Genomic DNA, 57423 nt, shown 5'->3' with positions numbered 1-57423 from the left:
CGGCGTAGGCGAGGGCGAAGTCGGCGACGGCCTGCTCGAAGGTGTCGGCGCCGCCGAGATAGGCGGCGATGGCGATGCGGTCGCCGGAGCGGGCGTGGGCGCGCGCCAGGGCGGTGCCGCACAGGCGGGCGTATCCGAGCAGATCGGCCGGGCTCATGCCGGCCACGTCCGCGGAGCCCTTCATGTCGCGCAGCTGCCGCCAGTAGAAGGCGCGCCCCTGCGGCCCGCTCATCCACCCCAGGAAGATGTCACTCGCCGCCTGCAGCAGCCGCTGACCCGCAACGACGCGATGCCCGGGATGGACGTAGGGCCCATGGGGCAGATGTTCCTCCCATACGGACTTCCGGGCCTCCTTGATCTGCAGGAACAGGGGGTCGCTCTCGTCGCGGCCCGTCAGCAGGACGACGAAGCAGCGCAGGCCGACACTGCCGACGCCGACGACCTTGCGGGCGGCGTCCACGAAGCGGTAGCGGTCCAGGAGCAGACGGCGCTCCTCGGAGAGGGTGGAACGGTAGTCGCTGAAGATCTTGCGCAGGGAGGCCGTGTCGGAGGCGCCGGCGGGTTCCAGGAGCGGCGGGTCGTGGATGATACGGCGGCGCCCGTCGACCACCTCGGTGAGCTTGCCGAGGGCCTGGAGACTGGTGCGGCGGCGGGCCCGGGTGAGGCTGGAGGCGACCTGTCTGCGGCGGCCGGCGGAACGGACGAGGGGCAGCAGGCTGTCGGCGTCGATGCGCTCGTACCAGACGGCGAGCTCGCCCTGCCCGGCCAGCCGCCGCATGGCGGTCCGGTACGCGGCCACCGCCTCCAGCGTCGCGCGCCGCACCTTGGCCTCGGCGTGCCCGTTCGCCCGCCCCGCCACGGCGACGGATGCGGCCAGCCGCTCGACATCCCACTCGAAGGGTCCGGGAAACGTCTCGTCGAAGTCGTTCAGATCGAAGAGCAGTGCCCGCTCCGGGGAGGCGTACACACCGAAGTTCAGCAGGTGGGCGTCGCCGCACAGCTGCACGGTCAGCCCGGTGTGCGGCCGGGACGCGAGGTCGGCGGCCATCACGGCGGCCGAACCGCGCAGAAACGCGAACGGCGACGCCGCCATCCGCCCGTACCGGATCGGCAGCAGCTCCGGCAGCCGGTCACGCCCCTGCCGCTCCAGTACGGCAACGGGGTCGGCCCGGTCGACGGGCGGAACCCACCCGGCATGCGCGGACCGCGCCATCCGCCGACGGGCGGCCTTCCCCCGTTCGGCGCGGACAACGGGCGTACTCACGACACCCACCGCGATACACCGCCCCTGCCCATCACGCCTCCGGTGCGGTCGCCTTCCATCGCCTCCTGATCGCAGTGAAGGCGGGCGCGGGGGCGGGCGCATGCCGGGGGCGGCGATCGGGTGAGGAGGCTTGCGCCGACGCCCCGGTTTTCTCGCCCCCGCCGCCCCTACCCGTCCCGTACCTGGGGGCTGCCGCCCCCAGACCCCCGCTTCGGCCTGAACGGCCTCGTCCTCAGACGCCGGAGGGGCTGAGAGGGAGGACCCCTCGTTGTCAGTGCTCTCGTGCAGGATGAGGGGACGGATGGTGTGACGGGGAGGCCGGGATGGTGCGGTACATCGGGGTGGCGGAGCGGCGGGCGCGGCTTGCGTTGCGGCAGCGGCTGGCTCCGGCGGCGCGGGCGGACAGCCCGGAGGAGGTGGCCGGCACGCTGGTGGCGCTGCACGGCTCGGACCCGGCGACGGTGCATCTGGCCGTGGGCGCGCGACTCGCGGACGCGGCGCGGACCGTGACGGAGACCGAGCGGGCGCTGTACACGGACCGGTCACTGGTGCGGATGCACGGCATGCGGCACACCGTGTTCGTGTTCCCCACGGATCTCACCGCCGTCGTGCACGCCTCGACCGGGCTCACGGTCGCGGGCCGCGAACGGGCCTCGCTGCTCAAGGACATGGCGAAGGCCGGGGCGCCGGACGCGGCCTGGCTGAAGGACGTGGAGGAGTCGGCGTTGGCGGCGCTGGCGCGGCGCGGGCAGGCGACCGCGGCCGAACTCGCCCAGGACGAGCCTCGGTTGAGAGAGCAGTTCGTGTACGCGGCCGGCAAGAGCTACGAGGGCGTGCATACCGTTTCGACCCGGCTGCTGAGGGTGCTGGGCGTGGAGGGCAAGGTCGTACGGGGGCGGCCGCTCGGCTCGTGGACGTCCAGCCAGTTCCGCTGGGCCGTGGCCCCGCCGCACCCCGAACTCGACGTGGCCGAGGCGCAGTCGGTGCTGCTCGGCCGCTGGCTGACGGCATGCGGCCCCGCCACGGAGGCCGATCTGAAGTGGTGGACGGGCTGGAAGGTCACGGACGTCCGGCGTGCGCTGGCGGCGATCGGCGCACAGGAGGTGTCACTGGACGAGGGCACGGGGTACGTGGTCGACGGTGACGTCGAGCCGGTCACGAGCCCGGACCGGCCGTGGGCGGCGCTGCTGCCCGCGCTGGACCCCACGGCGATGGGGTGGCGGGAGCGGGACTGGTACCTGGCGCCTGAGCTGCGGCCGTCGCTGTTCGACTACAGCGGCAATGTCGGGCCGACGGTGTGGTGGAACGGCCGGGTGGTGGGCGGATGGGCTCAGCGTCCCGACGGTGAGATCGTCTGGCGGCTGCTCGACACGGACGGGGTGGGGCGCGAGGCCGAGGCGGCGATCGCGGCCGAGGCCGAGCGGTTGCAGGGGTGGGTGGGGGCCACGAAGGTGACACCCCGGTTCCGGACGCCAATGGAGAAGGAGTTGGCGGGCAAGCTCTGAGCACCGGTCGCGCGTCTTCAGCCCGTCCGGCGAATTGAGCACGAGGCACCGCCATCTCTCACCGCCGGCCAGCAATCAGCCCGTCCGGCGTTTGAGAACGAGGCACCGCCATCCCAATCCCCCACCCACCCGCTGGGGCAGCGCGTCCTCGCCGCCGGCCAGCAAGTCGGCCCGTCCGGCGTTTGAGAACGAAGGACCGCCATCCCAATCCCCCACCCACCCGCTGGGGCAGCGCGCTCTCGTCCGCCGGCCAGCAAGTCAGCCCGTCCGGCGTCTGAGAACGAGGCACCGCCATCCCAATCCCCCACCCACCCACTGGGGCAGCGCGTCCTCGCCGCCGGCCAGCAAGTCAGCCCGTCCAGCGTTTGAGGACGAAGGACCGCCATCGTCAGCAATCCAGCCCGTCCGGCGTTTGAGGACGAGGCCCCTTCAGGGCCGAAGCGGGGGTCTGGGGGCGGCAGCCCCCGGCAGACGGCAACGCACGTGCCGGGTGCCCCGCAAGCACGGGGCACCCGGCACCACGGTCACCGCGAATACCGCATCAGCGCCCGCACCATGTGGCACGTCGTGTCCGACGGCGGGTGCACGCCGATCAGTTCGGCCGTGCTCCGGATCGTCTCGTTGCGGGCCTGGTTCGGCACGTACACCCCCCTGTCGAGCAGGGCGATGGCGAGCCGCATCGCCTTGAGGCGGCGGTTGTGCGTGACGTACCACTCACGCGGACGGCCCGGCGGCAGCGGGCGCTTCTCCACGGGGGCGTAGGGCAGGTCGAGCAGGACGGGGTGCTTGGCGGTGGACTGGGTCGGCTTCGGCTTCAGTGCGGCAGCGGGCACAGGCATCCTCCTGTCGCGGTGAGGGTGCGGGAATGAACGGGGGTTTCGGCACCCCCCAGCACCCTCGAACACTTCTTCTAGTGTACCGCCCGGCACTGACAAAAGGCCCTGGCCACAGGCACTTTGAGAGGACCTCAGGGGTACCTTTGACCCCATGGAGATCTGGATCAACCCGGCATGTTCCAAGTGCCGCAGCGCCATCGGCCTGCTCGACGCCGAGGGCGCCGACTACACCGTCCGCCGCTACCTGGAGGACGTACCGAGCGAGGACGAGATCAGGGACGTACTCGACCGTCTCGGTCTCGAACCCTGGGACATCACCCGCACCCAGGAGGCCGAGGCCAAGGAGCTCGGACTGAAGGAGTGGCCGCGGGACGACTCCTCGCGCGCACGGTGGATCAAGGCGCTCGCCGAGCACCCCAAGCTGATCCAGCGCCCGATCATCACCGCCGACGACGGCACCGCGGTGGTCGGCCGCACCGAGGAGGCCGTACGGGACGCCCTGGCCCGATAGGGCCGACAGCGGGGGCGGAGCGGGCCCTGTGAGCCGGCTTCATCTTCCCTGTGACGTACGTTACTTCAGTGACTCCTGTAACCACTGAGTAACTTCGTTCGGTATCTCGTACATAGCGGCGTACGCTCCCCTACCTCGCAGGAGGCGCGCATGTCGCGTAGGAGAAGTCTCGGTACGAAGAAGAAGATCGCGCTGCTGGTGAGCGCGGCGGCGGTGGCGGGAGGCGGTGCCTTCGTCATGGCGAGCACCTCGAACGCCGCACAGAGCCCCCAGGCCAAGACCCTGTCGGCAGCGGACTCGAACGTCTGCCAGGGGCTCGCCACCGCGCTCGGCAACAACCAGAAGTTCATCGACGGGCAGAAGGCCAACCCCGACGCCCAGTCAGCGGCCCGGATCGCCAACCGCGAGGCGGTCATCGCCCAGATCAAGGTCCAGCAGAAGGCGTCCGGTTGCACCGTTGGGGAGTCGGCTCAGGGCTCCCAGGCGACGCAGCCGGCGCAGAACGCCGGACAGCAGGCCGGGGGTGCGCAGCAGTCCGCACAGCCCTCGCAGGCGGCCTCGGCTCCCGCGGGAAACGCGAACGGGAACGCGGGTGGCGGCGCTGCCGCCTCGGGTCAGCAGGTGTGCAACGGCTCCACCGTCACCCTCTCCGGCGAGGGCGGCGCACCTGCCGCCTCCAGCAACCAGTTCCCGGCGGGGACGACGCTGAAGGTCACCAACCTGGACAACAACAAGTCCACGACGGTGAAGGTCACGTCCGTCTCCGGCAGTTGTGCCCTGCTCAACAACGCGGCCTTCGAACAGGTCCGGGAGCCCGGCAAGTTCCTGATCCGCCACGCACTGATCGAGAAGGTGGGGTGAGGCTCAAGAACTCAGGAACTCCGTGAGGCGGCGGCCGAGTTCGGCGGGTGCGGACTGCGGCAGCGCGTGATGGGACACGGTGGGGACCACGTCCACGTCCGCGCGCGGCAGCAGTGCATCCGCCTTCGCCGCCACCTTGTACGTGTCACAGGTCCTGCTGTTCCCGGCCAGGAGCAGCAGGACCGGCATGTCCAGCCCGCGCAGCGCGTCCGGCGCCGGGCGCGGACCGGTCACCGGCTTCGAGACGGAGGGGAAGCCGGCGGCCGCCTCCTGGAGGCGGAGCCAGTCGGGGTCGAGGGGCACTTCTCCGGTCCCTCCCCCGGTCTCCCATTCCAGCAAGGCACGGGCCCGTCCGGGTGAGGGACGCAGCACCAGCGGCAGGGCGTGCAGGAGATACGCGAGCCGGTATCCGGCGAAGCACTGGGTGGGGTCCAGGAGGAAGAGGCGGCGTATGCGTGCGCGTGCGTGCAGCGCGTGGTGCAGGGCGATCCAGCCGCCGTACGAGTGCCCGCCCAGGTCCGTCTGCTCCAGGCCGAGGTCGTCCAGGACCGCGTCCAGCCAGGCCACCAGGTCGGCGACCGTACGGGGGTGACGGTCGCCGGCCTCGGTACCGCGGCCCGCGCAGCCGGGGAGGTCGACGGCGAACACGCGGTGGGTACGGGCCAGATCGGCCGCCTGGGCGTACCAGCTTGCGGAGGTGGCTCCCCCGCCGCCGGGGAGCAGGACGACCGGGGGCGCGTGGAGAGGGCCGCACATGTTGACGTAGGTCGTCCCGAAGGGCGTGGGGACGGTCACCGCCTCGCGCTCGGCCGGCCACTTGGCCATGACCTTGTCGTAGGCGGCGAGGAAGCCGTCCATGTCGTAGGCGCTGCGAGCAGACACCGGAACCCCCTTATTATCTCGTTGAGCGAGATACTCGACGAACGAGATAATAGTCGGAGGCAGCCCGTGCCGAACCCCGAGGGTCCCGGGATGGAGGTCGTCCACCTGCTGCGTGCCGCGACCGTCGAACTGGCCCTGCACAGCGCCCGGTTCGCGTCCCGCAACGGCATGCACCCCACGGACGTACGCGCCCTGATCGCCCTCATGGACGCCTCCCGAGCGGGTGAGGAGATGACGGCGGGGCGGCTCGGCACCGCGCTCGGGCTGAACTCGGCGGGGACCACCGCGCTGGTCGACCGGCTGGAGCGGGCCGGACATGTGCGGCGACTCCGTGACCCGCGGGACCGGCGCAAGGTGGTGATCGAGGTGACCGAGCGGGCGGTGGAGCTCGGGTGGTCGTCCTTCGGGCCGCTGATCGAGCGGACGGTGGAGCTGCTGCGGGGGTACGACGAGCGGGAGCTGGCCGCGGTCAAGGGGTTCCTGGCGGGAGTGCGGGACGCGGCCGCGGCGCATGGCTGACCCTCCGGCCCCCGCGCAACCCCATCGCATACGAGCCGCCGTACGACAGGCCGGCCGCGCCCGCCGACCGCGTCGACCTGTCGACTCGCTGCGCCCCACCGGCCCTCACACCGTGAATCGCGCCACACCACCGCCAGGTAACACGGGGTTCACACTCGAGCAATGGTCGGGAAATCGCCTGTTGACAGGCTCGCGGGCATCCACCGCGGCGCCTCAGTGCCGCAGCGCCGCAGCACCCGCAAGTGCGTAGACACATCCCCGAAGGAAGTGGCCCGTGACCTTCAAGGCTGAGTACATCTGGATCGACGGCACCCAGCCGACCGCCAAGCTCCGTTCCAAGACGAAGATCATGGCGGGCGAGCCCGCCGGTCTGGACGCGCTGCCGATCTGGGGTTTCGACGGGTCCTCCACGAACCAGGCCGAGGGCCACTCCTCGGACCGTGTCCTCAAGCCGGTCTTCACCTGCCCGGACCCGATCCGCGGCGGCGACGACGTCCTCGTCCTGTGCGAGGTCCTCAACATCGACTTCACGCCGCACGAGTCCAACACCCGTGCCGCGCTGAGCGAGGTCGCCGAGAAGTTCGCCGCGCAGGAGCCGATCTTCGGCATCGAGCAGGAGTACACCTTCTTCCAGGACGGCTACCCGCTGGGCTTCCCCAAGGGCGGCTTCCCGGCCCCGCAGGGCGGCTACTACTGCGGTGTCGGCGCCGACGAGATCTTCGGCCGTGACATCGTCGAGGCCCACCTGGAGAACTGCCTCGCGGCCGGCCTCGCCATCTCCGGCATCAACGCCGAGGTCATGCCCGGCCAGTGGGAGTTCCAGGTCGGCCCGGTCTCCCCGCTGGAGGTCTCCGACCACCTGTGGGTGGCCCGCTGGCTGCTCTACCGCACCGCCGAGGACTTCGGCGTCGCCGCGACGCTGGACCCGAAGCCGGTGAAGGGCGACTGGAACGGCGCCGGCGCGCACACCAACTTCTCCACCAAGGCGATGCGCGAGAGCTACGACGCGATCATCACCGCCGCCGAGTCGCTGGGCGAGGGCTCCAAGCCCCTCGACCACGTCAAGAACTACGGCGCCGGCATCGACGACCGCCTCACCGGTCTGCACGAGACCGCCCCGTGGAACGAGTACTCCTACGGCGTCTCCAACCGCGGCGCCTCGGTCCGTATCCCGTGGCAGGTCGAGAAGGACGGCAAGGGCTACATCGAGGACCGCCGTCCCAACGCCAACGTCGACCCGTACGTCGTGACGCGCCTGCTCGTCGACACCTGCTGCTCCGCGCTGGAGAAGGCCGGCCAGGTCTGATCCCCGGTTTCCCGGAAAGGGGCGTCCACCGTTCGCGGTGGGCGCCCCTTCCCTGTATCGGGGCGTCCACCGTTCGCGGTGGGCGCCCCTTCCCTGTATCGGCGGGTGTGCCCTCAGGGCGTTGCACTCGATGCCAATTTCATGGCAAGGAAGTGTCCAAGCTGTGAGAGGAGGCTCCTCGTGGAGGGCGGGGTCTGCTTCAATGTCGTCATGGCCAGCTTCCAGAACCACACCGCGACGGGTCGCCATGACCTCGAGCCGTTCTGGCCTTCCCGTCAGCACCACGACTTCGACCGGGTGTGTTGCCGCGCGATGAACGCGCAGGCCCTCTAAAGCCGTACACCCCGGCCTTCGGCCAGCGCGACACGACGTACGTCCCGGCGAGCCCGACCACGAATCGCGGCCGCCGTCCTCCAGACGGACTCCTCGCGCGAAAGAGCTGACCTCTCATGGCGACCACTCGTTCTCTCTCCACCGCCACCCTCACCTCCCCCGCCCAGAACGGCGCCCGGCACCGGCTGCGGGCCGTCGACCGGGACGAGGTCGTGGATGTGACGGACTTCCTGCCGCCGGGCGCCACCTGGCTGCCCGCTCCGCAGCACACCCTGCCCACCCTGCCGGGGCAGCCGCCGATGATCGGCTACCTGGTGCTCGTCCCGGCCGACCAGCAGCCGCCGTTCCTTCCGGTGGCGGTGCCCGACCCCACCGGTGAGGAGCGGGGCAGCGGCAACCCGCTCGTGCGGATCGACTCTGTACAGCGCACCGCCGAGGTGGACGGGCGCGAACTCGACCTCACCTACCTGGAGTTCGAGCTGCTCGCGCATCTCGTCGCGCATCCGCACCGGGTGCACACCCGCGACCAGCTGGTCACCACGGTCTGGGGGTACGGCCATGTGGGCGACGGCCGCACCGTCGACGTCCACATCGCCCGTCTGCGCCGCAAGCTGGGCGCCGAGCACCGCGGGACGATCCAGACCGTGCGGCGGGTCGGTTACAAGTACACGCCGCCGACCGGCCGTTGACCGGCCGGCGACCGTTTCTCCTCTGCTGACGGCAGATTGCCGTTCCGTCCCGCGGGCCGACCGGGCAGGCTCACCTGTATGAGACTTCTGGTGCTGGGTGGTACGGAGTTCGCGGGACGGGCCGTCGTGGAGGCGGCCCTGGGGCGCGGCTGGGAGGTGACCGTCTTCAACCGGGGGCGGCACGAACTTCCCTCCGGGGTGCGGGCGCTGCAAGGCGACCGCACCAAGCCCGACGGGCCGGCCGCCCTCGCGGAGGGCGAGTGGGACGCCGTCGTCGACACCTGGTCGGCGGCGCCCCGGGCGGTACACAGCGCTGCGCGGCTGCTGCGGGGTCGCGTCGGGCGGTATGTGTATGTGTCCACCTGCTCGGTGTACGCATGGCCCGCGCCGGCCGGGCACGACGAGAGTGTCCCGCTGGTCGAGGGGGCCGAGCCCGACGCGGATCAGACGGACTACGCACGGGACAAGCGGGGTGCGGAGATCGCCGTCGTCGAGGCGTTCGGCGCGGAGCGCTCCGTGCTCGTACGGGCCGGGTTGATCCTCGGCCCGTACGAGAACATAGGCCGGCTGCCGTGGTGGTTGGGGCGGATCGCACGGGGCGGGCCGGTCCTCGCCCCGGGGCCGCGGGAACTGCCGCTCCAGTACGTCGACGTGCGGGACATGGCGGAGTGGATCCTCGGCTCGGTCGAGCGGGAGTTGAGCGGGCCGTACAACATGGTCAGCGAGCAGGGGCATGCCACCATGGGCAGCCTGCTGGACGCGTGCGTCGCCGTCACCGGCTCGGGCGCACAGCTGCGGTGGACCGACCCCGAGGTGATCCTCGATGCGGGTATCGCGCCGTGGACTCAGCTGCCGGTGTGGGTGCCGCCGCACACCGACATGCACGACTCCATGCACAGCATGGACGTCTCCCGTGCGCTCGCGACGGGGCTGGTCTGCCGCCCCGTCGAGGAGACCGTCGCCGATACCTGGCGCTGGCTCCAGGAAATCGGCGGCACCGCGCCCGTACGGCCGGGGCGGCCGCCGGTGGGGCTTGATCCGGAGTTGGAGGCGAAGGTGTTGGGGAGGCAGTGAGACGCCTGCGGGCCGGTGGGGGCTTGTCGCGCCCACGCGGCGGAGCCGCACATCGACTCAGCCCCGCGCCCCTGAAAACAGGGAAGTTGCCGTCCCGGGGGTGTACCTGGCACCACCCCCCACCCGGGGGGCCCGGCCCCGTGACCCCCCGTCCCCGCTCGGCCAGACTTCTGCCATGAACACCGACACGCACCGTGCCCGGGCGCGGGCCCGAGAGGTACTACTGGCTGCCGTACGGGGACTCGCACTGGCCGTGGCCGTGCTGCCCTTGTCGGTGCTGTTGTTCGTCCTGACGCTCGTCTCCGTCGCGCTCATACCGATCGGCGTCGGTGTCGTCACCACCCCGCCGGTCCTCAACGCCGTACGGACCCTCGCGGACAAGCGGCGGGAGCTCGCGGCCCAGTGGTGCGGGGTGCGGATACCGTCGGCGTACCGGCCGGTCCCCGAGCGGGCCAACCCCTGGGCGCGCACATACGCCATGCTGCGCGACCCGGCTGTCTGGCGGGACGTGCGCTGGCTGCAGGTGGACATGACGGCGGGGTTCGTCACCGCTCTGCTGCCTGCGCTGCTCGTCTTCTACCCGCTGGAGGGTCTCGCGGTGGCGGCCGGCCTGTGGCGGCCGCTCTCCGAGGCCGGCGGCTACTGGTACGGCTTCGTGCACGTCACCGACCAGGCATCCGCGTTCGGCGCCGGCGCCCTGGCCCTCGTGCTCCTCCCCCTCGCCTACCGCTACGCCCCCTCCCTGCTGACCGCCCACTTCCGGCTCACCCGGTCCGTGCTCGGCGCGAGTCAGGCCGAACTGGCCGAGCGGGTACAGGTGCTGACCGAGACCCGGAAGGACGCGGTCGACACCTCCGCCGCCGAACTGCGCCGTATCGAGCGGGACCTGCACGACGGGGCGCAGGCGCGGCTGGTGGCCATGGGCATGGATCTCGGCACCATCGAGATGCTCCTCGACAAGGACCCGGCGAAGGCCAGGCAGCTCCTCGCCCAGGCCCGGCAGTCCTCCGTGGACGCGCTCGCCGAACTGCGCGACCTGGTGCGCGGCATCCACCCGCCGGTGCTGGCGGAACGCGGACTCGGTGACGCCGTCAGGGCGTTGGCGCTGCGGCTGCCGCTGCCCACCGAGGTGAACGTCGAGCTGGACGGGCGCGCGGACGCGCCGGTCGAGTCGGCCGCGTACTTCGCGGTCAGCGAGGTGCTCACCAACGCGGTCAAGCACTCCGGCGCGGACCGCATCTGGATCGACCTGCATCACGGCGAGGACAGGCTGCGGATCAGCGTCACCGACAACGGCAAGGGCGGCGCGGTGATCGGGGCCGGTTCGGGCCTGGCCGGGGTCGAGCGGCGCCTGGGTACATTCGACGGCGTCCTGGCCGTCAGCTCTCCCGCGGGCGGTCCCACCATGGTCACCATGGAGATCCCTTGCGCGTTGTCCTAGCCGAAGACCTCTTCCTCCTGCGCGACGGTCTGGTACGTCTGCTGGAGGCCTACGACTTCGAGATCGCCGCGGCCGTCGAGTCCGGCCCCGAGCTCGCCCGGGCGCTGGCCGAGCTGGAGCCGGACGTCGCCGTGGTCGACGTACGCCTGCCACCCACGCACACCGACGAGGGGCTGCAGTGCGCGCTGCGGGCCCGACGGGACAGACCCGGGCTTCCGGTGCTGGTGCTCTCGCAGCACGTGGAGCAGCTGTACGCGCGCGAGCTGCTCGCCGACGGCAGCGGCGGCGTCGGATACCTGCTGAAGGACCGGGTGTTCGACGCGGAGCAGTTCGTGGACGCCGTACGGCGGGTCGCGGCCGGCGGTACGGCCATGGACCCGCAGGTGATCCAGCAGCTGCTCTCGCGGCGGGCCGCCGACGACCGGCCGCTCGGGCGGCTGACGCCCCGGGAGCGGGAGGTGCTGGAGCTGATGGCGCAGGGCCGCTCCAACGCGGCGATCGCCGGGCAGCTGGTGGTCACAGAACGGGCCATTGCCAAGCACACCTCCAACATCTTCACCAAACTGGACCTGGAGGTCTCGGACGACGACAACCGTCGCGTCCTCGCGGTTCTCGCCTATCTGGACCGGGACCAGTAAGCGGTTGCTGATTTTCCGTAACTTCCGCTGCTCAGGCGGCGGTTGGGTCGCAAAGGCCCGGTAAACCTCTGATTTGTTTGTGAGGCTGCTGAACACCCCTGGGACCACGCCCGTATGTGAGGGCGCCGCTTCACTCCTGTCGGGCGCCTCGATGCCCCGCCAAGCCCGCAAGGAAGTCAGAGGAGTTCCATGGGACGCAACACACGCAAACGCCGTACGCCGCTGGCCACCAAGGCCATAGCCGCATCGGCGGCCCTAGCGCTCGGTGGGGGCGGGCTGATCTGGGCGAACTTCTACGCCTCGGCGCACGAGTCGAACAACTCCGGGCAGAACCAGACCAAGGCCGCCGCCGGTCAGGTCGCCACGATCGCCTGCCCCGACGTCCAGCAGAAGCTGACGAACATTCCGGCCCAGGCCCAGCAGGGCGTGGCCACGGAGCTGGCGAACCTCGACAAGCAGATCACCGAGGCCTACGCCCGGCTCGCCTCCACCCGGCAGGCGCAGGCGGGCGACGCGAACTTCGTGCAGAACGCGATCGTCGGCCCGCTCAAGGAGAAGCGCGCCGCGACGCTCAACCGCATCCGCATCGACATCCAGCGGGTGGGCGGCCAGGTCGACGCGGCCGGGCTGCAGGCGCTCGCCGCCTGCACGACGCAGACCGCCAACCAGACCACCGCCGGTGGCCAGCAGAACGGCGGCCAGCAGCAGCAGAACGGTGGCCAGCAGCAAAATGGCGGCCAGCAGCAGAACGGCGGCCAGCAGCAGGGCAACGGGCAGGCCGGGGCCGCTCAGAACATCGGCGGTCAGGCCGGCAACGGCCCGGTCGCGGCCGACTTCGTGGACATCACCAAGGTCCAGCCGAACGTCGCCAGGAAGCCGCAGGCCAACGGCAACGCCTCGAAGGGCGTCTTCATCACCAAGTGCGGTGTGAACGCCAACAAGAACCACAACACGGACAACGTGATCGTGGCTCCCGGCGTGACCAACGGCGCGCACCACCTGCACGACTACGTCGGCAACCAGAAGGTCGACGCGTTCGCGAACAACAACACGCTGATCGCGGACCAGACCAGCTGCCAGAACCAGAGCGACCTGTCGGCCTACTACTGGCCGGTGGTCCGCATCCAGGACGGCTCGCAGGACTTCGACCAGAACAAGGACGGCGGCGGCAAGGAGGGCAACGTCGGCAAGATCCTGACGCCGGTCCAGGCGCAGATCAAGTACGTCGGCAGCCCGACCAGCAAGGTCACGGCGATGCCCCAGTTCCTGCGCATCATCACCGGTGACGCCAAGACCACGACCAACGGTCTGGCGAACGCCAACGCGCACTGGAGCTGCACCGGCTTCGAGAACAAGGTCCAGCTGACGACGCAGTACCCGATCTGCCCGCAGGGCAGCAACGTGGTGCGCACCTTCGCCTTCCAGTCCTGCTGGGACGGCAAGAACATCGACAGCGCCAACCACCGCACGCACGTCGCCTTCGCCGACGCCAACGGCAACTGCCAGAACGGCTTCAAGGCGATCCCGCAGCTGACGATGCGTCTGGTGTACAAGATCAACCCGCCGGTCCTGCAGAACGGCCAGGTGAAGAACGCCTACGCGGTGGACGGCTTCCCCGAGCAGCTGCACAAGGCGGCCACGGACCACGACGACTTCATCGCGGTCTTCAAGAACAACCTGGCGAACAAGATCGCCAACTGCATCAACAGCGGGCAGCGTTGCCAGTGACGAGGCCCTAGGAAAGCGGGCGGTGGGAATCTCCCACCGCCCGCTTTTCGTATGTCCCGCGAAGCTCAGCCGTGGTGGCCGGTGTGCGCGCTGTGGTTGGTGCCGATCTCCTCTTCGCCGCCGAGCGTGTGCCGCAGCGCCTTGACCACCTTGTCCTCGCCGACGGCGACCCACTTGCGGCCGACGAGGTAGAAACCGCCGTAGTCCTTCGCGTCGTTGATCCACTCGCGCTGGCCGCGGTCGGTGGCGAAGGTGGCGAAGACGTACTTGCCGTCGGAGGTCTTGCAGATGGCCTGGCGGACCTCGTCGGAGTCGATCTGCATGTCCGGCTTGCACTTCACCTTGGCGGCCAGGCTCTCCAGACTGCCGGTGGCCGCGGTCGGCACCTTGGCGGCCGCGTCACTGTTTCCGGTTCCACAGCCCGCCAGCGCCAGGACGGCCGCGGCTGAGGCCACGGCGAGCATCGGTCGGGTCAACCTCATCTGTTCCTCCGGATTGCTCTGCTGGCCCTTGGGCCCGTCCCCTTCGATACGGCTGTGAACGCCGGTGCGCTCAAAAGTACGGCTGTCCGCCGTGCACGCGTGTGCGAAGGTGTTCCGGTGAACCAAGACTGGGAAGATCGCGTGACCGCCGCCTGGGCCACCTTCGACGACTATCCGGAGGAGCGGGCGTCCGACTTCCGGGCCGTCATCGACGCCCTCGCCGCCGAAGTACCGGGCGGCAGCCCGCTCGGCCTCTTCGAGCAGGCCTGTGCCTGGGACTCCACCGGGCACTCGGACAAGGCCGTACCGCTGTACCGGGAGGCGCTGGCGCGCGGGTTGAGCGAGGTCAGCCCGTACAAGGGCCGCAGAGCCAAGATCCAGTTGTCCAGTTCGCTCAGGAACACCGGGCAGCCCGAGGAGGGCGTCAAGCTGCTGACACCCGAACTGGACGCACCCTCCGACGAGTTGGACGACGCGGTACGGGCGTGTCTGGCGCTGTGCCTGTCCAGTCTCGACCGGGACCGCGAGGGACTCTCCCTGGTGCTGGGCGCCCTGGCGCCCCATCTCCCCCGCTACCAGCGGTCGATGGCGAACTACGCGCGGGCGCTCGTCGAGCCCGAGGACTGAGTCACCCGGGCGGCGGTGACTATCCCACGATTCGCTCGTTTTGCTGAACGTGCAGTCACAGGATGTCGCCCCGCGCCCCGCACCGTCCCCTTCCGACCTGGCCGTCGACGTCGAACAGGCCGAGGCCGCGCTCGTCGAGCACTACCCGAGGCTGGTCCGGCTCGCCTATCTGGTGCTGCCGCCCAGCCTCGGCCGCAACCGGCGCGTGGTGACCGCACACGCCCTCACCCAGCGCGCCCTGCCCCGGGGCCGGGCGCAGGCACCCGCGATCCCGGCCCGCTCGACCGGGCGCAACGGGGATCCCGGGTACGCCTTCGTCCGACTCCAGGTGCTGCGCACGGCACTGGAGGCGGGCCTGCCGCTGAAGCGCACGGCGCTGCCCAAGCGCTCCCAGCTGCCGCCGCTGCTCCCCCAGGTGTGGGGCCTGCGTCTCTTCCCGCGCTCGGGCGGTGCCGACGAACTCGCCCTGGACCAGCGGCTGTCCGCCCTGTCCGGGCCCGCCCGCGCCGCCTACGTCCTGCGCGGCCTGGAGAACCTCCCCGAAGGTGACGTGGCCGAGGTGCTGACCGCCGCCGGCTGCGAGGACCCGAAGGACGCGCTGCGGGAGGCCGCCGAGGTCCCGGAGCAGTACGCGCTGCTCGACTCCCCCGAGTTCGACCCCTGCTCACTGCACGCCCGGCCCACCGATCTGATGCGCCGCAGACAGCACACCAGGGCCGCGCTCGCCGCGGCGGCGGCCGTCGCCGTGTGCGGGGTCCTGCTCGGTCTGCCCGGGGACGGCTGGGCCCCCGACGGGGCCGCGGCCCCGGTGTACGCGCAGAACCCGGCGGCCGAAGCCGCCCTGGACCCCGCCAGGCTGCTTCGGGTCTCCCCCACCGCCTGGACGACCTCCGCGCGCACCGACTACTCCGTGTGGCCGGCCCGCGGCGATCTCACCGGCGACAAGGCCCTGCTGCGCCGCGCCCTCGCCGTCTGGGCCCGCCCCGGCGAGAGCGTCCAGGTCTCCGCGACCCCCGGCACCCCGTCCGGCGGCCCCTCCGGCCCGCCCCAGCTCCTGTACGCGGGGACCGTCGACAGCGCACGGGTGGTGATGCTCTACGACGGTCTGCGCATCGCCCGGTACGCCGAGCCGAAGAGCGGCACGAAGGGCGCCGCCCTGGACTTCGCACGGGTCGACGGCGCCGACCGCTCCGAGGCGAACGCGCTGGTCCTGGACCGGGCGGACGGCAATGTCCGCTATCTGACGGCCCCCTGGGTGAAGCAGGCCGCCGAGCGGGACCTGCTCAAGCCGGGCAGCGGCATGACGCCCCTCGCCCTGACCGGCGGTGTCACGGCACCGCTGGCCAGCTCCGCCGCCGCGAGCGGCACCTGCACGTCGTGGAAGGTGCTCCAGCTCACCGACGCCACCGGCACCCGCCTGAGCACCGATCTCGGCGAGCTCGTCCCCGCCCATCTCACCGCCGGGCGGCCCGGCGCCACCCATGAGGTCACCGGCGCCCCGGCCCTGCACACCTGGGCGCCGTACGCCTGCTCGCTGTCCTCGATGCGCTCGGCGGGCGTGCGGACGGTCAACGCCTGGGAGTACGGCCGGCAGCCGCTGCCCGACGCGAGCGGTGTGGCGGACTGGGTGTGCACCCGGGCCGACACCTGGCGGGGCGGCGGGACGCGCGTACTGGCGCAGTTCCACACGCCGGGCGGGGCGTACGGGGCGGTCGCCGCGAAGGCGGAGAACGTGCCGGCGTGCGGGGCGAAGGACCCGCATGTGCTCGCCGGGGTGCTGTGGAAGTCGGAGGCGAAGAACTGGTACCTCCTCGCGGCCGGCAGCCAGGGGACGTCGTCGATCCGTACGACGGGAGGGGTCCGCGCCTCTGGCCCGGGCGGCCTGCTGGCCGTACGGGCCGAGCAGGGGGCGCGGGCCGAGCTGGAGGGCACTCTGGAGGACGGCCGGCAGATCAGCGGACTGCACTAGCGAGTTCTCTGCCCTCCGATCCGCCCTCCGACCCTTGCTGACACTGGCGTCAACAAGTCCCTGCCGGAGGGTTCCACTAGGACTTACCCGTCAGTACATTGACGCCATGTCCAACAAGCAGGCCTCGGAACAAGTCACCCTCAGGGCGCGGAAGGTGTCCTTCTCGTGGGAGGAGACCCCGCTGCACTGGGTGCCCGGGGATCCGTTCACCACGCACACCATCAACGTGCTGCATCTGCTGCTGCCCGCCGGTGAGCGGTGGTTCGTGCACGTCTACAAGCAGGTGCTGCCCTACATCCGGGACGAGCGGCTGCGCGCGGACGTCATCGGGTTCATCGGGCAGGAGGCGATGCACTCGCAGGCCCACGACGAGGTCCTGCCGCATCTGAAGGAGCTCGGGCTCGATCCGACGCCGTACACCGCGCAGGTCGACTGGTTCTTCGAGAAGCTGCTCGGCGACCGGACGCTGCCACCGGGCAGGGCGCGCAAGTGGTGGCTGATGGAGCGGGTCGCGATCATCGCGGCGATCGAGCACTACACGGCGTTCCTCGGCAACTGGGTCCTCAACGCCGAGGAGCTGGACCGGCTCGGCGCCGACCCGACCATGCTGGACCTGCTGCGCTGGCACGGCGCGGAGGAGGTCGAGCACCGGTCCGTCGCCTTCGACCTGTTCCTGCATGTCGACGGCGGCTACCGGCGGCGCGTGCGCACCTGGGCCACCGCGTTCGCGGCACTGGTCTTCCTGTGGCAGCGCGGGGCGCGCTTCTTCATGGAGAACGACCCGACGCTGATCGACGGCCACGCGAGCTTCAAGGAGTTCCACGTGCGCGGCAGACGGGGCACCCTGCCCGCGACCGGCGACATGCTCAGGTCCATCCCGCGGTATCTCAGCCGGGCCTACCACCCCTCCCAGGAGGGCTCCACCGAGCAGGCCCTCGCCTATCTGGCCTCCTCCCCCGCGGCGGTCGCGGCCCTCGCGGCGGAGAAGGGAGCCCTGTGATGCCGAAGCTGCGCACGGCCGTGCTCGTCGGGGGTGCCGCGATGCTGGCCAGGCGGGCGATGCGGCGCCGCATCCAGGCCTCGCCGCTGTGGCCGATGCCCGCCCTGGAGAACCCGACCTCCGGGCGGCCGCGGTCCAGGGCGCTGAGGCTGCTGGTCGCCTCGCGCGAGACGGTCGCCGACGGCGTCGTACAACTGCGCCTGGAGGGAAGGGACCTGCCGCGCTGGGAGCCCGGGGCGCATCTCGACCTCGTGCTGCCGTCGGGTCTTGTGCGGCAGTACTCGCTGTGCGGCGACCCGGAGGACACCTCGTCGTACACCGTCGCCACCCGGCTGATCGAGGACGGGCGAGGCGGCTCGCGTGAGGTGCACCAGCAGGTCACGGAGGGGATGGAGCTGGAGGTGCGCGGGCCGCGGAACCGCTTCCCGCTCGTCGAGGCCCCTTCGTACGTCTTCGTCGTCGGCGGCATCGGGATCACTCCCGTCCTGCCGATGCTGCGGGCGCTCGGGCGAGACGCGCGGTGGCGGCTCGTGTACGGCGGGCGGACGCGGGCGTCGATGCCGTTCCTGGAGGAGCTCGACAAGCTGGGCGGCGACCGGGTGACCGTCGTCGCCGAGGACGAGGACGGACTGCCCGATCTGGACGGCCTGTTGGCGGGTGCGGCCGGGGACGCCGCCGTGTACTGCTGCGGCCCGGAGGGGCTCATCGCCGCGATGGAGGAGCGGTTCCCGCAGGTCCGCCTGGAGCGGTTCACACCCCGTACGACGGGCGGCGGCAACGGCGCCTTCGAGGTCGAACTCCGGCGCAGCGGGCGGACGTTGACCGTGCCGGCCGACTCGACCGTGCTCGCCGCCGTACGCGCCGAGCTGCCGAACACCGCCTACTCCTGTGAACAGGGCTTCTGCGGCACCTGCGAGCAGCGGGTCCTGGAGGGCGAGGTGGAGCACCGGGACGAACTGCTGACGGACGCCCAGCGCGCGGACTCGATGCTGATCTGCGTTTCGCGGGCACGAAGTGAGCGTCTCGTGCTGGATATGTGAACGCCGCTGGCCGGACCGGACCGTTCCGGGCCGGATCCGATCGGTAAGGTGTTCGCATGACTACCGGGGTTCGCCGCAGAATGGGAGTCGAGGAGCGGCGGCAGCAGTTGATCGGCGTCGCCCTCGAACTGTTCAGCCAACGCTCTCCCGACGACGTCTCCATCGACGAGATAGCCGCCGCCGCGGGCATCTCACGCCCACTGGTGTACCACTACTTCCCGGGCAAACTCAGCCTGTACGAGGCCGCGTTGAGGCGTGCGGCGGAGGATCTGGCGGGCCGGTTCAAGGAGCCGCAGGAGGGCCCGCTGGGCGCGCGGCTGCTACGGGCGATGCGCCGCTTCTTCGACTTCGTCGACCACCACGGGCCCGGTTTCTCGGCCCTGATGCGCGGCGGCCCGGCAGTGGGCTCGTCAGCCACCAACGCGCTCATCGACTCCGTACGCCAGGCCGCGTACGAACAGATCCTGTCGCACCTGGACGTCCAGGACCCGCCGGCCCGCCTCGAACTGGTCGTACGCTCCTGGATCTCCCTGGCCGAGTCGACCGCCCTGATCTGGCTGGACGGCCGCCGCATCCCACGAGCCGAGCTCGAGTCCCAACTCGTACACGACTTCGCGGCGCTGGCGGCGGTGAGCGCCGCCTACGACGAGGAAATGGGCGCACTGCTACGCCGGATGGTCAAGGACGAACCGCCGGACGGCCCGTTCGCGGACCTGGTGGCCCGGTTGCTCTCACTGGCGTCGTAGGACTGTCTAACGCTCGAACTTCCGGTACGACGCATCAAGGTCCCGCACCTCGGCGGAAGCGTGCAGCACCGCGTGGCCGTCGTCCTCCACGTGCTTCTTCAGCAGCTCGAGGACGGTCTCCGTCAGCTTCGCCTTCGTCTCCTCGGTGCGGCCCGCGAGCAGTCCGATCATGACGTGCACCACGGCGTGCCCCTGGTCCGAGGGGTCCTCGTAGCCGAACGCGGTGACCTCGGACGCGCGGAACTGCGTCTTGCAGGCCTCCGGCTTGGCGGCCGCTATCTCGACGAGCGCGGTGTGCAGGTCGTGGGCGAAGCCCTCCCGGTCGAAGACGATCGACTTCGAGTGGTCGACGGTGATCTGCGGCATGGGCACTCCTGATCCGGAACGGCAGCGACAGGGGCAGCCTAATTCCTCAGCTGGAGCGCCAGCATCGCGATGTCGTCCTCGCGATCGTGCCCGAAGCAGGCCAGGAGGGTGTCGCACAGCGCGTGCAGACCGGGCAGCGCGCCGACGGCCGCCGAGCGGAGCTGCTCCATCGAGAGGCTCAGGTCCGTGCCCCGCGTCTCGATCAGGCCGTCGGTGACCATGAGGAGCCGGTCGCCGGGCTCCAGGACCAGCTCGGTGGGCGGCGGGTGCGGCAGCGCCAGGCCGAGCAGCGGACCGTCGGCCTTGGCGTACTCGGCGTCGCCGTTGGTGCTCAGGACCAGCGGCGGGATGTGCCCCGCGTTGGCGATCCGGGTGCGGCCCGTCCCGGGGTCGATCAGCACCAGGCAGACGGTGGCCGTGACCTCGGGGTGGTAGTGCTGCAGCATCCGGTCGAGCCGCTCGGCGAGCACGGCCGGGTCGCTCTCCTCGACGCAGTAGGCGCGCAGCGCATGCCGGATCTCGACCATGACGGTGGCCGCCTCCAGCGAATGGCCGACGACGTCGCCGACCGCGGTGAGCACACCCTCGTCGGTGCGCAGGGCCGCGTAGAAGTCGCCGCCGATCTCGGTCTCCCGGGACGCGGGTACGTAGCGGACCTCGACGTCGATGCCGGGCAGCTCGGGCAGCCGGTGCGGCTGGGGCAGGAAGCTGTGCTGAAGGGTGAGGGCGACGTGCCGCTCGACCTGGTACATGAGCAGCGGCTCGGCGGCGAGCGCGGCGGCCTGTGCCAGCTGGGCGACCAGGGCCTCCTCCTCGGGGTTCACCCTGCGCACCCCGCGGGTGGGCGTGGCCAGGCACACGGGGGCCTGGCCGTCCTGGGTGAGGACCAGTGCCAGCCGGGCGTCGTGCTGCATGCCGGGCCGGAAGAACCCGGCGGGCCACAGCGGCGCGGGCACGGTGGTGATCTGCACCCCGGCCTGTCCGCGGGTCAGCCGCCGCAGCAGTCCGGCCACGGTGCGGTGGGCACCCGCGTCGGGCAGGGCGAGGGAGGTGCGGTCCCGGGAGAGGCCGCTGTACAGCTCGTCGTCCGGGCCGAGGACGAAGACGGCGGCGGGACCGCCGATGAGCCGCGCGGTGCCCTCGGCGGCGGCGTCGGCGAGTTCCTGCAGGGAGCGCGCGGCCTGGATGGTGACGATCGCCTGGGACAGCAGCGTCAGCCGCCGTACCAGCGCCTGGTCGTCGGCGCGCAGCCGGGCGGTGCGCACCGCGGACCGGACCACCGCCTCGATCTCCTCGGGTTCGGCGGGCACCGTCAGATAGATCTCGGCGCCCGCGTCCAGGCCCTGGCAGCGGGCGCCCGGGGCCGCGGCGGCGGCCGAGAAGTGCACGACGGGCAGGCCCGCCATGTGCGGCCGCTCCTTGAGCCGCCGGCACAGTTCAAAACCGCTCATGTCCGGCAGGTCGATGTCGACGAGGGCCACGTCGGGCAGGGTGCCCTTGCGCAGCCGCACGTCGAGTTCGACGAGCGCCTGCTGGCCGGTGGCGACCGGTACGACCTGGTGTCCGGCCCGCCGCAGCACCGTGCCCATCGCGTACCGGCTGGCCGCAGCGTCGTCCACGACCAGGACGGTCGTGTCTGTCAGCTTGCCGTTGAGGTCCATCTTCCAGCCCTGGGACAACGCCGGTGGGACAGACCGGGATTCGGCCTGTCCCACCAAAGTAATGCCCCTTTCAGGAGATCCGGGAGAATATCGCGACACTGCGCCCCGGAACGGCGAACGTGCCCGAATCCCGCTCATAGGAAGAGCTCTTGACGATAGGGTCGGCGCCCGCCGCCTGCACCGGGTGCAGTCGGTAGCCGGTACCGGCCAGGGAGTCGACGCGCTGCTCCTGCCTGCTCGGCGTCGCGTTGAAGACGACGACCAGGTCACCCAGTTTCATGGTGATCACGCCGGGCGTCTCGTCCTTCCCGGACAGCGGGAAGGACAGCTTCGACTGCACCTGCGCGGCCGTGCCGAGCGAGAAGACGCCGTCCGTCGAACGGATCCTCAAGAGGTCCTGGTAGGCGGCCGAGGCCCCCTCGATCTGCGGGCAGCCCACCCGCACCGAGCTCAGCAGCGGCTTCGCGTACGGCCACTTGGACTGGTTGTCGGCCGCCATCGGCAGCCCCCGCCCGAAGCCGTTGCCGTCCGTGCAGTTCCAGTGGATGGCGTTGAACCAGTCGCCGCTGTCGAACGAGTTGCGGTCCAGGGACTTGGAACGCAGCAGGTCGGAGCCCGCCTGCGAGAGGGACGGTCCCTGCGAGAGGGTGGCCGTCGCCATCGCGAGGACCTGCATGCGGGCCCGGTCGGCGGCGCTCGTCGAGGCGGGCAGCTTGTAGGTGAGGGCGTCGAAGAGGGACTCGTTGTCGTGCGCGTCGGCGTAGGCGACGGCGTCACCGGGTGCGTCCGCGTAACCGGCAGGCTGACCGTTGTAGTCGACCTCGGCGCCGGTGGTCTCCTTGCCGTCGGTGTCGGTGAAGCGGTACTTGGCGAGGTTTCCGGACAGACCGACCTTGATCAGGTCCTGGTAGTGCAGCAGCCGGGCCTTCTGCTCGGCCGAAGTGCCGTTCGCGGTGGAGGAGTTGGGGTCGGTGTACAGGCCGGAGGCGAAGCCCTGGACGCCCGGGTCGGAGTCGAAGGGGCTGCCGCCGCGCACGGCGTCACGGGCGCGGTCCGAGAAGGTCGCGATGCCCGTCCCCGCCATGTTCTTCTGCGTGGCCTGCACGAAGCGGGCGTCGTCGGCGACCTCGCCGAAGTTCCAGCCCTCGCCGTACATGATGATCTTCTTGCCGTCGACGCCGTCCTTCGCGAGGGTCAGCGCGTCGAGCGCCCCCCGCACGGCCAGGATGTTGGCCTTCGGCTGGTGTCCCATGAGGTCGAAGCGGAAGCCGTCGACCTTGTACTCCTTGGCCCAGGTGACGACCGAGTCGACGACCAGCTTGCCCATCATGGAGTTCTCGGTGGCCGTGTTCGCACAGCAGGTGCTGTTGGCGACCGAGCCGTCCGCGAGGAGGCGCTGGTAGTAGCCGGGCACCACCTTGTCGAGGACGCTGGTGTCGGCCTCACCGGCGGCCGCCGTGTGGTTGTAGACGACGTCCATGACGACCCGCAGACCGTCCTGGTTCAGCCCCTTCACCATCTTGCGGAACTCGACGGTACGGCCGGTCCCGTCCGGGTCGGTCGCGTACGAGCCCTCGGGGACCGTGTAGTGGAAGGGGTCGTAGCCCCAGTTGTAGGCGTCCTTCCCGGCGGTCTTCGCGACGCACTCCTGCTGCTTGTCGGAGTCGGCCGCGTAGGAGGCGAGATCGCAGTCCGGCGTCGCCTGGTCCGCCTTCTTCTCCGGGACGGTCGCGAAGTCGAAGGCGGGCAGCAGATGGACGTACGACGTGCCCGACTTCGCCAGCCGGCGCAGCTGCTTCGAGCCGTCGCTGTTCCGGTCCGTGAAGGCGAGGTAGGTGCCCTGGTCCTTGGCCGGCACGGTCTTGTCCGCGACGGAGAAGTCCCGGATGTGCAGCTCCTGGATCTGGGCGTCCTTCAGGGGTACGGCCTTGGGCTTGGCCAGGTTCGACCAACCGCTGGGGGCAAGGCTCTTGTCGTCCAGGTCGACGACGAGGCTGCGCCCGGAGTCCGCGGTGAGGGCGACCGAGTACGGGTCGGTGACCTTGTTGGTGACGACCTTGCGGACGCTCGGCGCCCACACCTTCACGACGTACCGGTAGGGCTTGTTCTTCCAGGAGGCCGGGCCGGTGACGGACCAGACACCGGTGGCGTCGTCGCGCTTCATCTTCTTGAGCGAGCCGTCGAGCTCCAGCGCCACGCTCTGCGCGGTCGGCGCCCACACGGCGAGCGTGGGACGCCCCTTGCGGAACGTGGGGCCCAGCTCGGCCTTGGTCGCGCTCGCGTACACGTCGTCGAGCACGCCGGCGATCTGGACACCCGTCGCCGCGAGCACGGCGCCGTTCGCGGCCCGCTGGGAGGCGACGATCTGGCCGTCGAGGGCCTCGCGCACCCGGTCGCGGTCGCGCGGGTCGACGGACCAGGCCGTGTAGGCCTTCAGATACGGGAACTTGGCCTTCTGGGCGTCGGTGAGCGTGGTCTTCGCAAGCCGCAGCCAGCGCTCGTCGTCGCTGGTCAGCGCACCGTCCTTCACGGCGATCGAGCCGTCGTGGGAGTACAGCAGCTGGGTGGAGACGGCGGCGTCGGAGCCGTTCCAGGCGACCGTGTCCCGGTCGATCCAGACCGCCTTGGAGGTGCTCAGGTCGAGCGCGGCGGCGGAACCGGCGGGCTGCGGCAGCAGGTACTTCTCCTGGCCGTTCAACAGCCACACCTCGTAGCCGTTGGACTTGAGGTCCAGCGACTGGTCGGCCGGGAGGTCCTTCTCGTCGCCCTTGTGGATGATGTAACTGAGGCTGGAGGCACCGTCGCCGAGCGGCACCTCGAAGACCGCGCCATAGGCGTCGGTCCGCACCGGCTTCAGCGGGCTCGACCAGTCCGTGGGGCTCGCGGCGCCGGTCCACACGTGCAGTCCCCAGCCGTCGTAGTTCCCGTCGGCGCGGTGGTAGTGGATGACCGCCTTGGACCTGTCCTGCGCCGGGTAGTCGGGCCGAGTCGTCTGCACGGCCTCCTTGCCCTGCTCGATCCAGACCTCACCGGTCCTGGTGACGTCGATGGTGCGGTCGGCGGAGACGTCCTTGTTGCCGTCCTTGTCGACGACCAGGAACCCGACGCCGGCGGCGCCCGGCTTCAGCTTGACGTAGGCGAAGGCGCCGTAGGCGTCACGGCCGACGAAGGGGTGCCCGGCCGGCCAGGTGGTCGACTCGCCGTCGGCGAGGTCGCCCCAGGCGTACAGACCCCACTTGTCGTAGTCGCCGTCGGTGCGCTTGTAGTGGACGATCGCGTAGTCGCGGGAGGAGGCGGTGGGGGTCTCCGCCACGGGCGGGGTGCCGGTGGTGGACGCGGCGGTGGCGCTCGCCGTGTGCCCGGCGGAGTCGACGACAACCGCCTTGTAGCGCAGGGCGGTTCCGGCCGGCACGCCCTTGCCGATGACCTGCGTGACCTTGTACGGGGCGTGGTCGGCGGAGCCCAGGACCTGCCACTTGCCGCCGCCGACCTGGGCGGCGAAGACGACGCGGTCGAGCTGTCCGCCGTCGACGTCCGCGGAGAGTTCCACGGTGCCGGTGGCGCCGGCGTCAGGCGCCTTCAGGGTGAGGGTGGGAGCGGTGGCGGGCTTGGCGAGCGTGCCCGCCGCCTTGAGGACGATCGCCGAGCCGGCCGGGACGGTGACCGTGATCTTCTTGTCGGTGTCGGAGGTGACGTCGTCCGAAGTCCCGTAGATGCCACGGAACTTCATGGCCGCCGAGCCGGTCGCGAAGGTGGCCGTCTTCGTCTCGCCGGCGTTGTTGAGGGCGACGACGTACTCCTGGCCGGTCCTGGCGTCCGTACGTGAGAAGGCGTAGACACCGGAGCCGTCGGCCGCGTACCGCTGCGTCTGGACCCCGTCGGTGAGGGCGGGGTTGTCCTTGCGCAGCTTGCTGAGCGCGGCGATCTGCTGGTAGAGCGGTGCGCTCGTGTCGTACGAGTCGCTCGCGTGGGTGCGGTCGGTGCCGATCTCGTCGTCGTCGAGGTAGTCGGCGACCTTCGAGGCGAACATCGTCTGGCGGGCGTCCTTGTCGCCGCCGGAGCCGGTGAAGCCCTGCTCGTCGCCGTAGTAGACGACCGGGTTGCCGCGGCTGAGGAACATCACCTCGTTGGCGAGTTCGTCCTTCTTGAGGATCTCGGCATCGGTGGCCTTGGGGTTGTCCTGCTTGAGGAAGTACCCGATACGGCCCATGTCGTGGTTGCCGAGGAAGGTGACCTGCTCGTACGCGTTGGCCTTGTCGGTCGTGTACTTGTAGTCGTCGCCGAAGAGCGAGGCCAGCTTCTGCGCGCTGCCGCCCTGGGAGGCGTAGCTGCGCGCCGCGTCCTGGAAGGGGAAGTCGAGGGTGGCGTCGAGGCGGCCCTGGGTGACGTACGGCGAGGTGATCGAGGTGTCGGCGGAGTAGACCTCGCCGAACATGAAGAAGTTCTTGCGCCCCTGCCTGGCCGCGTAGGCGTCGAGGGCGGTCGCCCACTGGGTCCAGAAGTCCATGTCGACGTGCTTGACGGTGTCGATCCGGAAGCCGTCGATGCCGAAGTCGCGCACCCAGCGCTCGTAGATCTTCTCCATGCCCCGCACGACCTCGGGACGCTCGGTCCACAGGTCGTCGAGGCCGCCGAAGTCCCCGTACGTCGCGCTCTCCCCGGCGAAGGTGGAGTCACCGCGGTTGTGGTACATCGTCGGGTCGTTGAGCCAGGCCGGGACCTTGGCGTTCTTGTCCGCGGCGGCGACGGTGGGCGTGCGCGGGAAGGAGCCGGCGTCGACGGCCGGGAACTTCTTGCTGCCGTCCGCGTAGTCGGCGTCGTCGAAGGGGCGGCCGTCCTTGGTCAGGTACGGGAAGGCCCCCTTGGAGAGGTAGTCGTAGGACTTCTCCTTGTAGTCGACGACATCGGCGGTGTGGTTGGTGATGACGTCGAAGAAGACCTTCATGCCCTTGGCGTGCGCCTTGGAAATGAGGGTCGCGAGGTCCTTGTTGGTGCCGAAGTGCGGGTCGACCTGGGTGAAGTCGGTGATCCAGTAGCCGTGGTAGCCGGCCGAGGCGTTGCTTCCCGTCCCCTGCACGGGACGGTTCTTGAAGATCGGGGCCATCCAGATGGCGGTGGTGCCCAGGTTCTTGATGTAGTCGAGCCTCTTGGTCAGGCCCTTGAGGTCGCCGCCCTGGTAGAAGCCCTTGTCGGTGGGGTCGTAGCCGGTGGCCAGGCGGGAGCCGGTCAGCCCGCCCTTGTCATTGCTCGGGTCCCCGTTGGCGAAACGGTCCGGCATGACGAAGTAGAACTGCTCGCGGGTGTCGTCGTGCCGGGCGGGCGCGGCTGCCAGCTTCGCGTCGGAGGGCGGCGGGGGCGGGGAGGCCGCCTGCGCGGCCAATGGCTGGATCAGGGCGGCGGCAACGGCCACGACGGTGACGGCCGCGACCCGTCTCGCTCTCGGTATCACAGGCGAAACTCCTTGCGATGACGGCTCTGTTGGGTCCGACCCCGCGCGACCGTATCGCTGACGCAAGGTTTACAGCAAGAGGCTTGAAACTCACAGCAAGGACTTTCACCTGCAACCTGAGTGACACCTGGAAGTGAGCGGGCCCTATCGCCTGATGGTGTAGGTGACCAGAGACCGGGCCGGAACCGTGGCGGTCAGTGAACTCCGGCTGACCGCCACGGTCTGCTGCTGCGCCGTGCTGTGCGTGGCGTCGGTCAGGTACGGGGTCGCCGTCCCCTTGGCGATTCCCGTGTTCTTCAGGTCGAAGGTCACCGGCGTGGCGCTGGTGGAGGTGTTCAGCCCTACGACGGTCACGGTCCCGTCGGTGTTGCGGAACGCCGACAGCTCGAGGTCGGTGTCGGAGGTCGTGGCGCCGATGCGGGTGGCTCCCGGGCGGATGAAGCGGCTGTAGTTGGCCAGCGCCCACAGGCGCTTGGAGACGTGGTAGCTGTCGCCGTCCATCTGGATGAGGCCTCGGGTGGCGCCCAGCGAGGCGCCGTACCAGTACACGTAGCCGCTGGTGTTGCCCTTGGTGAGGGCGTCGTGGATGGCGGAGGCGACGGTGAAGCCGTCGTAGCCGCTGCCGTCGTCCCAGTTCTCGTTCCAGGTGGTGCCGTCGGGGGACCACTCCGACATCCAGGTGCGCCTGTGCGTGGGCAGCGGACCGTCGACCTTGCTGGCGTAGGTGTGGCCGGTGTGGGTGGTGACGTAACCGCGTGCCTTCGCGTCCGCCTCGATCGCGCTGCTGTAGGCCTTCTCCTCGTCCCAGCCGAAGGAGTCGCAGCAGGCGAGCTTGTACCCGGCCGCGCGGGCGATCGGGCCGAAGGTCCTGATGAACTCGACGGCCTGGGCGGGGGTCAGGCGCATGGAGTCGTACGTCGCCGTCCAGTCGGGCTCGTTGGTGAACCCGAGGTCGGTGACGCCGATGCCCTCCTGGCGGTAGAACCTGGCGTACTGGACCAGGAAGTTCGCGTACGCCTTCTTCCAGTCGCCGCTCGCACAGGCGGCACCGGACAGGCCGCACAGGGTGCCGCCGTCGGCGTCCGTCCCGTTGGTCTTCATATAGCCGGGGGCCGTCCAGGCGTCGGCGTAGAAGCGGTTCACGCCGTAGGCCTTGGCCTGCTTGGCGAGCCACACCTGGCCTTTGTCGATGCCGTCCCAGGTGTACTGGGGAGTCGCGTTCGGGCCGCCCGGATCGGTGGGCTGGATGCCGGAGTCGATGCCCAGGCGCAGGATGCTGAGCCCCGCGCCGGTGCTGCGGTTGAGCAGCAGGTCGAGGATCTCCTTCTGGTGCTGGGCGGATAAGCCCTGCGAGCCGTTCATGATGGCGGCCCGTCCGAAGTGCTCGGAGAAGCCGAAGCCGTCGATCGGCTGGTACGTGGTCGAGCCGTTGATGGTCGCCGTGGTGGCGGCGGCCGGCTCCGGCGGGGCGGCCGCGGTGGTGGCGGCGGCCGTCAGCAGAGCCGCCAAGGACGTCAACGCCCACGTGCTGAGCCTGCGCTGCATGATGCTCCCTTCACGGGAACGCCATCTGGGAGCGCTCCCACAGACATCAGGGAACGTAGGACGACACTCGTTGAGCGTCAATCCCACGTTCCCCTTCGGTGGCTGTGGATCCGCTGTTTCCGTCGCTCAGCAGCTCGACTTGCCGGCGTAGACCGCCAGGGCGGTGTTGGAGCCGAGAGTGGCCGTGAACTGCCCGCTGGAGTTCACCGTCACGAGGGTGTTGTTCTGCACGTTGCAGTACGTCCCGGCAGGCAACGACGTCTGGTACGTCCGGCTCAGCGAACCGGACTCGTGGTTGATCGCCACGAACCCCTTGCTGCCCCGCCCGAAGGCGATGGCGTTGTTGCCGTTGTCCCACCAGTTGGTCACCGACTGGCCGCGGGTGGCGTTGCGGAAGGCGACCATGCGGATGATCTCGGGCCAGGCGTGCTGGCACTTCCAGCCGTCCTGCCAGCAGGCGTTGACCTGGCCGTTGTTGGGCGGTCCTGCGTCCTTGTCGGACCATTCGTACCCGGAGTTGATGTCGGGGGAGCCGTACGGGTAGGCGAGCATGAAGACGTTGGCGAGGGTGTAGTTCGCGCCGTCCTTGTAGTTCAGGGTCGAGCCGTTGCGCTCGGTGTCGTGGTTGTCCACGAAGACGCCCGCGACCGAGCTGTTCATATAGCCCCAGCCCTCGCCGTAGTTGGTGAGGTAGGCCAGCTTCTCGTTGTTGAAGACCCGCTTGAGGTCGTAGGCGTAGCGGAACTCCTGGACATCGCCGTTGCCGGTGTACTCGGTGGGCTGGACGGCCTCTCCGGCGCCGTAGATGACCTCCTGCTTCCAGTACACCGACGGGTTGCTCAGCCGGGACTTGATGTTGGCGAGGTCGGCGGCCGGGATGTGCTTGGCGGCGTCGATGCGGAAGCCGTCGGCGCCGTAGCCGAGGAGGCTGTTCATATAGCCCGCGATGGTGGCGCGGACGTACTCCTCGCCCGTGTCCAGGTCGGCGAGGCCGACGAGTTCGCAGTTCTGGACGTTGGCGCGGTTGGTGTAGTCGCTGATGGTGGACGTGCAGTCGTCCATGTCGTACGAGGAGTACAGGCCCGGGTAGTTGTACTTCGTGTACGACGAGCCGCCGGTTCCGGTGCCGCTGCCCGACGTCATGTGGTTGATGACCGTGTCGACGACGACCTTCACACCCGCCGCGTGGCAGGTGTCGATCATGTTCTTGAAGGCGGTGGCGTTTCCGAGCCGGCCCGCGATCTTGTAGCTCACCGGCTGGTACGAGGTCCACCACTGCGAGCCCTGTATGTGCTCGGCGGGCGGGCTGACCTGGACGTATCCATAGCCGGCGGGACCAAGGGTGTTGGTGCACTCCCTGGCGACGGAGGCGAAGTTCCACTCGAAGAGGACGGCGGTGACGTCCTTGGTGCCGGGCGGGGTTGCGTCCGCGGAGGTCGGGGTCATGACAAGGGCGGCCGCTGTGAGGGCGACGGTCGCCGCTAGGGTTCTGCGTGCCATGTGGGGGTCTCCTTCACCATTGAAGGCTCTTGCAGAAACTTTCCCGCAAACTTGCGGTGACCGAGATGTTAAAGGCCCGCTGTCTGAAAAGGCAGCGGTCTGTGTGAAGTTGATGCAAGAACTTTCATGACGTGGGGACCGGCAGCCGATAGAGGACCTGCGGCTGCCCGAACTGGACGAACCGCTCGGTGAGTGTGGCGCCCAGGGCGTCGAGGAGCCTCCGGGAGCGTGTGTTGGCCTCCTGGGTGACGGCGACGAGGTCCGCTCCCGGCCGGATGGCCAGAGCCCAGTCGGCGGCGGCCGCCACGGCCTCGCGCGCGTACCCGAGACCCCAGTGTTCGGGCAGCAGTTGATAGGAGAGCTCAGTACGGCCCTCCCGCGCCCCCGGCTCCACCAGCACGGAGCCGATGACGAGGCCGTCCGCCCTCCGTACGACGCTGAGGAGCCCCGGCGCGCCCACGCACCGCTGCTCGCGGGCACGTACCACGCCCTCGTCGGCCGGGCCGCCCAGGTGGCGACGTACATCGGGGTCGGTCCACAGGCGGGCGTGGACCGGGACGTCCGATGGCTCAACGGGCCGCAGGAGCAGGCGCGGTGTCGTGAGGGACGCGGGCCACTGGGGGAAGGCGGGTGTGTCGGACATGACGGTGAGCATCGCAGAGGCCTGCCGCCCGAACAGGCGGCAGGCCTCTGGAGGTCGGCAGGGTCAGGCCGTCGTGAACCACACGGTCGTGTCCGCCGGTACCTTCGTCTCGCCGGCCGCCTCGGTGACCTCGCCGCTGGTGAGCAGGACGCGGCCGTATGCCGGGGTCGTCACGGACTCACCGCTGGTGTTCGCGACGCACACGAACTCCCCGCGCCGGAAGGCGAGTACGCCCTCGGGGGCGCGCAGCCACTCCACCGTGTCGCCCGCGCCGAGGTCGGGCTGTTCGCGGCGGACGGCGAGGGCGGCGCGGTACAGCTCCAGGGTCGAGCCCGGCACACCGGTCTGCGCCTCGACACTCAGCTCGCCCCAGCCCTCGGGCTGCGGAAGCCAGCTGCCGCCGTCGCCGAAGCCGTACGAGGATCCTGTGCGCGTCCACGGGATGGGCACCCGGCAGCCGTCGCGGAAGCCGTCCTGGCCGGCGCCGCGGAAGTACGCCGGGTCCTGGCGCACCTCGTCCGGGAGGTCGACGACGTCCGGAAGGCCGAGTTCCTCGCCCTGGTAGACGTACGCCGATCCGGGCAGCGCCAGCATCAGCAGGGTGGCGGCCCTGGCGCGCCTGAGCCCCAGCGCGCGGTCGCCGGCCAGGCGGATCTGGGTGCCGAGGCCGGGCGGGTTGGCGAAGCGGGTGGCGTGGCGGGTGACGTCGTGGTTGGACAGGACCCAGGTGGCGGGGGCGCCGACCGGGCGCATCGCCTCCAGGGTGCGGTCGACGACCTTGCGGAGCTCGTCCGCGTCCCAGTCGGTCGACAGGTACTGGAAGTTGAAGGCCTGGTGCAGTTCGTCCGGGCGGACGTAGTTGGCGGTCCGCTCGACGGTCGGGGTCCAGGCCTCGGCGACGAAGATGCGCTCGCCGGAGTACTCGTCGAGGATGGTGCGCCACTGGCGGTAGATCTCGTGCACGCCGTCCTGGTCGAAGAACGGCATGACATCGTTGCCCAGCAGTTTCAGCTGCTCGTGGGTGCCGAGGTCGGGCAGGCCCTCCGCCTTGACCAGGCCGTGGGCCACGTCGATGCGGAAGCCGTCGACGCCCATGTCGAGCCAGAAGCGCAGGATCGAGCGGAACTCGTCGCCGACCGCCGGGTGCTCCCAGTTGAAGTCGGGCTGCTCGGGGGCGAAGAGGTGCAGGTACCACTCCCCCGGTGTGCCGTCCGGCTCGGTGACGCGTGTCCACGCCGGGCCGCCGAAGATGGACTCCCAGTCGTTGGGCGGGAGTTCGCCGTTCTCGCCCTTGCCGGGGCGGAAGTGGTACCGCTCGCGCAGCGGGGAGCCGGGGCCCTCCCGCAGTGCCCGCTTGAACCACTCGTGCTGGTCGGAGGAGTGGTTCGGGACGAGGTCGACGATGATCCTCAGGCTCAGCTCGTGGGCGTCGCGGATCAGCGCGTCGGCGTCGAGGAGGTTGCCGAACATGGCGTCCACGGCCCGGTAGTCGGCGACGTCGTAGCCGGCGTCGGCCTGCGGGGAGGCGTAGAAGGGGCTGAGCCACACGGCGTCCACGCCGAGGTCGCGCAAGTACGGGAGTCGGGAGCGTACGCCTTCCAGATCGCCCATGCCGTCGCCGTTGCTGTCGGCGAAGCTGCGCGGATAGACCTGGTAGATCACCGCGTCCCGCCACCAGTCGCTGTGCTTGGCGACGGTGGCTACGGCGGAGGTCGGGGCCGGGTCGGTGGACTGCTGCTGGCTCATGGCGTCCTTGATGCGTAACGGAGTCATTGGGTCAGTGGTGTGTGCGTACGGCGACTGTGGTGACGAGGCGGCCGCGGTGTCAGCGGGGTCGGATGGACACCGCGGCCGCCTCGGGTCTGGGATCCCGTCGGTCAGCCCTTGGTGCCGCCGGCGGTGAGTCCCGTCACCAGGTTCTTCTGCACGAGGTAGAAGAACGCGGAGACGGGTATCGCGATCAGCACCGCGGTGGCGGCCATCAGGTTGCGCTGGGCGTCGTATTGGCTGACGAAGGTCTGCAGACCGACGGCGAGCGTGTATTTCTGGTCGTCCAGCATGAACGTGGTGGCGAAGGCGACCTCACCGAAGGCCGTGATGAAGCTGTAGAAGGCGGCGACCGCGAGGCCCGGCTTGGCGAGCGGCAGGATCAGCCGTGCGAACGTGCCGAAGGGGGTCAGCCCGTCGACGCGCCCCGCCTCGTCGATCTCGAACGGGATGGTGTCGAAGTAGCCCTTGAGCAGCCAGGCGCAGTACGGCACCGCGGTCGAGCAGTAGACGAGGATCAGCCCGAGGTAGCTGTCGATGAGCCCGAGGTCCGACAGGATCTGGTACATCGGCACCATGAGTACGGCCACCGGGAACATCTGCGTGACCAGGAGCACCCACATGAACTTCCGGTAGCCCGGGAAGCGCATCCGCGAGACGGCGTAGCCGGTGGTCGCGGCGACGAGGACACCGAGCACGGTGGTGCCGAGGGAGACGATCAGCGAGCTCTTCAGCCAGTCGAAGAAGCTCGTGTGCTGCAGGACGAACGAGTAGTTGTCGAACGTCATCTTCTTCCAGATGCCGCCCGGATGGAGGTAGTCGTCCTTGTCCGGGCCGAGGGAGAGGAAGACGAGCCAGGCGATCGGGAAGAGCGCGATGACGCTCCCGACGATCAGGATGCCGTGGGAGGCGAGGGACGCCGCGAGGCTGCGCTCGCCGCGGTTCCGGACCTTGCGCGGGCCCTGCGCCGAGCCGTCCTTGGTCACCGCGGCGGAGGTTTCGACAGTGGTCGTACTCATGGGAACTCCTGCCTCAGACCGCGAGCTGCTGCTCGTTGCGGTTCAGCCAGCGGCGGTAGAACGAGGTGAAGACGATCAGGATGGCCAACAGCAGGATGCCGTAGGCGGCCGACTGCGCGAAGTCGCGCGGCTGCTGTCCGAATCCGAGGAAGTAGGCCCAGGTGACGAGGATCTGGGCGTCCGGGGCGCCGGTCGGGCCGAACAGCAGGAAGATCACGGCGAACTGGTTGAAGGTCCAGATGATGCCGAGGAGTACGACGGTGGAGCTGACGGACCTCAGGCCCGGCAGGGTGACGTACCGGAATCGCTGCCAGGCGCTCGCGCCGTCCATCTCGGCGGCCTCGTAGAGGGAGGCGTCGATGGACTGCAGTCCGCCGAGCAGCGAGATCATCATGAACGGCACACCGCACCAGGTGTTGACCATGATCGCCGCGAACCGCTGCCAGAAGGTGTCCTCCAGCCAGTCGGGCGTCGGCAGGTGCAGTGTGTGCAGGAAGCTGTTGAGGATGCCGCCGTCGGAGAGCATGATGCGCCAGCCGAAGACGGTGACGAAGGTGGGCACGGCCCAGGGCACGATGAGCAGCAGCCGGTAGAGCGTGCGTCCGCGCATCTTCTGGTTGAGCAGCAGCGCGAGGCCGAGCCCGATCGTGTAGTGCAGGGCGACGCACAGGGCCGTCCAGACGACCGTCCAGATGAAGTGCGACCAGAAGCGGTCGTATGACAGCGGGCCGAACAGGATGTCCTTGTAGTTGCCCAGGCCGATGAACTTGTAGGTGGCGTCGATGTGGTTGACGCCGATCGTGCGCGCGGTGTTCAGGCTGTTGGCGTCGGTGAGGGTGAGGTACAGGCCGTACGCCAGGGGGTACAGCACGAGGACCCCGAGCACGACGACCACCGGGGCGATCATCGCGTACGCGTACCAGTACTTCTGGTAGCTGCGCTTGAGGCGCCCGCCCAACCCGGGCCGTGGCGCGCGGTCACCGTGGCGTTTGCCGGTGGCGCGGTCGATGGCGACTGTCATGTTCGACACCTTCTGGGGAGTTCTACGGCCTGGGAAGTTCTACGGCAGTGAGAAGTGGCCGGGCGGGGCACGGCACAGGCCGGTGACCGCCGGGTCCGTCCCCCCATGTAATGGCGGACCCGACGGTCACTCGGGGTTTACTTGCTGAAGTCCGGCACCAGCTTCGCCATGGCGAGCTCGGCGTTGCTCAGGCCCTTGTCCAGGGACTCCTTGCCGCCGGCGATCTTCGGCAGCTCGGTGTCCAGCGGGCCCCACAGGGAGCTGTACTCGGGCAGCGCGGGACGCGGCTGGGCGGAGGGCAGGACCGTCTGGTAGCCGGCGATGCCCGGGTCGGCCTTGACCTCGGCGGTGTAGGCGTCGTCGCGGGTCGGCAGCGTGGAGTTCTTCAGGGCGATCTCCGTCTGGGACTTCGCGGAGGTCATGAAGTTCACGAACTTCAGGGCCGCCTTCTGGTGGGCGGAGTCCGAGCCGGCGTAGACGGACAGATTGTGGCCGCCGGTCGGGGCGCCCGCCTTGCCGGCGGAGCCGGCCGGGACGGTGGCGATGCCGAGGTTGGACTTGTCCTTGAAGGCGGAGCCCTTGTAGAAGTTCGTGATCTCCCAGGGGCCCTGGATGATCGAGGCGACCTTGCCGTTGACGAAGGCGTCCTGGATGTGGGCGTAGGCGTCGGCGGTGGTGTCGGCCTTGTGCAGGCCCTGCCCCTTGAAGAGGCTCAGCCAGGTGCCGTAGGCCTTCTTCGCGGGTGCCGAGTTCACGGTGATCTTCTTCGCGCCGGCGTCGACGGTGTCGGTGCCCTCGCCGTAGAGGAAGGTCTGCGCGTAGTAGGACTGGGTGGAGCCCCAGTAGCCGTAGACCTTGGCCTTGGAGTCGATCTTGGCGGCGTCGGCCTTGAGCTCGTCCCAGGTCTTGGGGGCCTCGGTGATGCCGGCCTTCTTGAAGAGTGCCTTGTTGTAGACGAGGGCGAGGGTGTCGGTGACGAACGGCACGCCGTAGGTCTTGCCCTCGTACTGGGCCTGCTTGATCAGGCTGGGCTGGAACTTGCTCTGGTCCTTGAGGGCCTCGGTGCCGTCCAGCGGCAGGAAGTAGCTCTTCTTGGCGAAGGCAGGGGTCCAGCCGACCTCGGAACGCAGCACGTCCGGGGCGCCCTTCGAGCCGGCGGCGGTGTCGAACTTGTTCTGCGCCTGGCTGAAGGGGACGTTGACGTACTTGACCTTGATGTTCTTGTTGGCGGCCTCGAACTCCTTGACCAGTGCCTGGTACGTCGGCGCCTCATTGGTGGCGTTGGAGGTGTCCCACCAGGTGATGGTGACCGGACCGTCGGCCTTGTCGCCGCTGTCGCTTCCGCCGCAGGCCGTCGCCGCGAGGGCGAAGGACGCCACCAGCGCGGTGGCCGCTATGCCACGCCGCATGAGTTCTCCTTGAGGGTGAAAGCCCGTGTGGTGCAGGTGCGGCCCCGTCTGCCGTTCCTGCTGTCGTGCCGACTGCGCCGTTGCCGCCGCCGGGCGACGTGAACGTAACAGCGTTGAAAGCTGCGCGAAAGGTCTTGCAGCAAAAAATTGCAAGACGGCGCGAAGGTTACCGGCCCGTGACCTCTCCTCGACCCCCACGCAACCGAGTATTGAAGCCGCTGAGCGGGCAGTGGGAGTCTTGTGCAAGACTCTGCAAGCTCTTGCCGAACCAGGCGCCCACCAGAACACGAGGGACCGCGATGACGCAGCAACCCGCTCGGGGCCGTGCAACCGCTCGTGCTCGGCGCCCGATTGGTGTGCAAAGTGACGGTCGGCCGGTACAGTCCACCCCTGTGACCACACGGCTTGCCGACATCGCTGCTCAGGCGGGGGTGAGCGAAGCGACCGTCAGCCGCGTCCTCAACGGCAAGCCGGGCGTCGCCGCCACCACCCGCCAGTCCGTGCTCGCCGCGCTCGACGTGCTGGGCTACGAGCGCCCGGTGCGGCTGCGGCAGCGCAGCGAGGGCCTGGTGGGCCTGATAACCCCGGAACTGGAGAACCCGATCTTCCCGGCGCTGGCCCAGGTGATCGGCCAGGCCCTGACCCGGCAGGGCTACACCCCGGTGCTCGCCACCCAGACCCCCGGCGGATCCACCGAGGACGAGCTGACGGAGATGCTCGTCGACCGCGGGGTCGCCGGCATCATCTATGTCTCCGGACTGCACGCCGACACCACCGCCGACATGGAGCGCTACGAGCGCCTGCGCGCACAGGGCGTGCCGTATGTCCTGGTGGACGGCTTCTCGCCGAAGGTGCAGGCACCGTTCATCTCCCCCGACGACCGCGCGGCGATGACACTGGCGGTCACCCACCTGGTGTCGCTGGGACATGTGCGGATCGGTCTGGCCCTCGGCCCCAAGCGGTTCGTGCCGGTGCAGCGCAAGATCGAGGGCTTCGTACGCTCGATGCAGGACCAGACCGGCCTGAGCGCGCAGACGATCGAGACGGAACTCGTCCAGCACTCGCTGTACACCCTGGAGGGCGGCCAGGCCGCCACCACCGCGCTGATCGCCCGTGACTGCACGGCGGTGGTGTGCGCGAGCGACATGATGGCGCTCGGTGCGATACGGGCGGCGCGGCAGCTCGGCCTCGAAGTGCCGCGGGACGTCTCGGTGGTGGGCTTCGACGACTCCCCCCTGATCGCCTTCACCGACCCGCCGCTGACCACGATCCGCAAGCCGGTCCCGGCGATGGGACAGGCCGCGGTGCGTACGTTGCTGGAGGAGATCGGCGGGACTCCTGCGCCCCACAGTGAGTTCGTGTTCATGCCGGAGCTGGTGGTGCGCGGTTCGACTGCTTCGGCGCCTGGGGACCGGACTCGTCCCTAGGGCGGAGAAACCTCGAGTTCGCGCAGTGCGTCGGGAGTAGGCGCGCACGTCCGTGTGTTGTAGAACATGCGGCGCGAACCCGACCGCGGGATGATCGGTCGCAGAAGGCGTTTCTGGCAGACTTTGTGCCCATGGGTGACTCGACCGTGACCAGTCTGGACGACCGTGAACAGACGGCCGCTCCCGACTCCCTCACGGCCGCGAACGGGCCGGAATTCCTGCGCCGGCTGCGTACCCCGCGCCGCCCCCACCTCTGGTTCGAGATCGTTCTGATCGCGGTGAGTTACTGGACGTACTCACTGATCCGCAACGCGGTACCGGAACAGCGCGGCCAGGCGCTGCGCAACGCCGACTGGCTGTGGCGGGCGGAGCACCACCTCGGCATCGCCGTCGAGGAGTCGGTCAACCACACCGTGAACTCGGTGACTTGGCTGATCGTCGGTATGAACTACTACTACGCGACGCTGCACTTCGTGGTGACGCTGGGTGTGCTGGTGTGGCTCTACCGTAGCCACCCGGGCCGGTATGCGGCGACGCGTCTGGTGCTGTTCGCGACCACGGGTGTCGCTCTGGTCGGTTACTACCTGTATCCGCTGGCGCCGCCGCGGCTGATGAACGGCAGCACCTTCATCGACACGGTCATGGTCCATGAGACCTGGGGGTCGATGGCCTCCGGGGACCTGAAGCACGTGTCGAACCAGTACGCGGCGATGCCGTCCATGCACATCGGGTGGTCGGTGTGGTGCGGGCTGACGATCTTCGCGCTGGCCAGGGTGCCGTGGGTGCGGGTCCTTGGTCTTCTGTACCCGGTGGTGACACTGACGGTGATTGTGGCTACCGCCAATCACTTCTGGCTGGATGCGGTGGGCGGTCTGCTGTGTCTGGCATTCGGCTTCGCGGTGGCTCGGGTCTGGTACGGGGTGCTGCCGTATGCGCTGCCGGAAGTGCCGGGCCGAGCCGTCGATCGTCTGCAGCGCCGTCATGGCTGGTCGCGCCCCGCGGCGGAGCCGCAAGTGGACACAGCCCAGCGCCCCTGAAGGCAGGGCGCAGGCCAGCCATACCCAGCCCGTCCGGCGTTTGAGGACGAGGCCCCTCAAGGGCCGAACGGGGGGCTGGGGGCGGAGCCCCCAGGGACGACGCGCACCCCTACCGTCCTACGCCCCGTAGAACAGCACCTCCACCACGGCCCGAGCCCTCCGCGCCGTACGGCGGTACCCGTCCAGCATGTCCCCCACATGCCCGTCCCCATACCCCAAGTACCGCCCCACCGCGGCCAGTTCACGCACGCCCGAAGGGAAGGTGTCCCCCGCGCGGCCGCGCACCAGCATCACGGCGTTGCGCACGCGGGTGGCCAGGACCCACGCCTCGTCCAGGATCGACGCGTCCTCGGTCGAGATCAGCCCGGCCGCGGCCGCGGCCGCCAGTGCCTCCCGGGTACGGGTGGTGCGCAGGCCCGGCTCGGCCCAGCCGTGCTGCAGCTGCAGCAGCTGCACGGTCCATTCGACGTCGGACAGGCCGCCGGGCCCCAGCTTGGTGTGCAGCTTGGGGTCGGCACCGCGCGGCAGCCGCTCGGACTCCATGCGGGCCTTCAGACGGCGGATCTCCCGTATGGCGTCGTCCCCGAGCCCCTCCGCCGGATACCGCAGCGGATCGATCAGCTCGATGAAGGACCGCCCCAGCTCCTCGTCCCCGGCGACCGGCTCGGCCCGCAGCAGCGCCTGGGACTCCCAGACCAGGGACCAGCGGCGGTAGTAGGCCTCGTACGACTTCAGTGTCCGCACCAGCGGGCCGGACTTGCCCTCGGGCCGCAGGTCCGCGTCGATCAGCAGCGGCGGGTCCGCGCTCGGGATCTGCAGCAGCCGCCGCATCTCGGAGACGACCCGGTTCGCGGCCTCCGAAGCCTCCTGCTCGGGCACGCCCTCCCGCGGCTCGTGCACGAAGATCACGTCCGCGTCGGATCCGTAGCCCAGTTCGTGTCCCCCGAAGCGCCCCATGCCGATCACGGCGAACCGGGTCGGCAGGGTGTCGCCCCAGCCGTCGCGCACCACCGCGCGCAGCGTGCCCGCCAGGGTCGCGGCCGTCAGGTCGGACACCGCGCCGCCGACCAGGTCCACCAGCGCGCCCTGGTCGGCGGCGGCCGGCTGGGTCTCGGTGCCGTAGGAGCCGACGATGTCGGCGGCGGCCGTACGGAACAGCTCGCGGCGGCGGACGCCGCGGGCCGCGGTGACCGCCTGCTGCGCGTTCTCCGCGCGGCCGACGGCGGCGAGGATCTCCTGCTCCAGCTGGGCGCGCTCGCGCGGCTCCAGCCCGCCCCCGTCGCCGTCACCGAGCAGGGCCACCGCCTCGGGGGCGCGCATCAGCAGGTCGGGGGCGAGGCGCCCGGCGGACAGCACACGGGCGAGGTTCTCGGCGGCCGCGCCCTCGTCCCGCAGCAGCCGCAGATACCAGGGGGTCTTGCCGAGCGCGTCGGAGACCTTGCGGAAGTTGAGCAGGCCCGCGTCCGGGTCGGCGGAGTCCGCGAACCAGCCCAGGAGCACGGGCAGCAGGGTCCGCTGGATGGCGGCCTTTCTGGTCACCCCGGAGGCCAGCGCCTCCAGGTGGCGCAGGGCGGCGGCCGGGTCGCCGTACCCGAGCGCGACCAGCCGCTCCCGGGCCGCCTCCGGGCTCAACCTGGCCTCGCCGGGGGCGAGTTGGGCGACCGCGTCGAGCAGCGGGCGGTAGAAGAGCTTCTCGTGCAGACGGCGTACGACGGCCGCGTGGCGCCGCCATTCGCGGTTGAGCTCGGCGACCGGGTCGACGCGCAGGCCGAGCGAGCGCCCGATGCGCCGCTGGTCCGCCTCGTCCTCGGGGACCAGGTGGGTGCGGCGCAGGCGGTACAGCTGGATCCGGTGCTCCATGGACCGCAGGAAGCGGTAGGCCTCATCGAGCTGCACGGCGTCGGCCCGGCCCACGTACCCGCCCGCCGCCAGCGCCTGCAGCGCGTCCAGGGTGGTGCCGCTGCGCAGCGCCGCGTCCGCCCGCCCGTGCACCAGCTGCAACAGCTGTACGGCGAACTCGACGTCCCGCAGGCCTCCGGGGCCGAGCTTCAGCTCGCGGTCGATCTCGGCGGCGGGGATGTTCTCGACGACCCGGCGGCGCATCTTCTGGACGTCGGCGACGAAGTTCTCCCGCTCGGCGGCCTTCCAGACGAGGGGTTCGAGGGCGGCGACGTACTCCTCGCCGAGCTCGATGTCGCCGGCCACTGGGCGGGCCTTGAGCAGCGCCTGGAACTCCCAGGTCTTGGCCCAGCGCTGGTAGTAGGCGAGGTGGCTGGAGAGGGTGCGCACCAGCGGGCCGTTTCTGCCCTCGGGGCGCAGATTGGCGTCGACCGGCCAGATGGACCCTTCCACCGTCGTCTCCGAACAGATCCGCATCATGTGCGAGGCGAGCCTGGTGGCGGAGCGCAGGGCCTTGCCCTCGTCGGCCCCGTCGACGGCCTCACCCACGAAGATCACGTCGACGTCGGAGACGTAGTTGAGCTCATGGCCTCCGCACTTGCCCATCGCGATGACCGCCAGCCGGCACAGCGCGGCGTCCTCGGGCGCTGCGGCGCGCGCGATGGCGAGGGCGGCGCGCAGGGTGGCGGTGGCGAGGTCGGCGAGTTCGGCGGCGGTCTCGGCGAGGTCGGTGGTGCCGCACACGTCGCGGGCGGCGATGGACAGCAGGCAGCGGCGGTAGGCGACGCGCAGGGAGACGGGGTCGGTGGCCTCCGCGAGCCCCCGCTCGAACTCCTCCACCCCCGGGTGCAGGTCCCGCGGCTCGTAGGTGACCAGCGCCTCCCAGTCGCGCGGGTGCCGGGCCAGATGGTCGGCGAGCGCGGCGGACGCACCGAGCACGCCGAGCAGCCGGTCGCGCAGCGGCTTGGCCGCTATCAGCGTGTCGAGCAGCTCGCGGCGCGCGGTGGGCCCCGGCTGGGCCTCCAGGAGCCGTACCAGACCGAGCAGCGCCAGGTCCGGTTCGGCGGTCGCGCCCAGCGCGTCGAGCAGCACCGGGTCGTCCCGCACGGGCATGAGCTCCACGCTGTCCAGCAGCCGCTCGGCGGCGGAGGGATCGGTGAAACCGTGCCGCAGCAGCCGCGTGAAGGTACTGCTCCTGCGCCCGGGCACCGTCATCCCCGTCCTCCTGTCGGATCAAGGTCGTACTGGCCCGAGCCTAACCGGAGACTCTGACACAAGCGCCGGAGCGGACGGCCGATGAGTTCGCCCGGCGGACGGGGTCTCTTCTCCGTAGAGGTGTCCGCAGAGATTTCCGTAGGGATTCTCCGGTACGAGGAGTGACAGCCCATGGCGGCCGACGACCCGCAGACCCGTCTCGACCCCCGCTACAGCGACCCGCAGGCCACCGCGACCGCCTGGTCCGAGGCCGAGGCGCAGCTCGCGCGTGCCGAGCTGTTCTGGATCTCGACCGTGCGGCCGGACGGACGACCGCATGTGACACCGCTGCCCGCCGTGTGGGCGGACGGCGCACTGCACTTCTGCACGGGTCCCGAGGAGCGCAAGGCGAAGAACCTCGCGGCCAATCCGCACGTCGTGCTGACGACCGGCAGCAGCAGCTGGAACAAGGGCCGCGACCTGGTGGTGGAGGGCGAGGCGGTCCGGGTGTCCGAGGACGGCCGGCTGCGCGAGCTGGCCGCCGCGTGGGAGGCGAAGTACGGCAGCTTCTGGCACTTCGAGGTGCGGGACGGGGCGTTCCACCACGGCGGCGGGCCCGCGTTCGTCTTTTCTGTGGCGCCCCGCACCGTTTTCGGCTTCGGTAAGGGGGAGCCGTTCAGCCAGACGCGGTGGCGATTCGAGTGACGTACGACCGACGCAACGACAAGGGAGTCGCTCCATGGAGATGAGCCTCGAAGTGATCCTGCTGCCGGTCTCGGACGTGGACCGGGCCAAGGAGTTCTACCGGGACAAGGTCGGCTTCCATGTGGACCTCGACGGCGAGGTGATGGAGGGGGTGCGGATCGTGCAGCTCACGCCGCCCGGCTCGGGGTGTTCGATCGCGCTGGTCGACGGGCTGCAGGTGCCGACCGGGACACCGCAGCCGGGGACGTACCACGGCATGCAGCTGTGCGTGACGGACGCGAAGGCGGCCTACGAGGAACTCAGCGCCCGAGGCCTGGACATCAGCGAACCCGTCCAGTTCGCCCCCCAGGACGGCGCGACCTTCATGTACTTCAAGGACCCGGACGGCAACGGCTGGGCGATCCAGGAGTACAAGCGCCGGGAGACGGAACCCCTGCACAAGCTCCTGACCGACCTGGCCGCCCAACGGCAGTAGCCGACGAAGGCCGCGGCGCATCGGCGCCGGTCGGGGTGATGGTTGAGCCGTCATCCCGAGCTGCTTTGATCAGCGCGTGACCCGTACTGATGATGTGACAGGCGGTAGAGCGGGACTGGCCGTCGTTTTCGGCGCTGCTTCTGTCGTGTGCTGGTTCTGCTGCCCCTTCTGGATGGTTGTGTGGCCGCTTGCTCTGCCCATCGGTCTTACGGGCGTTGTCCGGGGCATCATCGAGTGTCGAGCCGCCTCCCGTCAGGGCGTCAGCCGTGCCCAGCCCTTGATCGGCTTGGCGCTGGGGGCGGTGGGAACGGTGGCGGCAGTCGCGTACATGACCTTCGTGTTCACGCATCCAGACCTGCCGATTCAGGGCTAGGTTCGTGGAGTGGTGCCCCGCGCGGTACCCAAGCGTTGAGACCCGGCCTCATCCTTGGGGCCCATAGTCTCTCGGCAGGCTGTCAAGTCGGTCTGCTAGCTCAGTCGATCTTGATTGCGTACACGGAGACCCCACATCTCCTCGCCGTCGTCGCTCTTGAAGCGTACGGCGCCCGCTCGGACCAGGAGCTGCCGAAGTTCGTCGTCCGTGAAGCCGCCGATGTGGTGCTTGATCTTCTCGAAGCTACGCAAGGGCCAGGTCTGATGGAGGAGCAACTGAGAGATGGTCTCCTCCGCCATGAACTCGGTTCGAAGCTCTTCGCGCAGCTTCCCCGCCTCTAACTTCCAGGAGATCAATCCGCCTACAACCGACACTGCGAGCGCCGTAGCAGCAGCGATTAACGCAGCACTCACGTTGCTGTCCATCCAGGCATCGTAAGGCGGTCTCCACCGCGTGCCCACGCGGTTGGCGGAACGGCTTTGGGGCGGGAGCTGCCTCGGCGCGAGCGATCATGGCCCCTTACGCTCGGCCGCGGATCGGGCAGGCTTCTGGACCACTTGATCGATGCAGGGGAAGGTGCAGCCACGGCACGTTGGGACCCCCATGACGGCCCAGGGCGAGCGAAACGTAATGGGGCTGACGGTCTGCGAGCGTCAGCCCCCCTCACGAAAAGGCAGGTAACCCGCCCCGATCTGCGCTTACAGCACCGGCAGGTTCTTCCGCAGCTCGAACGCGGTGACCTCGGAGCGGTACTCCTCCCACTCCTGGCGCTTGTTGCGCAGGAAGAAGTCGAAGACGTGCTCGCCCAGGGTCTCGGCGACCAGGTCGCTGCGCTCCATGAGGGTCAGGGACTCGCCCAGGTTCTGGGGCAGGGGCTCGATGCCCATCGCGCGGCGCTCGGCGTCCGAGAGGGCCCAGACGTCGTCCTCGGCGCCCGGCGGGAGCTCGTAGCCCTCCTCGATGCCCTTCAGGCCGGCGGCCAGCAGGACGGCGTACGCCAGGTACGGGTTGGCGCCTGAGTCCAGGGAGCGGACCTCGACCCGTGCGGAGCCGGTCTTGCCGGGCTTGTACATCGGGACGCGGACCAGGGCCGAGCGGTTGTTGTGGCCCCAGCAGATGTAGGAGGGGGCCTCGCCGCCGGCGCCGGCGGTGCGCTCCGAGCCGCCCCAGATGCGCTTGTAGGAGTTCACCCACTGGTTGGTGACGGCGGAGATCTCCGCCGCGTGCTTGAGCAGGCCCGCGATGAAGGAGCGGCCGACCTTGGAGAGCTGGTACTCCGAGCCGGACTCGTAGAACGCGTTCCGGTCGCCCTCGAAGAGGGACAGGTGCGTGTGCATACCGGAGCCCGGGTGCTCCGAGAACGGCTTCGGCATGAAGGTCGCCTGGACGCCCTGCTCCAGCGCCACCTGCTTCATGACCAGGCGGAACGTCATGATGTTGTCCGCCGTGGACAGGGCGTCGGCGTAGCGGAGGTCGATCTCCTGCTGGCCGGGGGCGCCCTCGTGGTGGGAGAACTCGACCGAGATGCCCATCGACTCCAGCATGGTGATCGCCTGACGGCGGAAGTCCATGCCGATGTTCTGGGGGGTGTGGTCGAAGTAGCCGGAGTTGTCGGCGGGCGTCGGGCGGGTGCCGTCCAGCGGGCGGTCCTTCAGCAGGAAGAACTCGATCTCCGGGTGGGTGTAGAAGGTGAAGCCCAGGTCGGAGCCGCGCGTGAGGGCGCGCTTGAGGACATAGCGCGGGTCGGCGAAGGACGGGGAGCCGTCCGGCATGAGGATGTCGCAGAACATGCGGGCGGTGCCGGGGGCCTCGGCGCGCCAGGGCAGGATCTGGAAGGTCGACGGGTCCGGCTTGGCGATCATGTCGGACTCGTATACGCGGGCGAAGCCCTCGATGGCCGAGCCGTCGAAGCCGATGCCCTCGTCGAAGGCCTGTTCCAGCTCGGCGGGGGCCACGGCGACGGACTTGAGGAAGCCCAGCACGTCCGTGAACCACAGCCGTACGAACCGGATGTCGCGCTCCTCCAGTGTCCGGAGCACGAACTCCTGCTGCTTGTCCATCTTCCGCTTCCCCATCCTTGCTGGTCAGGCCGCCTGTCTCCGTGTCCCGCAGGAGGCGGTCGGGCACCTGAGCATCACACCACAACAGCATTTCGTCCGCGTTGCCGACCATGATCGGCCGGCCGACTCGGGGCTGAACGCCTCACCAACGGCGGGTGTACTGCTCACCGCCCATCTTGCCTGCTCGGACCGACATCCGTAATGGGAGGCCCGGCAGAAGGTAACGAGCGCCTCCGCAGGGCCCGCCTTTCCCTTGCCCCGTCTGCAAAACGTCACCGGTCTCCCACTACGATCAGGCGACCCGACCGACATTTTTTCCCACTCCCCACCCGATTCCCCCAGAAGGACACTGCGATGGCCACCGCCAAGAAGAGCAGCAGCGCGGCACGCAAGGCGCGAATAGAGGAGATGCGACGTGCCGAGCAGGCCCGCGAGCGGCGCGGCCGGATCCTGACGATCGGCGCGAGCGTGCTGGTCGTGGCCGGTCTGGTGGTCGGCGGTGTCTTCATCGTGAAGTCGCAGGACGGCAAGAAGAGCGACTCGGCGAGCGACGCGCAGTCCTCGGGCGACGGCCCGGGGCACTTCGTCACGGGCAAGGACGGTGTGCGGACCTGGACGGGCAAGCTGGCCCGCACCCATGTCGCGGGGACCGTGAAGTACCCGATGCACCCGCCGGTCGGCGGCAACCACAACCTGGCGTGGCTCAACTGCAACGGCGACGTCTACACCAAGGCCGTGCACGACGAGAACGCCGTGCACGCCCTGGAGCACGGCGCGGTCTGGGTGACGTACACCGACAAGGCGAAGAAGTCCGACGTGGACAAGCTGGCGGCGATGGTGAAGCAGACGCCGTACTCGCTGATGAGCCCGTACCAGAACCAGTCCTCCCCGATCGAGCTGTCGGCGTGGGGGCACCAGCTGAGCGTGACGAGCGCCGACGACCCGAAGGTCGCCAAGTTCTTCGAGACGTATGTGCAGGGCAAGCAGACCCCGGAGCCGGGTGCCTCGTGCACCGGCGGGACGATGTGACATGAAGAAGCACATCGGGTGGATCGCGGGTGCGGCGGCGGCCGCGCTCGTCGCCGCGGGCGCGATCACCTACGCGGTCGCCGAGGACGACGGGTCGGACACGGGCGTGAGCACGCCCGCCGCCGAGTCCGCGGACGCCGGGTTCGCGCGGGACATGGCGGTGCATCACCAGCAGGCCGTCGAGATGTCGTACATCGTGCGCGACCGTACGAAGAACGCGGAAGTGCGACAGCTCGCCTATGACATCGCGCAGACGCAGGCCAACCAGCGCGGCATGCTGCTGGGCTGGCTGGACCTGTGGGGGCTGCCGAAGGTGTCGGCGAAGCCGCCGATGTCGTGGATGGGCATGGGCGACATGCCCGAGCGCGGCGACGGCTCGCTGATGCCCGGCATGGCGACCAACACGGAGATGAGGAAGCTGGGCACGCTGAGCGGCAAGCAGGCCGAGGTCTTCTATCTGCAGCTCATGACGGACCACCACAAGGGCGGTGTCCACATGGCCGAGGGCTGTGTCGCCAAGTGCAGGGTCGGGGTGGAGAAGAGCCTCGCGCAGGGCATGGTCGACGCCCAGCGGTCGGAGATCCAGCTGATGGCGGGCATGCTCAAGGAGCGCGGGGCGAAAGCGCGTTCATAACCCTCCGACGGGAACGAAAGCCCCAAATCGCCCCGGATGACGGTTCCTTGGGTTTCTCTTGGCTTGCGCATTCCCCTGGCATGAACGGTTCATCGAAAGAGTGGCCCCCATCGCTTGATCCACTGCCCGCGCCTCCGCCGCGGAGCGGGTGGTCTACGCGGATCACAGCGACGACCGACCACACATGCGAAGAACCGCATCGCAGGGGGTTCTATGAGATCCAACCGCGCCAGACTGCGCGCCGCGAGCATGGCAGCAACTCTGCCCATGATCGCCGGTGCGCTGGCGCTCGGCATACCCGCGGCGCATGCCGCGGACAACCCAGGCCGGGACGCACTCGCGGGCACCAAGCCCGCGTGGGCGACGGCCAGGGCGGACAAGGGCGACACCTCGAACGGCGCTCAGGTCAGCCTTCGGGTGTACCTCGCCGGCAAGGACGCCGCCGGCCTCGCCGAGTACGCGAAGGCCGTGTCCGACCCGAGCTCGGCCTCGTACGGCAAGTACCTGAGCGCCAAGAAGGCCCAGGCCCGATTCGGCGCGACCAAGGCCCAGGTGGCCGCGGTCAAGTCCTGGCTGAGGTCCGCGGGCCTGAAGGTCACGGGCGTCACGCAGCACTACGTCTCCGTCACCGGTGACGTGGCCGCCGCCGAGAAGGCGTTCGGCACCCAGCTGCACAACTACACCAAGGGCTCGAAGACCTACCGGGCGCCGGCCAAGGCCGCCTCCGTCCCGGACAGTCTCAAGGGCGCCGTCCTGACCGTCACCGGCCTGGACAGCGCGCCGCACAAGGCGACCCACGACGACCAGCTGCCGCCGCCGGAGACCGTGTTCCGCAACTCCGGGCCGTTCTCGTCGTACTTCGGCTCGAACATCGCGAGCACGCTGCCCGACGCCTACGGTGCGAAGGTCCCGTACGCGATCAAGGGCTACACCGGCAAGCAGCTGCGCGCCGCCTACGGTGCGGGCAGCTACACCGGCAAGGGCGTCAAGATCGCCATCACCGACGCCTACGCCTCGCCGTCCATCGCGTTCGACGCGCAGACGTACGCCGGCAAGCACGGCGACGCCAAGTGGACGACCGGGCAGCTGCACCAGGTGCTGCCGAAGAAGTACACGAACACCAAGGACTGCTCCGCCGCCGGCTGGTACGGCGAGGAGACCCTGGACGTCGAGGCCGTGCACGCGGTCGCGCCGGCCGCGGACGTCACGTACGTGGGCTCCGCGTCCTGCCTGGACGACGACCTGCTGGACTCGCTGAGCAAGGTGGTCGACAACCACCTCGCCGACATCGTGTCCAACTCGTGGGGCGACATCGAGGCCAACCAGACCCCGGACCTCGCCGCCGCCTACGACCAGGTGTTCCAGTTCGGCGCGGTCGAGGGCATCGGCTTCTACTTCTCCTCCGGTGACAACGGCGACGAGGTCGCCAACACCGGTACGAAGCAGGTCGACACCCCGGCCAACTCGGCCTGGGTGACGGCGGTCGGCGGTACCTCGCTCGCGGTCGGCAAGGGCAACACGTACCAGTGGGAGACCGGCTGGGGCACCAAGAAGGCCGTGCTGTCCGCGGACGGCAAGAGCTGGACCAACTTCCCCGGCGCGTTCACCTCGGGTGCGGGCGGCGGCACCAGCAAGACGGTCGCCGAGCCCTACTACCAGAAGGGCATCGTCCCGAACGCGCTCGCCACGGCCAACAGCGCCGACGGCAACCGTGTCGTTCCGGACATCGCGGCGATCGCCGACCCGAACACCGGCTTCCTGGTGGGCCAGACGCAGACCCTGCCGGACGGGAAGACCCAGGCGTACGACGAGTACCGCATCGGCGGCACCTCGCTCGCCGCTCCGGTCATCGCGGCCGTCCAGGCGCTGGCCCAGGAGGCGCACGGCAAGGCGCTCGGTTTCGCCAACCCGGAGATCTACGCCCGGTACGGCAAGAGCGTGTTCCACGACGTGACCGACAACCCGACGGGCTCCGACCTGGCGGAGGCACGCGTGGACTTCGCCAACGGGTATGACGCCACCGGTGGTCTGGTCACCTCGGTCCGCAGCCTCGGCAAGGACAGCTCGCTGTCCGCGGTCAAGGGTTACGACGACGTCACCGGCGTGGGCTCGCCCGCGAACGGCTACGTCGACTCGTACCGCAAGCACTGACGCGGCGCCGGCAACGGCACCCTACGGAGGGGCGCGGGATGTGGTCATCCCGCGCCCCTTCGGCGTGCGTGGAGTGACGCACACCCCGCGCCCAGCGATCGCGTCGCTCTGACGATTACACTGGGCGCGTGCCTGAATTGAACTTCTGGTCGATCTATCAGCACGGCTTCGCCCGCGTCGCCGCGTGTACGGGCCACACCGTCATCGCCGAGCCGCATGCCAACGCCGAGGCGGTCCTGCGCCATGCCCGCCGGTGCGCCGAGGAGGGGGTCGCGGTCGCCGTCTTCCCGGAGATGGTGCTGTGCGGCTACTCCATCGAGGACCTGCTGCTGCAGGACGCCCTGCTCGACCAGGTCGAGCAGGCGCTCGGGGAGGTGGTGACCGGGTCGGCGGACCTGCTGCCGCTGCTGGTCGTGGGCGCCCCGCTGCGCCACCGCAACCGGGTCTACAACTGCGCGGTGATCGTGCACCGCGGCCGGGTCCTCGGCGTGGTGCCCAAGTCGTACCCGCCGTACTACCGGGAGTTCTACGAGCGCCGGCAGATCGCCGACGGCGCCGACGAGCGCGGCGGGTCGATCCGCGTCGGCGGCGAGGAGGTCCCCTTCGGCGTGGATCTGCTGTTCGCGGCCCAGGACGTCCCCGGGCTCGTGCTGCACGCGGAGATCTGCGAGGACATGTGGGTGCCGGTGCCGCCGAGCGCGGAGGCGGCCCTCGCCGGTGCGACCGTCCTGGTCAACCTCTCGGGCAGCCCGATCACGGTCGGGCGGGCCGAGGACCGCAAGCTGCTGTGCCGCTCGGCGTCCTCCCGCTGCCTCGCCGCGTACGTCTACGCGGCGGCCGGGCTCGGCGAGTCGACCACCGATCTGTCCTGGGACGGCCAGGCCATGGTCTACGAGAACGGCCTGCTGCTGGCGGAGACCGAGCGGTTCCCGCTCGGCGACGAGTACGCGATCGCCGACGTCGACCTCGACCTGCTGCGCCAGGAGCGGCAGCGGATGGGCACGTTCGACGACAACCGCCGCACGCACCGGGCGCGGACCGCCGACTTCCGGACGGTCGGTTTCGAGCTCGATCCGCCGCTGACCGACCTGGGGCTGCGCCGCCGCCTGGAGCGCTTCCCGTTCGTGCCGGCCGACGCGGAGCGGCTCGCCCTGGACTGCTACGAGGCCTACAACATCCAGGTCGAGGGCCTCCAGCAGCGCCTCGCCTCGATCGGCGGCCCGAAGGTGGTCATCGGGGTGTCCGGCGGACTTGACTCCACGCACGCGCTGATCGTCGCCGCGCGGGCGATGGACCGTGCGGGGCGTCCGCGCAGCGACATCCTGGCCTGGACACTGCCCGGCTTCGCCACCAGCGACCACACCAAGGACAACGCGCACGCGCTGATGCGCTCTCTCGGGGTCACTGCGGCCGAACTGGACATCACGCCGACGGCACGGCTGATGCTGCAGGAGATGGGGCATCCCTTCGCCTCGGGTGAGCCGGTGTACGACGTCACCTTCGAGAACGTGCAGGCGGGCCTGCGCACGGACTATCTGTTCCGCCTGGCGAACCAGCGCGGTGGCATCGTGCTCGGCACCGGTGATCTGTCGGAGCTGGCGCTCGGCTGGTCCACGTACGGCGTGGGCGACCAGATGAGCCACTACAACGTCAACTCGGGCGTGCCGAAGACGCTGATCCAGCACCTGATCCGATGGGTCATCAGCAGCGGCCAGTTCGACGAGGAGACGGGGAAGATCCTCGCCGCGATCCTCGACACCGAGATCAGCCCGGAGCTGGTGCCGGGTGAGGAGATGCAGTCGACCGAGTCGAAGATCGGGCCTTACGCGCTGCACGACTTCACGCTCTTCCACGTCCTGCGCTACGGCTTCCGGCCGTCGAAGATCGCCTTCCTGGCGTGGCACGCCTGGCACGACCCGGACGCGGGTAACTGGCCGCCGGGCTTCCCCGACGCCAAGCGGGTGGCGTACGACCTGCCGGAGATCCGGCACTGGCTGGAGGTCTTCTGCCGCCGGTTCTTCGCGTTCGCGCAGTTCAAGCGGTCTGCGATGCCGAACGGGCCGAAGGTGTCGGCGGGGGGTTCGCTGTCTCCGCGGGGGGACTGGCGGGCGCCGTCGGACAGTTCGGCGACGGTGTGGCTGCGGGATCTTGCGCGGTTCGACTAGGCCGGTGCGGGTGGTAGCCCGGTGCGGGTGAGTGGGGCGGGCGGCCCTGGGGGCTGCGCCCCCAGACCCCCGTCGGCCTGCGGCCTCGTCCTCGAGCTGCTCGCCACCCCGAAGGCCGTGCCGGAACTGCGCCACCACCTCCGCGCACATGTCTTCGAAGTCCGCCTGTGCGTGACGGAGTTGCTGACGAACGTGATCGACCTCCTCGGCGAGGGCACCCCGGTGACGGTCCGCGTCACCGGCACACCCGGCGGCCGCACCCGCATCGAGGTCACCGATCCGGACCCTCGCGCGCTGCCCACCCTCCCGGGAGCGGACCGCAAGACGGTTTGGTGCGAGCTGGCCGCACCGGGGCGGCAGTCGGGCGGCCGTCCTCACGCACAGAAACCCACGGGAACACCTGTACGAACACTTCTGGGTGTGTCTACAGTGATGCCGCGCCGCGGGGGCACATCGCCACGCAGCAGTGCCTGCACGTCGTGTCTCCACACCGGCCGAACCGCGGCTTCCTTCCCCCAACAGGGGGTGGACACTTGCGCTCCCAAGGATTTCGGATGACGAGCGGTCTACAGGCAGCCGAACGGGCGATCAGGCTGATGCGTGCCCACGAGGACATTGCGCAACATGGCGACGGCTGCCCAGCAGAGGTGATCGCCAGAGCCGAGGCTGAGATGGGTCTTGTTTTCCCTCCCTCATATCGGCGCCTGATCGAAGAGTTCGGAACGTGGGAGATTCCCCCCACCGAGTTCCCTGGCGTGTATACAACTCCGGCCCAGGGAGACAAGTTGTTGGGCTCTCCTGCGTACACCCTGGAGGACCGCGAGGTACTGGGACTGCCGCACGATTTCTTGGTCGTCATGCATGACGACATCTGGGAAGTTGTCGTCCTCGATACCTCGCAGCCGGACCAGGCGGGCGAGTACCCGGTTTACGCGTGGAACCCCGGGGTTCTGGAGGGCGGGCGCATGGAGAAGATCTCGGACAACTTCGGAGAGTTCACGCTCACCGAGTGCCGTCAGAAGCTGGGCTGATCCTCCCCCCGAGAGCGCACCTGGACAGGGGTCCGCACACCGACTGTGCGACCCCTCGGCCTCCGCACACAAACCCCCGGGGTGTCTCCCGCGTGCATGCGGGAGACACCCCGGGGCCATCACCTCAGTGACGAAAGCGACTTCGTGTGAGCTACAGCCCTTCGATCTACACATTCGTGGAAGGCAGTGACGCGCCCGTTCCCTTGGACACGCGCGTGGTACAAGCCGTCCTCAGCCCCTACGACGTGGGCGACCCGGACCTCACCGTGATGGACGACGGACGTCTGCAGTACAGGGTCCGGGCCGCGGACGGCAGCGAGGCCGAGATCTTCGTCGACCGGACCGGCATCCTGGTGGAGCGTCCGCACTCCGGTCCCGGTGTGTTCGCCATCGTGGCGGAACTCACGGAACGGCTGGTAGCGGTGATCTTCGATCCGAGCCAGGGGACGTTCTTCTGCGGCTCCGAAGCACATGCGCACCTTCCCGCGGACATGCGGCAAGAAGCCGTATTGATCGACATGACCGGTGAAGCGATCGAGGCCGCGCTGATCGGCCGGAGCACCCAGAACTGATCGGCGCGGACTTCTCCGTCGACTTCTTCAAGGCGGACCTGCGCTTCGCCGACCACAGGGTGAATTCCTACCTGCGCACGCCTGGACTACCGGTGGTCGGTGGTGAGGCTCACACGGGCCGCGATGGGCAGGTGGTCGCTCCCGGTCCTGGGCAGCGTCCACGAGGTCATCGGCTCGATGCCCTGGACCATGATCTGGTCGATCCGTGCCATCGGGAACGAGGCCGGCCAGCTGAACCCGAAGCCGCTGCCCGCCGCGCCCTGTGTGGAGCGCATCTGGGAGGTGATGCCGTTGAGGGAGCGGTCGTTCATCGTGCCGTTCAGGTCGCCGAGCAGCACCTTCCGCTTCAGCGGCTCATGGGCGATGGCCTCCCCCAGCGCGTTGGCACTCTTGTCGCGCTGCCGGGCCGTGAACCCGGCCTCCATCTTCACCCGCACGGACGGGAGGTGGGCGACGTAGAAGGCGACCTGCCCCTCGGGCGTGGTCACGGTGGCGCGCATGGCGCGCGTCCAGCCCAGCTTGATGTCGACGCCACTGACCCCGGTCATGGGGTACTTGCTCCACAGCCCGACCGTGCCCTGCACCGAGTGGTACTTGTACGTCGACGCCAGCGCCTTCTCGTACACCGGCACCGCCGACGCGTTCAGCTCCTCCAGGGCCAGCACGTCCGCACCGGATGCCGCCACGTCACGGGCCGTGCCCGAGGGGTCGGGGTTGTCGGCGTTCACGTTGTGCGTGGCGACGGTCAGGTCGCCGCCGCCGACGGTCTTGTCCGTCAGCAGACCGCCGAAGAGATTCAGCCATACGGCCGCAGGCAGCACCACCGCGATCAGCGCGGTCGCCGACCTGCGCACCAGCGCGAGCAGGAGCAGCAGCGGCACCAGCAGGCCCAGCCAGGGCAGGAAGGTCTCGGTGAGGCTGCCCAGGTTGCCGATGCGGTTGGGGATGCGGGCGTGCAGCAGCATCACCAGCGCGAGGATCACCGCGAGGGCGGCGACAACGATGCCGCGGCGCCAGATTCTGGGGTCGCCCCGCCATCCGGAGACCATGCGGTTGAGCAGGCGCCGAAGCCGGTCTCCCCGGTGCTCGGGCCCCGAGCCGCCGTTGTCCGTCTCCGTCACATACGCCTGCTGCGCCATACCGCGTCGCCTCACTGCCTGCCGTGCAACCCGTCCGTCCCCCCTGATCTGAAACCCTAGGGGATGATCGAGCCTGTCCCTGCCGTCGCATGACGGCCGTACGGGCACGAGGACGACGAACCCGGCGCGGGGAGTTCCGAATACGGCCCCCGAAAGCGCCCTCTGTGACGCAACGCGCACATTCGGTCTAGGTGGTTGAGGATTTGACGGACTGTGGTCCCTCGACGGGCCGTAGCCCTTCGAGAACGGTGTCCACGATCCGCTCCGACAGACCCTCGGAGAGGTCGGTCTCCTCCTCCACCGCCGGGCGCATGACCGTGCGCAGCAGCATGGGGCCGACGATCAGGTCGTTGACCAGTTCAAGGTCGATGTCCTCGCGGAGTTCGCCGTTCTGCTGGCCGCGGCGCAGGATCTCGATCTGCAGTCTGCGCCGCGGCCGGACGACGGAGGCGTGGTAGGCGGCCCAGATCTTGGGGCTGCTCTTCATCTGGGCGAACACGTTGTGCAGGAGCACCGAGGTGCGGGTCATGACGCCGCGCTGCCGCAGCTGCTCCAGGAGGGCCACCAGGTCGTCGCGCATGGACGTTCCGGGCAGTTCGGGGTCGGGGGGCTCGGCGGCGCGTACGACGTCGACGAAGAGCTCCTCCTTGCCGCTCCAGCGGCGGTAGATGGTGGCCTTGCCGACGCCCGCCGTGCGGGCGATCCGCTCGATGGAGAGTTCGGCGAGCGGGACGCCGTCCTCCAGGAGCTTCATCACGCCCTCTATGACGGCGCGTTCGACCGCCTCACTGCGGGGGCGTCCCCGTGCGGGGGCCCCGGGCGGGGCCGGACTGTCGGCGAGGCTCACTGCTGCGTCCCTTCGTCGTGCTGGAGCAATTCTCCCTGCCCCCCAGTGCGGCGGAAGACGCTATTCCGCCGCTGCCACCAACTCCTGCTCCTCCTCGCCCTGCTGACGGGCCGGCGGCTTCCCCGGCAGGAACAGGAACGCCACGAGCGCGCCGATGATCGCGACGACCGTGCCGCACAGCGCCGTGACGTGCATGGCGTGCAGGAAGGCGTCGTTGGCCGGGGTGACCAGCGCCCTGCCCTGCGGGCCCAGCTTCGCCGCGACGCCGAGGGTGGCCTCGATGGACTCGCCGGCCGTCTCCCGCAGCCCGGCCGGGAGGTGACCCAGCTTGCCCTCGATGCCATCGCGGTACGCCGTCGACAGCACCGAGCCGAGGACCGCGATGCCGAGGGCGCCGCCGACCTGGCGGAAGGTGTTGCTCAGCGCGGACGCGGAGCCGGCCTTCTCGCGCGGCAGGGCCTGCATGATGACCACGCTGGTCGGGGTCATGACGTGGGCCATGCCGGCGCCCATGAGGAAGAACACGACCTCCAGGACCCAGATCGGGGTGTCCGCCTCGAAGCCCGCGAACGCGGCGAGCATCCCCGCGAGCAGCAGCAGTCCGACCCCGGTGGTGACCTTGTTGCCGAACCGGTCGACGATCAGCCGGGCCCGCGGCGCGAAGATCATCTGGGCGGCGGCCAGCGGCAGCATCAGCAGACCGGACTGCAACGGCGAGTAGCCGCGCACACTCTGGGTGTAGAACACCGCGAAGAACGTGACGCCCATCAGCGCGAAGAAGACCAGCGCGATGGCGGCCATGGCGGCCGAGAACACCTTGTTCTTGAAGTACGTCACGTCGAGGGAGGGGTGGTCGCTGCGCTTCTCGAAGACGACGAACGCGGCGAGTACGACGAGACCGGCGGCGATGGTCGACAGCACCTGGGCGTCCGTGAAGTCGGCGAGCTCGCCGCCCTTGATGATGCCGTAGACGAGCAGGACCAGGCCCACGACGGACAGCACGACGCCGATGGGGTCGAGCCGGCCCGGCCGCGGGTCGCGGGAGTCGGGGACGAGCCAGATCATCAGGGCGAGCGCGAGGAGCACGATCGGCACGTTGATCAGGAAGACCGAGCCCCACCAGAAGTGGTCGAGGAGCACACCGCCGGTGATCGGGCCGATGGCGATGGCGAGGCCGACACCGCCGGCCCAGATTCCGATGGCCTTGGGCTGCTCCTCGCGCTCGAAGACGTTCATGAGGACGGCGAGGGTGGCCGGCATCACGAAGGCCGCCCCGAGGGCCATCAGGGCGCGGTAGGCGATCAGCTGGCCGGGCGAACCGGACTCGGCGGCGAGCGCGGAGCCGACGCCGAACACGACGAGACCGCCGAGCAGCACCTTCTTGCGGCCCACCCGGTCGCCGATGAGGCCGGCGGTGAACAGCAGACCCGCGAAGACGAGCGTGTAGGCGTTGATCGCCCACTCCAGCTCGCTCTGGGTGGCGCCCAGCCCGGTCGGGGCCGGGGTGGAGATCGTCTTGATGGCGACGTTCAGGATCGAGTTGTCGAGCACCACGATCAGCAGGCTGAGCATCAGGACGCCGAGGATGGCCCAGCGGCGCCGGTGCACGGCCTCGGGTATCCGGGGTGCGGGAACGGGTGGAGTCGTCATGCCGTCCAGGCTAGGCGAATTCCGATACGAGACGGTGCCGTATCGTAAATCTTTTACCTGGACCTTACGCCCGCTCCTGCGTGCGGACGTGACGGAGTTCCCTCTGGCCCTGGCTGGCACGAAGTGCCACCATGGGGGTGATCCGGGGACGCCGTCAGGGCGCCTCGAGATGACTGAAGGAGCCGTTGCAATGACGCAGCTTTCGGCTGCCCAGACTGTCCAGAACAGGTCCTCCGACGGCAGTAAGGCGCTGTACGGGGGCAAGGGCACACGCCGTATCACCGTTCGCGACATCACCCTCGCCAAGGAACGCGGCGAGAAGTGGCCCATGCTCACCGCCTACGACGCGATGACCGCGTCCGTCTTCGACGAGGCCGGCATCCCGGTGATCCTCGTCGGCGACTCGGCGGGCAACTGCCACCTCGGGTACGAGACGACCGTGCCCGTCACCATGGACGAGATGACCATGCTGTCCGCCGCCGTCGTACGCGGCACACAGCGCGCCCTGATCGTCGGCGACCTGCCCTTCGGCTCCTACCAGGAGGGTCCGGTGCAGGCGCTGCGCTCGGCGACCCGGCTGGTCAAGGACGCCGGGGTGGGTGCCGTGAAGCTGGAGGGCGGGGAGCGCTCGCACGAGCAGATCCGGCTCCTTGTCGAGTCCGGTATCCCGGTCATGGCCCACATCGGGCTGACCCCGCAGTCCGTCAACGCGATGGGCTACCGGGTGCAGGGGCGCGGCGAGGAGGCGGCGCAGCAGCTGCTGCGGGACGCGAAGGCCGTGCAGGACGCGGGCGCGTTCGCGGTCGTGCTGGAGCTGGTGCCGGCGGAGCTGGCGGCCGAGGTGACGCGGGTGCTGCACATTCCCACGGTCGGGATCGGGGCGGGTCCCGAGACCGACGCGCAGGTGCTGGTGTGGACGGACATGCTGGGGCTGACGTCCGGTCGGGTGCCGAAGTTCGTCAAGAAGTACGCGAACCTGCGTGAGGTCATGGGGAACGCGGTGAAGGAGTTCGCGGAGGATGTCGTCGGCGGGGTGTTCCCGTCGGAGGAGAACTCCGTCCACTAGAGCCACAGCGGCACAGAGGCAGCCCGTCGATCTTCCCCCGTCGACGGGCTGCCGTTTTGTCTGCGCCGACCGTGCCGGCCATGGCGGAGTAGCCGATGAGGGCGACGACCGTGGTGGTGGTGCTGGAGATCAGCGAGG

General features: G+C 69.7%; 46 protein-coding genes and 1 pseudogene (1 of these 47 only partly in view). 26 read left to right on the top strand and 21 right to left on the bottom strand.

Annotated features, from left to right (window positions below; genetic code table 11):
* On the bottom strand, positions 1 to 1264 hold the 5' portion of the coding sequence (locus ACWC1K_RS40755; protein WP_450838179.1) for a DUF2252 domain-containing protein. The gene continues 77 nt to the left of window position 1, outside the view; 1264 of the gene's 1341 nt are visible here — the first part of the coding sequence; its start codon is at positions 1262 to 1264; the stop codon falls past the left edge of the window.
* 323 nt (positions 1265 to 1587) lie between these two features.
* On the opposite strand from ACWC1K_RS40755, the gene ACWC1K_RS40750 reads away from it, so the two are divergent.
* A complete protein-coding gene (locus tag ACWC1K_RS40750; RefSeq protein WP_450838177.1) occupies positions 1588 to 2769 on the top strand; it encodes a winged helix DNA-binding domain-containing protein in 1182 nt (393 codons plus the stop codon).
* Between the two features lie 524 nt (positions 2770 to 3293).
* Here the strand turns inward: ACWC1K_RS40750 and ACWC1K_RS40745 are convergent.
* Positions 3294 to 3602, bottom strand: coding sequence for a hypothetical protein (locus ACWC1K_RS40745; RefSeq protein ID WP_099928355.1), 309 nt, complete (start codon positions 3600 to 3602; stop codon positions 3294 to 3296).
* Positions 3603 to 3756: 154 nt separating this feature from the next.
* On the opposite strand from ACWC1K_RS40745, the gene ACWC1K_RS40740 reads away from it, so the two are divergent.
* A complete protein-coding gene (locus ACWC1K_RS40740) occupies positions 3757 to 4116 on the top strand; it encodes an arsenate reductase family protein (protein WP_450838176.1) in 360 nt (119 codons plus the stop codon).
* A 150-nt stretch (positions 4117 to 4266) separates the two neighbouring features.
* Positions 4267 to 4977: a hypothetical protein gene (locus ACWC1K_RS40735; protein ID WP_450838175.1), complete on the top strand. Its 711-nt coding sequence runs from the start codon at positions 4267 to 4269 to the stop codon at positions 4975 to 4977.
* Between the two features lie 3 nt (positions 4978 to 4980).
* On the opposite strand, the gene ACWC1K_RS40730 is transcribed toward ACWC1K_RS40735, so the two are convergent.
* Positions 4981 to 5859, bottom strand: a complete 879-nt coding sequence (locus tag ACWC1K_RS40730; RefSeq protein ID WP_450838174.1) for an alpha/beta fold hydrolase — start codon at positions 5857 to 5859, stop codon at positions 4981 to 4983.
* Positions 5860 to 5949: 90 nt separating this feature from the next.
* On the opposite strand from ACWC1K_RS40730, the gene ACWC1K_RS40725 reads away from it, so the two are divergent.
* The 7 genes from ACWC1K_RS40725 to ACWC1K_RS40695 all read left to right on the top strand — a co-directional run bounded on the left by ACWC1K_RS40725 (position 5950) and on the right by ACWC1K_RS40695 (position 13587).
* Positions 5950 to 6378 (top strand): MarR family winged helix-turn-helix transcriptional regulator, encoded by a 429-nt coding sequence (locus ACWC1K_RS40725; protein WP_450838218.1) that lies wholly within the window; start codon positions 5950 to 5952, stop codon positions 6376 to 6378.
* A gap of 274 nt (positions 6379 to 6652) precedes the next feature.
* Complete coding sequence (gene glnII, locus ACWC1K_RS40720) at positions 6653 to 7684, top strand: glutamine synthetase (protein WP_450838172.1); 1032 nt, start codon at positions 6653 to 6655, stop codon at positions 7682 to 7684.
* A 449-nt stretch (positions 7685 to 8133) separates the two neighbouring features.
* Positions 8134 to 8706: a winged helix-turn-helix domain-containing protein gene (locus ACWC1K_RS40715; protein ID WP_266954533.1), complete on the top strand. Its 573-nt coding sequence runs from the start codon at positions 8134 to 8136 to the stop codon at positions 8704 to 8706.
* Between the two features lie 78 nt (positions 8707 to 8784).
* A complete protein-coding gene (locus ACWC1K_RS40710; RefSeq protein ID WP_450838170.1) occupies positions 8785 to 9780 on the top strand; it encodes an SDR family oxidoreductase in 996 nt (331 codons plus the stop codon).
* Between the two features lie 175 nt (positions 9781 to 9955).
* Positions 9956 to 11221 carry a sensor histidine kinase gene (locus tag ACWC1K_RS40705; RefSeq protein WP_450838169.1) on the top strand — a complete coding sequence of 422 codons (1266 nt, stop codon included), beginning with the start codon at positions 9956 to 9958 and terminating at the stop codon, positions 11219 to 11221.
* Complete coding sequence (locus ACWC1K_RS40700) at positions 11206 to 11859, top strand: LuxR C-terminal-related transcriptional regulator (RefSeq protein WP_450838167.1); 654 nt, start codon at positions 11206 to 11208, stop codon at positions 11857 to 11859. Before ACWC1K_RS40705 ends, ACWC1K_RS40700 begins: the two co-directional genes overlap by 16 nt.
* 189 nt (positions 11860 to 12048) lie before the next feature.
* The gene (locus tag ACWC1K_RS40695) at positions 12049 to 13587 is read left to right on the top strand and encodes a DUF1996 domain-containing protein (protein WP_450838165.1); all 1539 of its coding nucleotides are present in this window, start codon (positions 12049 to 12051) and stop codon (positions 13585 to 13587) included.
* A gap of 65 nt (positions 13588 to 13652) precedes the next feature.
* On the opposite strand, the gene ACWC1K_RS40690 is transcribed toward ACWC1K_RS40695, so the two are convergent.
* Complete coding sequence (locus tag ACWC1K_RS40690; protein ID WP_450838164.1) at positions 13653 to 14069, bottom strand: hypothetical protein; 417 nt, start codon at positions 14067 to 14069, stop codon at positions 13653 to 13655.
* Positions 14070 to 14168: 99 nt separating this feature from the next.
* Here ACWC1K_RS40690 and ACWC1K_RS40685 point away from each other — a divergent pair, with 99 nt between their 5' ends.
* From ACWC1K_RS40685 to ACWC1K_RS40665, 5 genes are all read left to right on the top strand, one after another.
* On the top strand, positions 14169 to 14696 hold the full coding sequence (locus tag ACWC1K_RS40685; protein WP_450838162.1) for a tetratricopeptide repeat protein: 528 nt from the start codon (positions 14169 to 14171) through the stop codon (positions 14694 to 14696).
* Positions 14697 to 14745: 49 nt separating this feature from the next.
* Positions 14746 to 16665, top strand: a complete 1920-nt coding sequence (locus ACWC1K_RS40680) for a hypothetical protein (protein ID WP_450838161.1) — start codon at positions 14746 to 14748, stop codon at positions 16663 to 16665.
* A 106-nt stretch (positions 16666 to 16771) separates the two neighbouring features.
* Complete coding sequence (locus ACWC1K_RS40675) at positions 16772 to 17665, top strand: metal-dependent hydrolase (RefSeq protein ID WP_450838159.1); 894 nt, start codon at positions 16772 to 16774, stop codon at positions 17663 to 17665.
* The gene (locus ACWC1K_RS40670; RefSeq protein ID WP_450838157.1) at positions 17665 to 18705 is read left to right on the top strand and encodes a PDR/VanB family oxidoreductase; all 1041 of its coding nucleotides are present in this window, start codon (positions 17665 to 17667) and stop codon (positions 18703 to 18705) included. The genes ACWC1K_RS40675 and ACWC1K_RS40670 overlap by 1 nt, the downstream gene beginning before the upstream one ends.
* Positions 18706 to 18761: 56 nt before the next feature.
* Positions 18762 to 19451: a TetR/AcrR family transcriptional regulator gene (locus tag ACWC1K_RS40665; protein ID WP_450838156.1), complete on the top strand. Its 690-nt coding sequence runs from the start codon at positions 18762 to 18764 to the stop codon at positions 19449 to 19451.
* 6 nt (positions 19452 to 19457) lie between these two features.
* Here the strand turns inward: ACWC1K_RS40665 and ACWC1K_RS40660 are convergent, their stop codons facing one another.
* The 10 genes from ACWC1K_RS40660 to ACWC1K_RS40615 all read right to left on the bottom strand — a co-directional run bounded on the left by ACWC1K_RS40660 (position 19458) and on the right by ACWC1K_RS40615 (position 35831).
* A complete protein-coding gene (locus tag ACWC1K_RS40660) occupies positions 19458 to 19817 on the bottom strand; it encodes a 5-carboxymethyl-2-hydroxymuconate Delta-isomerase (RefSeq protein WP_450838155.1) in 360 nt (119 codons plus the stop codon).
* A gap of 38 nt (positions 19818 to 19855) precedes the next feature.
* Positions 19856 to 21478 (bottom strand): SpoIIE family protein phosphatase, encoded by a 1623-nt coding sequence (locus tag ACWC1K_RS40655; RefSeq protein WP_450838216.1) that lies wholly within the window; start codon positions 21476 to 21478, stop codon positions 19856 to 19858.
* A 70-nt stretch (positions 21479 to 21548) separates the two neighbouring features.
* Positions 21549 to 26927, bottom strand: a complete 5379-nt coding sequence (gene pulA / locus ACWC1K_RS40650) for a pullulanase-type alpha-1,6-glucosidase (protein WP_450838153.1) — start codon at positions 26925 to 26927, stop codon at positions 21549 to 21551.
* A 144-nt stretch (positions 26928 to 27071) separates the two neighbouring features.
* Positions 27072 to 28472 carry a glycoside hydrolase family 30 protein gene (locus ACWC1K_RS40645; protein ID WP_450838151.1) on the bottom strand — a complete coding sequence of 467 codons (1401 nt, stop codon included), beginning with the start codon at positions 28470 to 28472 and terminating at the stop codon, positions 27072 to 27074.
* 126 nt (positions 28473 to 28598) lie between these two features.
* The gene (locus ACWC1K_RS40640) at positions 28599 to 29972 is read right to left on the bottom strand and encodes an alpha-amylase (protein WP_450838149.1); all 1374 of its coding nucleotides are present in this window, start codon (positions 29970 to 29972) and stop codon (positions 28599 to 28601) included.
* A gap of 124 nt (positions 29973 to 30096) precedes the next feature.
* A complete protein-coding gene (locus tag ACWC1K_RS40635) occupies positions 30097 to 30615 on the bottom strand; it encodes a GNAT family N-acetyltransferase (protein WP_450838148.1) in 519 nt (172 codons plus the stop codon).
* A 63-nt stretch (positions 30616 to 30678) separates the two neighbouring features.
* Positions 30679 to 32361 (bottom strand): glycoside hydrolase family 13 protein, encoded by a 1683-nt coding sequence (locus ACWC1K_RS40630; RefSeq protein ID WP_450838214.1) that lies wholly within the window; start codon positions 32359 to 32361, stop codon positions 30679 to 30681.
* A 131-nt stretch (positions 32362 to 32492) separates the two neighbouring features.
* A complete protein-coding gene (locus ACWC1K_RS40625; RefSeq protein ID WP_450838146.1) occupies positions 32493 to 33401 on the bottom strand; it encodes a sugar ABC transporter permease in 909 nt (302 codons plus the stop codon).
* A gap of 13 nt (positions 33402 to 33414) precedes the next feature.
* Complete coding sequence (locus ACWC1K_RS40620) at positions 33415 to 34422, bottom strand: carbohydrate ABC transporter permease (protein ID WP_450838145.1); 1008 nt, start codon at positions 34420 to 34422, stop codon at positions 33415 to 33417.
* A 137-nt stretch (positions 34423 to 34559) separates the two neighbouring features.
* The gene (locus tag ACWC1K_RS40615; protein ID WP_450838143.1) at positions 34560 to 35831 is read right to left on the bottom strand and encodes an extracellular solute-binding protein; all 1272 of its coding nucleotides are present in this window, start codon (positions 35829 to 35831) and stop codon (positions 34560 to 34562) included.
* 392 nt (positions 35832 to 36223) lie between these two features.
* Between ACWC1K_RS40615 and ACWC1K_RS40610 the strand changes: the two genes are divergently transcribed.
* A complete protein-coding gene (locus ACWC1K_RS40610) occupies positions 36224 to 37258 on the top strand; it encodes a LacI family DNA-binding transcriptional regulator (RefSeq protein WP_450838142.1) in 1035 nt (344 codons plus the stop codon).
* 131 nt (positions 37259 to 37389) lie between these two features.
* Positions 37390 to 38295: a phosphatase PAP2 family protein gene (locus tag ACWC1K_RS40605; protein ID WP_450838141.1), complete on the top strand. Its 906-nt coding sequence runs from the start codon at positions 37390 to 37392 to the stop codon at positions 38293 to 38295.
* Between the two features lie 117 nt (positions 38296 to 38412).
* Here ACWC1K_RS40605 and ACWC1K_RS40600 read toward each other — a convergent pair whose 3' ends face one another.
* Positions 38413 to 41409 (bottom strand): bifunctional [glutamine synthetase] adenylyltransferase/[glutamine synthetase]-adenylyl-L-tyrosine phosphorylase, encoded by a 2997-nt coding sequence (locus ACWC1K_RS40600; RefSeq protein WP_450838139.1) that lies wholly within the window; start codon positions 41407 to 41409, stop codon positions 38413 to 38415.
* Positions 41410 to 41580: 171 nt separating this feature from the next.
* Here ACWC1K_RS40600 and ACWC1K_RS40595 point away from each other — a divergent pair, with 171 nt between their 5' ends.
* On the top strand, positions 41581 to 42093 hold the full coding sequence (locus ACWC1K_RS40595; protein ID WP_450838137.1) for a pyridoxamine 5'-phosphate oxidase family protein: 513 nt from the start codon (positions 41581 to 41583) through the stop codon (positions 42091 to 42093).
* 34 nt (positions 42094 to 42127) lie between these two features.
* A complete protein-coding gene (locus tag ACWC1K_RS40590; RefSeq protein WP_450838136.1) occupies positions 42128 to 42568 on the top strand; it encodes a VOC family protein in 441 nt (146 codons plus the stop codon).
* A 468-nt stretch (positions 42569 to 43036) separates the two neighbouring features.
* Here the strand turns inward: ACWC1K_RS40590 and ACWC1K_RS40585 are convergent, their stop codons facing one another.
* Positions 43037 to 43366, bottom strand: coding sequence for a hypothetical protein (locus ACWC1K_RS40585; RefSeq protein ID WP_450838135.1), 330 nt, complete (start codon positions 43364 to 43366; stop codon positions 43037 to 43039).
* 273 nt (positions 43367 to 43639) lie between these two features.
* Entirely contained in the window at positions 43640 to 45001 is a 1362-nt protein-coding gene (locus ACWC1K_RS40580; RefSeq protein WP_450838133.1) for a glutamine synthetase family protein, read from the bottom strand.
* Between the two features lie 354 nt (positions 45002 to 45355).
* Here ACWC1K_RS40580 and ACWC1K_RS40575 point away from each other — a divergent pair, with 354 nt between their 5' ends.
* From ACWC1K_RS40575 to ACWC1K_RS40550, 6 genes are all read left to right on the top strand, one after another.
* A complete protein-coding gene (locus tag ACWC1K_RS40575; RefSeq protein ID WP_450838131.1) occupies positions 45356 to 46030 on the top strand; it encodes a DUF3105 domain-containing protein in 675 nt (224 codons plus the stop codon).
* Between the two features lies 1 nt (position 46031).
* Positions 46032 to 46664: a DUF305 domain-containing protein gene (locus ACWC1K_RS40570; RefSeq protein ID WP_450838130.1), complete on the top strand. Its 633-nt coding sequence runs from the start codon at positions 46032 to 46034 to the stop codon at positions 46662 to 46664.
* Positions 46665 to 46877: 213 nt separating this feature from the next.
* The gene (locus ACWC1K_RS40565) at positions 46878 to 48815 is read left to right on the top strand and encodes a S53 family peptidase (protein ID WP_450838128.1); all 1938 of its coding nucleotides are present in this window, start codon (positions 46878 to 46880) and stop codon (positions 48813 to 48815) included.
* 128 nt (positions 48816 to 48943) lie between these two features.
* On the top strand, positions 48944 to 50980 hold the full coding sequence (locus ACWC1K_RS40560; RefSeq protein ID WP_450838127.1) for an NAD(+) synthase: 2037 nt from the start codon (positions 48944 to 48946) through the stop codon (positions 50978 to 50980).
* Between the two features lie 554 nt (positions 50981 to 51534).
* The gene (locus ACWC1K_RS40555; protein ID WP_450838125.1) at positions 51535 to 52011 is read left to right on the top strand and encodes an SMI1/KNR4 family protein; all 477 of its coding nucleotides are present in this window, start codon (positions 51535 to 51537) and stop codon (positions 52009 to 52011) included.
* A 215-nt stretch (positions 52012 to 52226) separates the two neighbouring features.
* Complete coding sequence (locus ACWC1K_RS40550) at positions 52227 to 52583, top strand: hypothetical protein (RefSeq protein WP_450838124.1); 357 nt, start codon at positions 52227 to 52229, stop codon at positions 52581 to 52583.
* Positions 52584 to 52669: 86 nt separating this feature from the next.
* Here ACWC1K_RS40550 and ACWC1K_RS40545 read toward each other — a convergent pair whose 3' ends face one another.
* From ACWC1K_RS40545 to ACWC1K_RS40535, 3 genes are all read right to left on the bottom strand, one after another.
* Positions 52670 to 53632 (bottom strand): endonuclease/exonuclease/phosphatase family protein, encoded by a 963-nt coding sequence (locus ACWC1K_RS40545; protein WP_450838212.1) that lies wholly within the window; start codon positions 53630 to 53632, stop codon positions 52670 to 52672.
* 277 nt (positions 53633 to 53909) lie between these two features.
* Positions 53910 to 54569 (bottom strand): TetR/AcrR family transcriptional regulator, encoded by a 660-nt coding sequence (locus ACWC1K_RS40540; RefSeq protein ID WP_450838122.1) that lies wholly within the window; start codon positions 54567 to 54569, stop codon positions 53910 to 53912.
* A 60-nt stretch (positions 54570 to 54629) separates the two neighbouring features.
* Complete coding sequence (locus ACWC1K_RS40535) at positions 54630 to 56219, bottom strand: MFS transporter (RefSeq protein ID WP_450838121.1); 1590 nt, start codon at positions 56217 to 56219, stop codon at positions 54630 to 54632.
* 190 nt (positions 56220 to 56409) lie between these two features.
* Here ACWC1K_RS40535 and panB point away from each other — a divergent pair, with 190 nt between their 5' ends.
* Positions 56410 to 57285, top strand: a complete 876-nt coding sequence (gene panB / locus ACWC1K_RS40530; protein WP_450838119.1) for a 3-methyl-2-oxobutanoate hydroxymethyltransferase — start codon at positions 56410 to 56412, stop codon at positions 57283 to 57285.
* Positions 57286 to 57346: 61 nt separating this feature from the next.
* Here panB and ACWC1K_RS40525 read toward each other — a convergent pair.
* A pseudogene (locus ACWC1K_RS40525) lies at positions 57347 to 57423 on the bottom strand (ABC transporter permease); the annotation flags it as partial.

The organism is Streptomyces sp. NPDC001492 (assembly GCF_053597275.1).
This window is presented reverse-complemented; position numbering and strand designations above follow the sequence as displayed.

Coding starts and splice junctions, on each gene's coding strand:
- ACWC1K_RS40750 (WP_450838177.1), top strand. CDS start 1,588: ATGGTGCGGTACATCGGGGTGGCGGAGCGGCGGGCGCGGCTTGCGTTG.
- ACWC1K_RS40740 (WP_450838176.1), top strand. CDS start 3,757: ATGGAGATCTGGATCAACCCGGCATGTTCCAAGTGCCGCAGCGCCATC.
- ACWC1K_RS40735 (WP_450838175.1), top strand. CDS start 4,267: ATGTCGCGTAGGAGAAGTCTCGGTACGAAGAAGAAGATCGCGCTGCTG.
- ACWC1K_RS40725 (WP_450838218.1), top strand. CDS start 5,950: ATGGAGGTCGTCCACCTGCTGCGTGCCGCGACCGTCGAACTGGCCCTG.
- ACWC1K_RS40715 (WP_266954533.1), top strand. CDS start 8,134: ATGGCGACCACTCGTTCTCTCTCCACCGCCACCCTCACCTCCCCCGCC.
- ACWC1K_RS40710 (WP_450838170.1), top strand. CDS start 8,785: ATGAGACTTCTGGTGCTGGGTGGTACGGAGTTCGCGGGACGGGCCGTC.
- ACWC1K_RS40705 (WP_450838169.1), top strand. CDS start 9,956: ATGAACACCGACACGCACCGTGCCCGGGCGCGGGCCCGAGAGGTACTA.
- ACWC1K_RS40695 (WP_450838165.1), top strand. CDS start 12,049: ATGGGACGCAACACACGCAAACGCCGTACGCCGCTGGCCACCAAGGCC.
- ACWC1K_RS40690 (WP_450838164.1), bottom strand. CDS start 14,069: ATGAGGTTGACCCGACCGATGCTCGCCGTGGCCTCAGCCGCGGCCGTC.
- ACWC1K_RS40675 (WP_450838159.1), top strand. CDS start 16,772: ATGTCCAACAAGCAGGCCTCGGAACAAGTCACCCTCAGGGCGCGGAAG.
- ACWC1K_RS40670 (WP_450838157.1), top strand. CDS start 17,665: ATGCCGAAGCTGCGCACGGCCGTGCTCGTCGGGGGTGCCGCGATGCTG.
- ACWC1K_RS40665 (WP_450838156.1), top strand. CDS start 18,762: ATGACTACCGGGGTTCGCCGCAGAATGGGAGTCGAGGAGCGGCGGCAG.
- ACWC1K_RS40660 (WP_450838155.1), bottom strand. CDS start 19,817: ATGCCGCAGATCACCGTCGACCACTCGAAGTCGATCGTCTTCGACCGG.
- ACWC1K_RS40655 (WP_450838216.1), bottom strand. CDS start 21,478: ATGGACCTCAACGGCAAGCTGACAGACACGACCGTCCTGGTCGTGGAC.
- ACWC1K_RS40645 (WP_450838151.1), bottom strand. CDS start 28,472: ATGCAGCGCAGGCTCAGCACGTGGGCGTTGACGTCCTTGGCGGCTCTG.
- ACWC1K_RS40640 (WP_450838149.1), bottom strand. CDS start 29,972: ATGGCACGCAGAACCCTAGCGGCGACCGTCGCCCTCACAGCGGCCGCC.
- ACWC1K_RS40635 (WP_450838148.1), bottom strand. CDS start 30,615: ATGTCCGACACACCCGCCTTCCCCCAGTGGCCCGCGTCCCTCACGACA.
- ACWC1K_RS40630 (WP_450838214.1), bottom strand. CDS start 32,361: ATGAGCCAGCAGCAGTCCACCGACCCGGCCCCGACCTCCGCCGTAGCC.
- ACWC1K_RS40625 (WP_450838146.1), bottom strand. CDS start 33,401: ATGAGTACGACCACTGTCGAAACCTCCGCCGCGGTGACCAAGGACGGC.
- ACWC1K_RS40620 (WP_450838145.1), bottom strand. CDS start 34,422: ATGACAGTCGCCATCGACCGCGCCACCGGCAAACGCCACGGTGACCGC.
- ACWC1K_RS40615 (WP_450838143.1), bottom strand. CDS start 35,831: ATGCGGCGTGGCATAGCGGCCACCGCGCTGGTGGCGTCCTTCGCCCTC.
- ACWC1K_RS40605 (WP_450838141.1), top strand. CDS start 37,390: ATGGGTGACTCGACCGTGACCAGTCTGGACGACCGTGAACAGACGGCC.
- ACWC1K_RS40600 (WP_450838139.1), bottom strand. CDS start 41,409: ATGACGGTGCCCGGGCGCAGGAGCAGTACCTTCACGCGGCTGCTGCGG.
- ACWC1K_RS40595 (WP_450838137.1), top strand. CDS start 41,581: ATGGCGGCCGACGACCCGCAGACCCGTCTCGACCCCCGCTACAGCGAC.
- ACWC1K_RS40590 (WP_450838136.1), top strand. CDS start 42,128: ATGGAGATGAGCCTCGAAGTGATCCTGCTGCCGGTCTCGGACGTGGAC.
- ACWC1K_RS40585 (WP_450838135.1), bottom strand. CDS start 43,366: ATGGACAGCAACGTGAGTGCTGCGTTAATCGCTGCTGCTACGGCGCTC.
- ACWC1K_RS40580 (WP_450838133.1), bottom strand. CDS start 45,001: ATGGACAAGCAGCAGGAGTTCGTGCTCCGGACACTGGAGGAGCGCGAC.
- ACWC1K_RS40575 (WP_450838131.1), top strand. CDS start 45,356: ATGGCCACCGCCAAGAAGAGCAGCAGCGCGGCACGCAAGGCGCGAATA.
- ACWC1K_RS40570 (WP_450838130.1), top strand. CDS start 46,032: ATGAAGAAGCACATCGGGTGGATCGCGGGTGCGGCGGCGGCCGCGCTC.
- ACWC1K_RS40565 (WP_450838128.1), top strand. CDS start 46,878: ATGAGATCCAACCGCGCCAGACTGCGCGCCGCGAGCATGGCAGCAACT.
- ACWC1K_RS40555 (WP_450838125.1), top strand. CDS start 51,535: ATGACGAGCGGTCTACAGGCAGCCGAACGGGCGATCAGGCTGATGCGT.
- ACWC1K_RS40545 (WP_450838212.1), bottom strand. CDS start 53,632: ATGGTCTCCGGATGGCGGGGCGACCCCAGAATCTGGCGCCGCGGCATC.
- ACWC1K_RS40535 (WP_450838121.1), bottom strand. CDS start 56,219: ATGACGACTCCACCCGTTCCCGCACCCCGGATACCCGAGGCCGTGCAC.
- panB (WP_450838119.1), top strand. CDS start 56,410: ATGACGCAGCTTTCGGCTGCCCAGACTGTCCAGAACAGGTCCTCCGAC.